We start from the raw sequence: 57,671 nt of genomic DNA on the forward strand, positions 1-57,671 counted from the left end.
AACATTGCGTCATGCGACGCTTTGTTTCATCCGGTATTAGCCCCGGTTTCCCGGAGTTATCCCAGTCTTACAGGTAGGTTGCCCACGTGTTACTCACCCGTCCGCCGCTCGTTCCACAAGCGTCACCCCCGAAGGAGATCTGCTTGCTTCCCGCGCTCGACTTGCATGTATTAGGCACGCCGCCAGCGTTCGTCCTGAGCCAAGATCAAACTCTCCATAAAAGTTTGTGATGATGAACACCGTTCTTCATCATTCTTAGCTGCTGAGATTTCTCTCAGTTTATTTCTTAAGAAAAAACAGGGTTTGTTTTTTCCTTGACATACTGGTTGTTTTGTTCAGTTTTCAAAGAGCAAATATGACTTGGTTGATTTTGTGAGTCAACCACTTTATTATACCATATTGATTCGCACTTGTCAACAACTTTTTTGTTTAATTGTCGGCGTTTCAAATTGGCGACTTTATTAATATAACACTTATTTAAAACAAAGTCAATATGTTTTTTTATCTTTTGTTGCTGTTCTTTATATCTAGTTTGTTGATTTGTTTAAGCAACGTTAATTAATTTACCATGTTTAAAAACGAAAATCAAGCTTTTTTTTAAAAAAGTATTTCGGAAAGTTTATTTCTATTGTTTACACTATTCTTTTATTTTATTCTAAGCAGAATTGAGAGGTATAAACTCCTTCACATAAAGCACAGAGCCGCTGTTTCTAAAAAGCAATACCCTTAAAGAACTTTAATACGAACAAGGTGAATTAGAATTCTGTAATTATATACTTTTTTCAACTAAGAGAGTAGGTTTAGCGGGTAGCGGCAAGACTCCCACTTCAGATTCTCAGAAAAAGGCGAGCCAGCCAGTCATATGTATCAGAAACGGCACTATATCTCTTTTTTATAAGTAACGTTTAAATCATATCCTTCAACTACTAAGCAATCCGGCGTTTGATAACAGATCTACCTTAAATAGCAGATAACTTAATAAGATGCATGCACGTTTACAGAATCCCGCAAACAAAAAACACAAGGAGAGTGATAATAATTCTGATCTCCTTGTGTTTTTTACAGCACATACTTCTATTCTTTATTTTTCATCTGTGGAAATAATAATACATCCCGGATTGAAGCTGAATTTGTTAACAGCATGACGAGACGATCCACACCTATACCTAGTCCACCAGTTGGCGGAAGCCCATATTCTAGTGCTTCTAAGAAATCTGTATCCATATAATGAGCTTCATCATTTCCAGCTGCCCTTTCTTTCACTTGCGCTTCAAATCGTTCACGCTGATCAATTGGGTCATTTAACTCACTAAATGCATTCGCATGTTCTCGTCCAACAATAAACAATTCAAATCGATCCGTAAATCGTTCATCTTGTTTGTTTTTCTTAGCTAAAGGTGAAACTTCTACAGGATGACCGTAGATAAACGTTGGCTGAATTAAATCTTCTTCCACTGTTTGTTCAAAAAACTCATTTACAATGTGACCATACGTCATGGTTTCAGTAATTTCTACGCCATACTTCTTCGCTAAAGCTCGGGCTTCATCATCGCTCATCTGTGGCCAGAAATCAATGCCCGTTTTTTCTTTAATCGCATCGACCATATGTTTTCTCGTCCATTTTGGAGCCAAGTTCACTTCATGTTCTCCATAAGTTACTGTTGTCGTACCTAAAACTTCCTTAGAGATATGCGCAACAAGTCGCTCTGTTAAATCCATAATGTCATGATAATCAGCATAAGCCTCATACAATTCTATCATCGTAAATTCTGGATTATGTCTTGTGGAAATTCCTTCATTACGAAACACACGACCAATTTCGTAAACCTTTTCCAAGCCACCAACAATTAATCTTTTTAAATGCAATTCTATAGCAATACGCATATAGAGTTCTACATCTAACGCATTATGATGGGTAATAAAAGGTCTTGCTGTAGCGCCCCCTGGTATGCCATGTAACATAGGCGTTTCCACCTCTAAAAACCCTTGGCCATCTAAGTAACGGCGCATTGCTTGAATAATCTTACTGCGCAATACAAATGTCTCTTTACTATCCATGTTCGTAATTAAATCCAGATAACGTTGACGGTATCGCTGCTCAATATCTTTCAAACCATGATATTTCTCTGGTAAAGGCCGTAAAGATTTAGTAAGTAGTTGGAAATCCGTCACTTTAACAGACAACTCTCCTACCTTCGTTTTAAACATAAACCCAGTTACACCGACAATGTCACCAATATCACTCGTTTTAAAAACCTCATATGCAGCTTCTCCGACAGAATCTTTACGAACATAAAGCTGTATTTGTCCACTAATATCTTGAATATGAGCAAAGCCTGCTTTTCCTTTCCCTCGCTTCGTCATCATTCTTCCTGCGATCGTCACTTGCTCTTCCTTACTTTCCAATTCTTCCTTAGAATAGCGATCATATAAATCCTTTAATTCACTTGCAACATGAGAACGGGGGAATCGCTCTCCGAAAGGGTTTATTCCCTGTTCTTTGAATTGTTCCATTTTTTCTTTACGTACTCGCATATGCTCATTTATTTCTTCAGACACCCTAAATTCACTCCAGTCCTTTTCTATAGGTAAAAGTATAAACGATATTTATATAAACTTCATGTGTTGCATTATTTCTGTTAAAATCACAAAGCAAATGTCTTGATTGGCAACAAATTATCTATTTAACTCACTTTCCTAAACAAACGTCTAAAATGATATAGATGCAAGTACAACTCGATCAGAAAACATAGCATCACCCTGTCGGAGAGATCATTGACCCCTCAATTTCTTCCTTCCTAGCTTTATCTACCTGTATTATCCTGATCATAAAGCATAAGTTCTTCTTTAGGAATATCAAGTGTATGCACCACTATGTCTAAAAGATCATCAGAAATCGGCTTAACGCCTCGCTCTATACTACCAATAACAGACAGTGGAACACAAAGCTTTTTGGCAAATTCCACCTGGGTATACCCTTTTAATTTACGAAAAGCTTTTATTCGTCTACCGAATCTTTTTTGGTCCATTTTACTACATCCTTTAAGTCATTTCCTGGCAGTTCCTTTACAACCATGCTTACTTCTTTATCTCCATTAGGTAATGGCAAAACAGCGTGTGGTGCAATTTCGTTTAAAGGCACAAGCACAAATGCACGTTCATGCATGCGAGGATGTGGAATTGTTAAACGCTCCATTTCTATATTTTCTTGATTATATAATAAAATGTCAAGGTCTATTGTACGAGGACCAAAGCGAATGATTCGTTTCCTGCCTAATTCGTTTTCTATTTGTTGACAGTATGCTAATAGTTCCAATGGTAAGCAACTGGTCTCCACTTCTATGACCATATTTAAAAAATCACTTTGTTCCGTATAGCCTACAGGTGCTGTCTGATAGATAGATGATGTTTTTGTAACATGAATTTGTGCATGTTCCTGTAATAGGCGTAAGCCTTCTTTTAAAAATCTTTCTCTTGGTTCGATATTGGTTCCTAATGCTATATATACGTGATTCATTTTACCTTCTCCCTATATATCTCTACCGCTACGGAATGGTATTGACCTGGAATCGGTGGGTCAGGCTTAATAAGCTTTATGTTACATGCTTCAAGCATATCAAACGACGTTAATAACTTTTCTGCAATACTTTCAGCCACCGCTTCGATTAGTTGTTTCGCTTCCCCTTCCACAATTTCCTTAATATATTCATAGGCTTGCCCGTAGTGAATGGAATCATTCATATCGTCACTGTTTCCTGGCTTGCTTAAATCTAGATAGAGCGTAGCGTCCACTTGAAAACGTTGCCCTAATTTATTTTCTTCTGGCAACAATCCATGAAAACCATAAAATTGCAGTTGTTGTAAAAGTATTTTGTCCAAATCCTCACCCTCTTTTTACATGAAGCATTGCATCCATCATTTTAGCAAGCTGTCCATTTGTTTTTACATCATGTACCCGAATGATTTGAGCACCTTTCATAATTCCCATGCAAGTTGTTGCTCCTGTACCAATATCACGATTTTGTGGAGGTTCATCTAAGATATGCCCTATGAATCGTTTTCTAGAGGTTCCTAAAAGTAGTGGATATCCTAGCTCGGAGAAACACTCTAATTGATTCATGACAAGTAAATTATGTTCTGCCGTCTTCGCAAAACCAATACCAGGATCGATAATAATTTGTTCATGTAGAACGCCTGCATCTAGCGCAATATTTATGCTTTCTTTCAAATCTGTGAGCATATCAGGTATTAAATCTTGATAATTCATGTTTGTTCGATTATGCATTAAAATAATCGGCACGTTGTACATTTTAGCTACTTTTGCAATGTCTGGGTCTCGTTTAGCACCCCACACATCGTTAATCATATCAGCACCTGCATCTAATGCCGCCTTGGCAGTTTTCGCTTTATATGTATCAATCGAAATTGGTATGCTGACATGCTTCTTTACTTCACAAATAATAGGAACCACACGTGCAATTTCTTCTTCCTGAGATACCGGCTCATGATTAGGTCGTGTAGATTCGCCGCCAATATCAAGTATATGCGCACCATCTTTCTCCAGCTTTACGGCTTGTTCAATAGCACTTTTAACCGTATTATAATTTCCGCCATCTGAAAAGGAATCCGGTGTGACGTTTAATATACCCATAATGAGTGTGCGATCCGTTAAATCATACGATTGTTTTTTCGTTATTAATCGCATCATTCTTCAGTCCTTCTTTCTACCTTTTCTCTTATCGTATCATACAACGTTTTGGCAAGCGACCTGTTTATATTACGTAAGCAAGATGTTCGTATTTTCGTTATGTTTGAACATATTCTTATGTAAACACATGTTAGTTATTTACAAGAACAAAGGCTCGGGGCACCTGTTTAGCAAACGTAGCGACTGGAACGAATCAACGAAAGTTTTAGGGATCATGCTCCTGCAATAGGGGTATGCCGGTGCCCTCCGGCAAGCCCGTCTTTAGTCGGCCTTCCTATTTAGGACGAACCAATGATGACTTAGCTTAGGGCAATGGAGTGAAGTCGCCTAGTTGCTGGTCGCTGGAGCCGGACGGTGTCATTCGGTTGGTTACGCCATAGCATCAAATTTTATATTCTCTTATCTTTTAAAAAACCTCGCCTTATCGCCATGGTATTACATTCTATTCTGACCCTTCATTGCAAACGAAAAAACCAGTACCTAGCATTGGTACCGGTTTTTTCTTAGGCAGAGATCGCTACTACTTAATTTTCATCTCCAAATTGATAAAGAGGTGTTGATAAATACCTCTCCCCATTATCTGGAAAAATAGCCAATACTTTTTTTCCTTTTCCTAGCTTTTTGGCTACTTTTTTTGCTGCGGCTATAGCTGCACCTGCAGAAACGCCTCCAAGAATACCGTTATTCGTGGCAACTTCGCGGGCAACTTCATATGCTTCATCATTTTCAATTTGGTAAATATCATCATATATTTCCGTATTTAAAATACTTGGCACAAACCCAGCACCTATTCCTTGTATCTTATGGGGGCCAGGCTTTTCTCCAGACAGTACTGCTGAAGACGCTGGTTCAACAGCAAATACTTGCAGATGATTGAAATGGTCCTTTAAAACTTTTCCTGCTCCAGTAATAGTTCCCCCCGTGCCAATACCAGCAATAAAAGCATCTAATCCATCACTCATTTGGGCAATAATCTCTTTCCCCGTTGTTTTTTCATGAATATCTGGATTTGCAAGATTATTGAATTGTTGTGGCATAAAATAGCCATGTGCTTTTTGTAATTCTTCTGCTTTATGAATAGCGCCCTTCATTCCTTCTGCTCCTGGAGTTAGCACAAGCTCTGCTCCATAAGCTCGTAAAAGATTACGACGTTCTAAACTCATCGTATCAGGCATAACTAAGATTGCTTTATAATCTTTTGCAGCCGCAACCATCGCTAAACCTATACCCGTGTTACCACTCGTTGGTTCTATAATCGTATCTCCTGGCTTTAACTTGCCCTCTCGTTCCGCAGCTTCCACCATGGCTAAAGCAATTCGATCCTTTACGGAGCTACCTGGATTCATAAATTCCAACTTCACATAAATATCTGCACTATCTTCATCTACAATACCTTTTAATTTCACAATCGGAGTCTCACCAATTAATTCTGCTACACTTTGAGCAACTTTCATTTTTCAGCCTCCTAATCCCTAGTTAATCGATAAGTTTAATACTAATTTACGCTGTTCTTTAAAAAATGTCAACGAATCAAATTAAATTTATAGATATTTGGACTTAGACTATCTCTATTCAGAATAAATCCATTCAATATCCTGACTTTCCCACAGCGGATCAGCTTCTAAGGCCTGGTTCTTCTCTTGTAAAGCTATTTCACTCGTTATATACGGTTTCATTTCTTCATACGTAAAGGTTATGGAGGGCAGTTTTCGATGAAGGTAGATGAGGGCAACCTCTTCTCCTACCTTAAAAGGTTCACTATAAGAGAACTCCTTCAAATCATTGACAATCGCCTCATAACTATCTGGAAAGTATTTACTTTCTGTAGATAAATACCCTAAATACCCTCCAACCCCGCGCGTTTCTTCATCGACAGAATACTCTTGGGCTAGTAAATTAAAAGACGCCCCCTGTTCTAATTCATTGTATATCTTTTCAGCAGTTTCCATATCTTTTGCAATGATATGGGACAGTTGCATCGAAGCTATAAAATTATATTGCTCGCCATATGTTTCATAATGCTCTTTCAAGGTTTCATCCGATACCGAAACATTTTCGGTTAATAACCTCTCCAGCTGATAGCGATGTCGAATATCCTTCTCCCACTTCGCTTCCAAATCTTCATATTCTGTTTCGGTTAAAACACCTTGCATAGCAAGCAACAGAGATATCTCTCTTTCAATCACTTTATCACTTATGGAAATGTTTTTTTCGTTTGCTAATTGGCTTACAACTTCCCGATCAATCATCGCTTTTAAATGTTCTTCACCATATGTATCACGCAAAGCCTTTCGCCACTCCTCAATACTTATTTCTTCTCCATTAACGGTAGCTGCAGCTTCATTATTTTTATACTTCTTGCCATTACCTGTTTCGATATCAACTTCTTCTTGGTTCCACACGAACAAAGTGGCAATATTTGTTACTAACAATAGGACAATTAAACCTAACATTAACTTCTTTGACATGTATTTTCCCCCTATTATAAACTGAATATTCAATTAAATAGGACTTGCTTCACCAAACAATTGCTTAAAAACGATAGCGTACAACCTATAGAATATAAACGGAGGCTATTTGTACATAATGTATTTTCATGTTGAAGGGAAAGTTATAGCTCTTTATCATTGGAATAACGTGGACCATGACTAGTGAGGGTTTTTGGCTTTTGCATCGTTTTTAGCAAGAATTCGTCCATGCACAGCTGAAAAGTTGTGTCTTTCTCTAATACTGCCAAAATGTGATAGTTACGTACATCTTCCATTAACTGTGGTTCTTCTCATACGTACTATGATCTCCCACTTAGACATATCTAGCATAGATTCCTAATTCTAAAAAGTTGGATTTAGAAGTACTTCATATGTAAGCTAAGATGAATCTACCCAATGACTATGGGAGAGGATTATTCCTCCCACATTCATTTTAGTCACGAAGCAGACAAAGTAAGCGAAGGTGCTTATCGTAGGGTGATTTCGTGAAGTTGCTCAGTTGGTGGGCTATGAAGCCGGTCTATTCGGTGTTTCCTTATCCCCAAGCACCTCATTTTATACTTCCTTATTTTATTAGAAAAACTTAATTTTCACTCAAGCTTTGCTTTAAAAGACGCAAATCTTCTTCTGCAAACTGATACGTCTTATTGCAAAAATGACAGCTTGCTTCAGCTCCATGATCTTCTTCTATCATACTTTGGATTTCCGCTTCCCCAAGACCTTGAATAGCTCGCTCAACACGTTCTTTAGAACATCTACAGTGAAATTCCATCGGTAATGATTCATGTATTTTAATTTCCTGACCTCTAAATAAACGTTGCAAAATTTGCTCTGGTGTATTTCCTTCGCGGATAAGGGAAGAAATCGGTGGAAAAGATTGAATTTGCTCTTCTAGCTGTTGAATAACTTCATCACTAGCCCCAGGCATAAGCTGTACAATAAATCCTCCAGCTGCTAAAATGCTATGATCAGGATTAACTAAAACACCAGCACCAACGGCTGAAGGAATTTGCTCGGAATTTGCAAAATAATAGGTGAAATCCTCGCTTATTTCCCCGGAAATAATTGGAACTTCTCCTGTAAAATAATCTTTTAAGCCTAAATCTTTTATAACACTAATGCTCCCTTCTTTCCCAACTGCTCTAGCAACATCTAGTTTCCCTTTTTCATTTAGTTCAAAATCCACATGCGGATTCATTACATAGCCACGAACATGTCCTTTTGCATCTGCATCAGCAATGATTGCTCCTAAAGGACCCGTTCCCATCACCTTTGTAGTAATAGAGTCCTCTCCTTTTAACATAGCACCCATCATACCAGTAATTGTAAGTGTTCTTCCTAGAGCAGCCGAGGCAGTTGCCCATGTATCATGCCGTTGACGCGCCTCTTCCACTGTATTTGTAGAAAGCGCTGCATAAGCACGCACCATTCCATTATAAGCCGTTGCTTTTATAATAAAGTCTTTCACAAGCCTTTTCTCCCTTCTTGTGTAAATAATAAATCAGTAGGGGGTCATTTATACCCCAGTTGCCATGCTGTTATTTCCATTTCCCTATATTTCAAGTGGTAGTCTTACAGCAATCTATATTCAGGATACATTAGTAAATTAACCATCGAAAATGTATAAACAATCTCATCCAGTTAAGACTTTATAGACAGCTATCGTAGACGATTTAGAAATTATTATTAGAATCTTTATTCCTATCATAAATTATTCGCAAACCTTTTAAGGTTAAATATGGATCAACCTGATGAATGACTTCTGATTCATTAGCTATCAAAGCTGCTAAACCGCCAGTTGCAATAACTGTTGTACTCGTATTCATTTCTCTTTCCATACGGCGAACAATTCCATCTACTTGTCCTACATATCCATAAACAACGCCAGATTGCATAGCTTCAACAGTAGATGTTCCAATAACATGAGCCGGTGCTTGTATTTCAATTTTGGGTAATTTGGATGCTCTATTGTACAAGGCTTCCATTGCCACATTTAAGCCAGGAGTAATGACACCGCCATAATATTCTTTTTGCTCATTTATATAGCAATAAGTAGTTGCTGTACCAAAATCAATAATGATAAGTGGTGCTCCATATTCTTCTATAGCGCCTACTGCATTAACAATTCGATCAGCACCAATTTCTTTCGGATTAGGATACTGCATTTTTAAGTAATTATGTACAGGTTCCTTCCCAATAATCATCGGTTCTATTTGAAAATAGTCCTTGCACATCTTTTCTAACGCGTACATAATTGGAGGTACGACAGAAGAGATAATGACTCCGGATATATCGGAATTAGAAATGCCTTTGTAAGCAAACAGGGATTGCATTAACATGCCGTATTCATCCTCTGTTTTATGTCGATCCGTTTTAATTCTCCATTGGTGCTTTAAATTCTCTCCTTCAAAAACCCCTAATACAGTATTTGTATTCCCAACATCTAGTACAAGTAACATATGGTTCCAAACCTTTCTTTGTTCAAACTCTCCCTAGTTCCTTAGTTCCCTATAGGAAAGTATAAAATTTTATCGTTTGTAGTATAAGAAAAATGATAGCTTCGCCAAAAAGACTTATTGACAAACCAACTTTTTCTAACTGATTTTTAATATACCACATTTGTTTTGCTATGAATATGTAGAGGTTCTATAACTTAAATATATTTAAAAATGCTCCAGTGTCCATTTAAAATGCTAGCGTTTATTAATTAATTAGCATGTTTGTTTAGATAGTATCACACATGCCAGCTTGAATCCTTCAAATCTCATACTCCCTTATAGCATAAAACAACTCCCCACTTTAACCAAAGTTATAGCAGGGAGTTGTTCTGGTTTACTTTTCATCATCTTCTGATGATGGTTTATTGTCCGTTGTTATTTCATCCACAGATGAAGGTTTTTGCTCTTTTGATGTTGTATCATCATTAGGATGAGTAGGTGGCTTATTATCCGTTGTGATATCTTCTTTTTTCTCTTGTTGTTTATTTAGCGCTTTTTTCTTTGCCTGTTCATACGTCTCTGGCGCTTCATCTTTTGATTTGATATTCACTTTCATATCATCTTCTTCCGGTTCAGGAAGGACGCCTTTTTCAAATAATGATTTTATTTGTTTTGCATCTAGTGTTTCCACTTCAAGTAAAGTTTTAGCAATTAATTCAAGCTTATCTTTATGCTCGGTAAGAATTGCTTTCGCACGATCATAACAGTAATTAATAAAGTTTTGCATTTCTTGATCAATTTCGTGCGCTATTGCATCACTATACTGTTGATCATTGCTAAGATCGCGACCTAAAAATACTTGACCACCGCCAGAAGTAAACTGTAAAGGCCCAATCCGATCACTCATACCGTACTCGGTAATCATCTTACGAGCAATAGCTGTTGCTCGCTGAAAATCGTTATGAGCTCCAGTACTTACTTCTCCGAAGATAACTTCTTCCGCTACACGACCACCTAAAAGACCTGTTATTTTGTCAAAAAGCTCTGGTTTCGTCATAAAGTAACGGTCTTCCTTAGGTAACATGACGGCATAACCGCCCGCTTGGCCACGTGGTACAATGGTAACCTTATGAACAATATCCGCATCATCTAAAACCATTCCGATAACGGTATGCCCACTTTCATGATACGCTACAATGTCTCGCTCTTTTTCAGAGATCACTCTGCTTTTCTTAGCAGGTCCCGCAATAACGCGGTCTATTGCTTCATCCACATCAAGCATTTCAATTTTATTACTGTCTCGTCTTGCTGCTACTAATGCTGCTTCATTTAGTAAGTTCTCCAAATCAGCACCTGAAAAACCAGGCGTACGCATAGCAATTGTTTTTAAATCAACATCCTCGGCTAGCGGCTTGTTTCTAGCATGTACTTCTAAAACCTCTTTACGTCCCTTCACATCTGGACGGTCTACCATAATTTGTCGGTCAAAACGGCCTGGTCGTAATAAAGCAGGGTCTAAAATGTCAGCACGGTTCGTTGCTGCCATAATGATAATCCCTTCGTTAGCACCAAAACCATCCATCTCTACAAGCAATTGGTTTAATGTTTGTTCACGCTCATCATGACCACCGCCAAGGCCCGCTCCACGCTGTCTACCAACTGCGTCGATTTCGTCTATAAAAATGATACAAGGAGCATTCTTTTTCGCGTTTTCAAACAAATCACGTACACGCGAAGCACCAACACCAACAAACATCTCCACAAAGTCTGAACCACTTATAGAGAAGAATGGTGTACCAGCTTCTCCTGCTACGGCACGTGCTAATAATGTTTTACCAGTTCCTGGGGGTCCCACTAAAAGTACACCTTTCGGAATTCTAGCACCAACAGCAGAGAATTTTCTTGGATCTTTTAGAAAGTCCACTACCTCTACTAGTTCTTGTTTCTCTTCATCAGCACCCGCTACATCTTTAAAGCGAACTTTCTTTTTATCTTCACTATACATTTTTGCCTTACTCTTCCCAAAGTTCATGACGCGACCGCCGCCGCCCCCACCTTGGGCTTGACTAAGTATAAAGAAAAAGAGAAGTCCAATGATTAAAAACGGAATCATTGTAGTTAAAAGCGTTACCCACATACTCGGTTGCTCTTCTTCTTCTACAAAAAGGTCACTTTGTTCATTTGCTTGTTCCGTAATGGAAGAAATAATATCTGTATTATCTGGAACTTGCGCAACAAACGGCTTTTCTTCGTCTTCTAATACACCTTCGTAACGAATAATACCGTTAGCTGGTTGCATGGTCATTTCTTTAATTTCGCCATTATTTAAAGCATCCATAAATTGCTTAACATTATATTCTTTTGCTTCTTCATTTTGCCCACTGAACAGTGAAATAACCGAAATAATCACAAGGACAATCACTATCCAGAAAACTGCATTCCGAAATATCCGGCTCATTGCTTACCTCCTCCCAAGCGGGGAAAAACTATATTACATCGTACCATACAAAAAAGTTGGAATACAACTAATTTACCTTAAAAATAGGATAAACGGAAACTTCATTTTATTGGAGTTTTACCGTCACGTTGTACTGGTTGCTTATACTGTAGAGATATTTAGAAGAACACGGTTTGTCACCAAGCCCTTATAAAAGAGAAAATTTGTAGTTTCTTATACGATAAACTTCTTTCATTCGTTTGATTAGAAAAGAAAAACATTTGTCTGCAAGTTTTTCAAAAACTTAACAGCTATCTAGCTACAAACCATCATGGTTGCCTATTCGTAAATTCATTCAAACATTTGGTATTGTTGTACACTACGTAATCTTGTCTATATCTTCCTATACTACACTATACTACAACTACTTTGGTGGTAAAGTTTTTTATTCCCCACCATATACTTCCGGCTTTAACACACCAATATAAGGTAAGTTTCTATATTTCTCTTGGTAGTCTAACCCATAGCCTACAACAAATTCATTAGGCACTTCAAAACCAATCATATCCGCTTTGATGTCCGCAGTTCTTCCCGTCGGCTTATCTAATAATGTAACAATTTTAACAGAATTAGCCTTGCGATATTTAAATAAATCTACTAAATAACGTAAAGTTAAACCGCTATCGATAATGTCTTCAATAATTAGCAAATCCCGTCCTTCCACCTTTGTATCAAGGTCTTTAACAATCTTTACTTCTCCAGAAGAACGCATTTCTTTGCCATAGCTAGAAACATCCATAAAATCCATCTCTAAATACGTCTCTGTATAGCGTAAAATATCGGACATAAAAGGCATAGCACCTTTTAATACACCGATAGCTAACGGAAACTTGCCATCATACTCCCTCGTTAATTGTTCCCCTAATTCTTTACACTTATTTGCAATTTCCTCCTGTGATATTAACACTTCTTTAATATCATTATGCATATACCCTGCTCCTCCTACCTGTTGCCATCTTGAAAATATAATTGTATTTGTGAGGTATTCATCTGAGGTTTCGCAACGGCTGCTTTTCGCAAACCGACTAACCATAGAATCTCCCCGTCATTATCTGTCACTAACGGCCAAGTTGCTCGTTGATGACGAGGCACTTTTGCATCAATAAAAATATCCTTTATTTTCTTCCTTCCGTTTAACCCCGCGACATGCATTATATCGCCTTGTTTTCGGGTTCTTATATGTAATGGAAGTGCTACCTGATTAACGGGAATGGTAAGGCTATACTTCGTTTGTTCCGTTACCGCTTCACCATATTCAGCATACATCACGGAGCCATCAGGTAAAATTGTTTGCCCTGGGATAATTATTAACTTATGATATGATGATGAGCTAGAAAGGTCATCACAAAAGTAACACCTTATTTGATCGTAGGACTTCTCTACTTTTAGTCCAGCGGGGAAATCGATCTGTGCATTGCCCGTTTGGTGGAAAATCAATGCCAAAAATTGCTCTTCATGTACATAAGACAAACTGTCAGGAACATCCACATACAGATAGTTTAATATTAGATGATAGGCACGCCTTTGTAAAGCAAATGCATACGTTTTAAACGCATGAATTTCAAATGATAATTGTCGCCTTGCTGAATCAAAACATACAACAGCATCTACCATTTTTTTTGCTTCTTGCAAAACATAAGCGCCATCAATAGCTAATGTTTCACTTAAATGTTGCACAGTTGTATGTAAGTTACTATTTTTTTGTTTTAACATTGGTACAATATGATGCCTGACATAATTACGTGTGTATACCGTTTCTTCGTTAGAAGGATCTAGGCGCGGTACAATCTGATGCGCTTGACAATAGTCCCATATATCATCTTTTGTTACACAAAGAAGCGGTCGCACAATCCAACCATTAGAAAAGGAACGTTTAACAGGTATCCCTTTAAAGCTTTGAACATCAGCCGAACGAACAAGGCGCATCACCATCGTTTCGATTTGATCATCACCGTGGTGGCCTAATGCTAAATAATCTGCCTGAAACTTCTCCATTTGCTCCTTGAATACAGTATAGCGTAACGTTCTTGCGGCTATTTGTGTACCTTGTTTATTTTCTTGTTTCCAAGCAGGAACATTGACAGACGAAGAAACACATTCAATTTGCCATTGTTCACAGATATGTTTGACATAAGATACATCTGCTAATGATTCTTCCCCACGAAGCTGATGATCAACGGTCACGGCAACAACGCGGAAGCCCCAACTTTCCTTCATCGTGTTTAAACAATGCAATAACGCCATAGAGTCTGGCCCTCCAGAGACACCGACTAAAATCGTTGCTCCTTTCGTGAATAACTGATGTCGCTTCATAAACTGTCGTACTTTTTCTTCCATTTGTCCATCTCCAACAAACGCGAATTCTTTTTTAATGTATAATGTAATCCTATCACAATACTTGTTACTGAAAAAGCAAAGAAACTGCATAATAAATGATTGCCAGTGCGGATATGCCTCCTATATCGATAAATAAGGAGGATGAATTTGTTTGCTGTCCATGTTGTTGATGAGCACGCATATTTTTTCGTTCTGTAGTATAAATTATTTTTAATAAGTCATTTTTCATCTGCTTACTCGTATGATAGTTTCCGACAAGCGCTTTCTTTAAAACCATACGATACGGTGCTAGCTCTTTTACACTATCAATTTTGCGAAACAACTGTTTTTGTGGAGAAGATTCTTTTGCAAATTGATTTGGATAATATACATGTAAAAAAACCATTGTAAACGCAAATAAGTCATAGCTTGCCTCCGCTTTCCTAGTCCCTAAGCCCCAATAACCACGATCATAAAATTCCGTGTACTCCTTAATGGATCTCCCTATTTGGGTTGTTCCACCAACATCAACCCAACGAACTTTTGGAGGAGAGGAGACAACAAGCAAGTTATCTGCTTTTAAATCCCCAAACACCCAACCGTTTTGATGCAATTCTTGTAAAGCATCTAAAAGTTGTAGCATAAAAACACCAACCCATGCTTGTCCTCTTCGTTGAACGTAACTAATTAACGGCTCTCCGTGCAAATATTCCATCACATAAAAAGAATAGCATATTCCTTGTGGTGACACCCAATCATCTACATCTAATAAAGAAGGCCCAAGCCGATTTCCTTGGACCTTTGCCAATGACTTAAGTACATTTACTTCTACCGTCATAGATGAACGTTTATCACTAATTTTTAATGCAGCCTGCTTCCCATTACAAACACAAAGATATACAACGCCAATGGCCCCAGCTCCAAGCTTTCTTTGAATAAGATATGTTTTTCCATGCCATTTGCCGCGCAGCTTTATCCCTGGACGAACGTCAATGTCAAGCTTCTTCCATTCCTGGCTGTTCATCTTCATACTTAAAGCCCCTCCGTAAGCTCTTCTTACCAAATTGATACATCGCTTCTCGAATAGCAGGCCCCGTCGGAGTAACCCCGCCACTTGTTAATTTAGGAAAGATAGAAGAAATGCTATCTAATGCTGGAGACCATTCTAATATCCTATCCATTTGTTTTCGTTTTCCAGGGAAGCGGTAAATGGCAAACCGATTTCGCCCTATTCGTGCATTTAAACTGATGGATAAATCCATTAATGCTTCTTTTACAGTAGGAAGCTTATCATACATACTTGCACTTGTATCAACTAAAACAAGCACCTCTAAATCACATGTTTCACCCATATCCTCTACTACTTCCATAATTTCTCCACGTTTTTCTGGTTCAAGATCTTCCATGGATTGACCCTTACCTAATATTTGCTCCAATTCTTTATTAACAAATCCCTGCATTGTTTGCGTCATGGCTTGCTTGGTAACGGATTGAACAGTTTGCGACAGTGATTGCTTGTAAACAAGCTGACTAACCCCGCCACCAGACAAAGCTATATCTTCTACTTCTTGCAAACTTTCATCTTGTTCTGCATGTCCATCATCTAATATGCCAATTACATTAACAGTAATCCCTTGTTGTTGCGCGATTGAAGCTACTGCAACAGGATCCTCCCCTTTGTTGGAACAACCATCTGTAATAAGTAATATTTGTTTTAAAGTACCTTTTTTCAATCCAACTACCTCCCAACTTTTCAGTACCATCATCGCCATCTTTCCGCTTCTCTATACATAAATGGCTAGCGATTAATGATAGATGGAAGGCAATGTTAGGAAGCAGCAGCAAGCCGTAAGCGCATTTTCTTTCCTCCTCCCCAGATTTGTATCGTAAAGGCACTAAGAAGATACAGAATAAAGAGGTGCTCCAGCCCACCTAGGTGTATTCTTCTTTACCTTAGCAACAACGACCGTCATATCATCCTCAATTTCTCCACCTCTTGTACGAATCACCTCTTCTAAAATCAAGTCAGCTATTTCCTGTGGATCATTTGTGCGCATATCACGAATTTTACGCTTTAGCCAAATATCCGTATTTTCAATATGTTTAGGACCTTCAAAAATACCGTCACTCATCATAATTAACAAATCATTAGGAAGCAACTGCTCACTAACAATATCAACATCGAATTCTTGGATAATTCCCATTGGTAAATTGCTTGCTTCAATTTTTAATAATTCATTTCCTCGCTTCACGAAGCTTGGTGAAGAACCAATTTTTAAAAATTGTACATACGCATTGTGCAAATCTATGACGGCTAAATCCAGCGTTGCAAACATTTCTTCCGTCGAACGTAAAGATAAAATTGAATTAATGGATTTAATGGCTACTTTCTCAGGTATACCTGTCTGCAATATTTGTTGCAGCAGCCTTAACGTTTCCACACTTTCTTCCTGCGCACGAGCACCATTTCCCATGCCATCACTAATTGCCATCGCATACTTTCCAGCGCCTAATTCTATCGTAGTGTAACTATCCCCAGATATAAGTCCGCCACCTTTTGCCGCATTAGCAGCACCTGTTTCTACTACAAACTCACGCGCTGTTCCAAACGCCAAGTAACTATAACCATTTGGAAATGGCGCAATTTCTTCTTGCTTCACAACGATTACTTCCGATAAAATATCCGATAAAACAGGTGCTATTAGTTTGGCACCTTCCCCTCGATATTCGTAAAATGTTAATGTCATTTCAATGTCCACATTGCCTTTTTCCAAACTGTAAATCTCTAGTTTCTCTAATTCCATTCCTAATTGCTTTAATGCATGTATAATTTGCATTTCCTGTTGCTCATGGTGCTCGCGTTCTTTTAGAATTTCTTTCGCAAAATCTTCCATCACCTCCGATACCCCTTGCAATTGATCAGCGACTAACTTCTTGCTTTCTAATACTTGTTGTTTTAACTTTTGGTTTGCTTCAAAATACGATACTTCTTCCTTCATAGCATCCAATACTTTTTGTGGCTTTACGCAAAAATTTTCAAATTCTCTCATGGTTGTTTTTGGCGGTTTCCCTCCTTCTTGTAACCCTTCCTTTAGCAATTCCATTAAGCTGTACGTTTTATCAAACTCCTTTTGCCAACACCTTTCTTTCATAAAACAATTTTGACATGATTTTTCCGTAACTTGACTTAAAAAATAGTCCGTTTCTCTCCGTATCTCCTGCTCATCTTCTAAATGCGAATCAGCACTTGCAAAACTATTCGATAACGCTTGAAAGACGCCAGAAAACTGCTCCACCCGTTGAGCTGTTACGTTGCGAACTTTTTGTAAATATTGTTCCTGTTCATTTGTATACTCCTCTGTCCCTGGAATAAGCCGAGACAGCTTTTTAAACCAGCCTGCTGGTGTAAGTAAAAAGAGGGCAACTGCCATCGACGTCTCTATAATGGAAGGGACAAGCGCTGTCATATTCCCATAAATACCAATTAAGAACGTTCCAACAAATAACCCAATGGCTACACCAGGTTTTTTGCCCTCTTTTAATAATCCTCCTAAAAGTCCTGAGAATGCTAATAAACTCATTTGATATAAATTCGCAACATTGGCAAGCGACAAAATCAATCCTGTTACCACTCCAACCGTCGATCCTACAGCTGCTCCACCAACAAAAGCAAGAATAAGTACAAAATAACGAGCGAGTACCTGCTCCACAGCTGCTCCATAAAGCGTCCAACCAATCGTTCCTGTAAGAATGGAAGCCAGGAGAATAATCATACAAACAATTTCTTCGTTTTTTAACGCTGGATTATACCTTTTTGGTGATAATAACGGCATACTCTGCATAAATATTAAAACGAGAACCGTCCCTAACACCCCTTCTACTAACACAAGCATCCATTCATATGCTGCCAACTGCTGTTCTATTGAATATTGAAAAATTCGTGTGCTTACTGAAGCAAGAAATACAAAAAACGGTATGAGTAACCGTTGATTTTTTGCTTGTTTAAATAGTCCTGCTAAAAATAGAAAAACAAATAACCCTAAAGCGGTAAAAATTCCATGGTCTACAGAATAGCTCAAAGCACCTATTAGGACCGCTATCATAGCTTTAGCTGCTTTTTCCTTATAGACAAGCCACATCGTCGCTAAGAAAGCTACCGCAAATGGCGAAACAGCTGATAAAATGACTGCCCGGCCTAATAAAAATCCAATCATGTAAAATAACCAGCCTCTATCCACTAAAACCATTTTCAACTTTGCATAAAGGAGACTTCTCAGCTTGTCCCACTGACTTGCATGTTGAGCTATTAGTGCTTTGGGCTGTAACCTTGACATTGACTCCATCATAACCACCACTCCCTCTCTGTAAATCATATTTAACCACAATATGCGAACTGTTTTTGTCAAAACTTCAGAGCTTGTAAAAAAATCGTTCGACTACTTTTTACGGTTTAAACAGGATTCAACACGAACAAACGTTGGGAAGAATGCAACCGTTTCGTTTGCTTTTATTCATGAGTAATGGAGGAGGCATCCTTTTTCGTAAGACAAGAGCAAGTATTCACAGCATCTCCCTTCTTGTAACAATTTGAAAAATATGTGCGAAAATATAGGAGATAAGATGGTTACACAAAGAAAGGATAAAAAACAAAAAAGGAGTTGACAGAGAGGCGAACCTGCTGTATTATATTTCATGTTGACTTATTTGGCGGTGTAGCTCAGCTGGCGAGAGCGTACGGTTCATACCCGTGAGGTCGGGGGTTCGATCCCCTCTACCGCCATTAAAAATAATAATGATGTAACAAATACCAAAACGAGAACAAAGGATCGGGCGCCCGTTTAGCAACGTAGCGAGTGAAACGAAGCAACTAAAATTTTAGAAATCATGGCGAGACGTGTTGCACGAACCAATGATGACTTATCGCAAGGCGGTTCGTGAACTCGCCCCGTTGCTGGGCGCTTGCGCCGAATGTGGCTAAATAACTTAGTAAGCTTATCCACAGCTACAACATTTTATAATTTCCTAGACGATAAAAAAACAGAGATTAACTTCATGTTAATCTCTGTTTTTTGTATAGCAAAAGCGCCTTTTTCGACAACTAATAACAGGTAACAAAAGGCGCCGTGTATTCCACTTTTCACTTAAGGTACGCATTCAGAATAAGTTTTATTTATAGAGCATTATCTTTTTTAGACAGCAACTGCTATCCCCTTTTAGCACCTCGACCCCCGCGTTTGGATTCCGTGTGCTTCTTCAAAGAGGCAAGGCGATCTTCAGAGTCTTTTAAAAAACGATTCATTTTTGACTCAAAAGATTCAACCCGTTCACGGTTATCTCGTTGACGTTTTGGTTTTGGCTTATCTACCGCTTTTTTAATCGATAGACCAATTTTTCCGTCTTTCTCTACGTTAATGACTTTCACCTTTACTTCATCGCCAACAGAAAGATGTTCATTAATGTCTTTCACATAGTTGTCGGCAACCTCACTAATATGAACAAGTCCGGTTGTTCCTTTTTCGATTTCTACAAAGGCTCCAAAATTAGTGATACCAGTTACCTTACCCTGCAGCTTGCTGCCTACTTCAATTGACATAAAAAAAATGCTCCTCCTTAGAATTTTTAGGAAACTAATAATAGTAACCACCGATGATGTATCATCAGCTTACTATTATATTATAGCCAAGCTGACGAAAGTGTGTCAATAAGATGGTTCTTTATCAGGAACTTTAAAAATTAATTCGCCCTCTTTAGATAGGAAATAGTTAGTTCTCGCTATTTCTAGTACATAATCCTCATTTTTTAAACGCTCTGTTTCTTGTTTCAGATTTTTTTGTTCTTTTTTCAAATCCGCCAATTCTGCTTGTAGATTTTCATATTCGTCTGTCTTTTCCGCATGAAGAGAGCGCTGCTGGATATGATATGTAGTCATACCGCCAAGAATAACGAGAGTAATAACTCCAAATAACACCAAACGTCGAATTAAACGTCGCTTTTTTCGATTCTGCCTTTCTACGTAGGCATCGTATTGTTGCATGTAATTCGAATCCAGTTTTCTTACGCTTTGTTTACCTGTAGTCAATACCTATTACCTCCTCTTCCAGCGAATGTTCTCCCAAACCTTACTTAAGTTATTCTTTATTGTACTATAAAATCCTGCTATTTGTAATAGAATTCCTTGAACTTTTTTAGGTAGCAACTGGTAGAATCCTCGTAGCAACCATTGGATTGGTGTTACAATCACCGTTAAAACGAAAAGCAGCAGAGAGAGAAACAGTTTTAAAACCCATATAAATATTGTATAAATAACCATTACAATTCCTTTTATCGGCGAAATAATGAAGACTTGTATAAGTCGTGAAAAAAAGCGGTAGATAGAGAGCGCAATTCGTATGAAATGCTCTAGTAACTTTTTATAATAATAGGAGAGTATCGCTTGATACATCGAAAAGCCTAGTAGACATGCTAGTACAATATATAACCTTATCTCTCCACCATTAACCAAAAATAAAATATAAAAAAGTAATAATGTTTGTGAAGTCCAAAAACCTACTTCCATTACATAAATCATGATCTTCCTATTTCTCCAATAAGGAGAGAACCTACGAAATGTGTCTAGCATGACACCCGTAGACAAGCCGCCTGCAATCATAGATAGCATTGTTACAAGCTGCGTACTTAAACTCATTTAAATAACTTGCTAAAGAAGCCTTTAGCCTTCTCCTGCTGTTCATCAATATAAGAAAGCTCGTAAATTTTCCCTTTGATAACAACAGAACCGTCATTCACATCTAAATTTTTCAGTTGTAAATTTTGCCCACGTATAATTAAATAACCCATTACTGTTTCCAGTAAAAATTCTTCATTATCAAAGCTATCCACTTCTTTTACACCTGTAATTTCCAAATTTTTACGATTATTCATTTTTACCGTATGATCTGTAGTAACACGTGGTATATGCTCTTTATTCTCATAATAGTTCATCGCAAAAAACACCCTCCTTATCCATAGTAGTTTATGATAGGAGGGACAAGTATAGAACTTTTTAATTCGTTATTTTTTCTTCTTTTATAATAGTATACATGGATTGGGCTTCCTCTTTTTTCACTGTTTCTCGTAAATTATCGATACGCAGTGTAACTACCTTTTGCCCAAAGCGAATAACAAGCTCATCGCCTACCGTTAATGTCGTAGCCGCTTTAGATTGATTACCATTTACCGTAATCCTACCTTGATCAGCTACTTCCTTGGCTAACGTACGACGCTTAATTAAACGAGATACTTTTAAAAATTTGTCTAGACGCATTGTTCTACTCCTTTTCTTTCGCCTCTTCCCATAATCCATTCATCTCTTCTAAAGTTACTTCTTGAATGGAACGCTGACGCTTTTTCAATGCTTGTTCCATATAGGAAAAACGCAAAATAAATTTTTCATTCGTATGATGTAAGGCTACTTCTGGGTTTATTTTATAATACCTTGCTATATTCGCTAGGACAAATAAAATATCGCCAAACTCCTTTTCTTGTTCATGTGCTCTCCCTTTTTGTATAGCTACCTTAAATTCTTCTAGTTCCTCTTGTAATTTATCATAGACACCTTGTAAAGAGTGCCAATCAAACCCTACTTTTGCTGCTCTTTTTTGTAATTGATACGCCCGTGCAAGTGATGGTAAATGCTTTGCAATACCATCTAATGCAGACACTCTTGTCTCTCCTTTTTCAGCCTTTTTTAATTGCTCCCAATTCTTTACGACTTCATCTGCATTGGAAACAGATTCATTTTGAAAGACATGTGGATGACGATAAATCATTTTTTCCGTGAGGTTTTGAATGACATCATCTATCGTAAAATAACCTTCATCTTCCCCAATTTGACTGTGTAGCATAACTTGTAGCAGTACGTCTCCTAATTCTTCAATAATCCCTTCATCATCTTGTTGGTCAATCGCGTCAATAAGCTCATACACTTCTTCAATAGCATATTCTCGCAGGCTCTCATGTGTCTGCTTCTGATCCCACGGGCATCCACCAGGACCTCTTAACGTATGAATCACTTGGCGTAAATTTGTAAACGTATGATGTAATAAATGTTCCGGTGCGGGTGGGACATAGATACTTGTTAAATTACTAACATCAAAAGTGCGATCTAATTCTTCTAAAGGAACTTCTACTATTTTTTCCCGAACGCTTCCTACTGCATCAATAATGGTAATTGGATAGTCTGCAGGTAAGTCCTCTAACAATGTCAATTTTACTTCAGAAGCAATCATTTGGTCATACACTTGCGAAAACACGAGGTGATTGTGGTAGTTTACATCTTGACGCTTGAAAGATGTTGCATCAAGAAATTGAAATCCGTCAATAGGATCTATTTTTAATGCGGTAAATAGATCATCTAAATAACTGCTTCCGCCAATAATTTCTACCTCACATTCGGAATCCAGCAAAATTTGTACGGTCTTTTCCGCAAGCATAGGATGTCCAGGCACAGCATAGATAACCTGTTCTATTTTCGCTTTTTCTAAAATAATTGCAGCAATACGATGGTATACATGAGTAAACTGTTCTTCTTCCTCATAAATTGTATCAAAAGAATGGAAGCTCACACCTTCTGCTTGCAATGCTTGAACAACAGGATGATCCAGCGTGCGGACGTGTACGGACTTGTTTAAATCACAAAGCTTTTTATAAATACCTAAAGGTAACTGATCCAAGTCTCCTGCACCAAGACCAATAATTTCGATTTTGTTCATAGCTAGCTCCTCCTGAGTTATAAAGTGAATTTTTATTGAATGAGAGTTGTTTCCCCTGAAACTAGTTCGTAGCCTTAGCTTAGAAAAAACTTGGGCTTGCCGCCATCCTTTTATAGACGTCGTTTTGCTTAGACGAGTAAATCCTGAAATTTTGTGTTGCAAATTTATTTAAATGCAGTTACCTCATGTAAACTTGTTCAGCTCGTCTTTTCTTATTTTAAAGCAAAAATTTGATAAAACCTCTATGGTAATGGATAAACTTCATCATTTCTCTACCTTTATCGATAACGCTGCTTGCGAATGAACCGTAAAGAAAGTCGCGATGGGAGCATTTGCAATTGTTGTTCCGTAAAAGCTTTTAGTCTTATTAAGCAATACCCATATACAGTAGCGCCTGTAATAGATAGAAAACCGACAAATAGAAACGATGCCACTCTTGTGGGCGGAAGCCAAGGATGCACTACCCATTTTACTATCCATAAATAACTAACCATAACGAAAGTAGCAAGTAGCAACGCCTTCCATTGTACGTTTCTTAAAAGTTGTAATAATGGTAATTTTCGCCGTAATTCTGTTAAAGCAATTACACTAAACACGAGTAAAGCGAGCACTGTAGCAAAGGAACTGCCAAATATGCCCATTGATGGGACAAACCATTGATTGCCAATCCATTTCATGAAACATGCTAGTAATATAAGTAAAGCAATACGTTTTATATATCCTAATCCTTGTAAAATAGCTGCAGCCGTAATAGCAAGTGAGCTTAATAAAACCGCAACCATTAACAGACGTAGCGCAGCATTGCCTTGTTGATCTTGAAACAGAGCTTGATTTACTTCAGGAAAAATAGCTATTAGCCCGACTGTCGCACCTGTTGCTAAATAAATGCTAAATAGCATCGCCCCACGAATATAAGGGTAAAAGATTTGCGGCTGTTCCGTTAATTTTCTCTTCGAAACAGATGGCATTAGAGCCAATGCAAACGATGATCCAAGGACCGTACCAATCTGAATAAGCGGTTGCCCTCGATCAAACACACCTTTAGCCTCCATTGCCATGAGCTGAGAATAACCACCATTCAAAAGACTCGGAAATAACGTAAATGTATCAGCAAACTGTAATAAAAGTAACACCATATGGTTTAACGTAGCAACAATACCAATAGTAATAATCGTATGTACATAATGACGCATGGAATAAGGTCGCTTTTCTATATGAAATGGCTTATCACGCCAAAAGAAACCAGCTAAAACAATAGTCGCAACAATTAACCCGATTATGGAGGCAAAAACAGCAGCCCTTCCTATTGTATAAATAGGCTTTCCACTTTCGGCAATGACGATTGCTGAAGTAATGATAATCGTTACCCGAAACAGCTGTTCAGCTAGTTGAGAAAAAGCAGTAGGTTTCATCACGAAATTCCCTTGAAAAGTACCACGTAACAATGCCGTTACTGGTATAAATAAAAATGTTAACGCACCTAAATAATATATCTCTGTAAGACGTTCATCACCAATCCACCCTGTAATATATGGTGCATTCATATAAATAAATAGCGCTAAACTTCCGTTAAGCATACAGAGTATCAGGAAAATGGGGAAATAAAAGCTTGTTAAAGACAATTTTTGAGCATGGGATTGTTCTTCCGCTGCTAGCTTTGCTATCGCCGATGGAAATCCGTATAAAGCTAACATTAATCCAATTCCTAGGACAGGGTAGATCTGTTGATAGACATAAATGCCCATGTCTCCAGTTACATTTTGCAAAGGGATACGATAGCCGGCACTTAATAGCTTACTGATTACGCCAACCATTGTTAACAATAACGCCCCTTTTACAAGCTGATTTGTTTCATTTCTATTCATGTAAAACTTCCTTTTACAACATGGTTCTTAAAGGATCCTTCATAATAATTGCCCGAGCGCGAATATGTTTTTTTGATACCACAATATATGGTTCATTATAGCATAGTTCTTACATAGCAAGAGGGTGATATTTTTTGCCGTATAAAAAACGCCAAAATCTTTAAAGTGAAAGCTGTAGTTTTCTTATACGATAGATCTTAAAGCTTTATAATTTCCTGTAATATAAGAAAAAGCCGAACCAATTCGAAATTCTATGGAGAGAATATCAAATATAGTTCGGACTTTCGTTTATCGTCTTATAGCGGTTGTTCAAAAAGTTCAGTAATAATGACACACCAAATTTCTTCGTTGGTCCGTTTTCCAGTCCCTTGAAAAAGGAAGGTTTTATGCAAAGATGTTGCGATCTCGGCCAAATTAAGCTCTTTTTACTTCCTTTTTGAACAGACACACTTATGAAGTAGATTACATTATTCCATTTGCTTGGCTAGAAAGCTTGCCGCTGTCTCTGCTGATTTTTGTTGAACAGCTGAAAAGCTTTCACCTTCTTTAGCAAAAATCACTACGGATCCAATTGCATCGCCATTTGCAATAATTGGACTAATACAATAGGATATCAAGTCTTCTTCATGCCCATCAACAATTTCTAATGATTTTGCTTCTTTTTCCAAGACTTGTTGTCTACCTTCAATGATACTAGTTAGAGGGGATCCGATGTTTTTGTTTAAGTACTCTTTTTTTGATTCTCCTGCTACTGCAATAACCTCATCTCGATCGGATATGATAACAGGGGTATGCAAAGAATCAAACAACGCTTCTGCATATTCTTTAGCAAATTGACCTAGCTCACTAATTGGAGAATATTTTTTTAAAATTACTTCTCCTTCACGGTCCACGTATATTTCTAGCGGATCGCCCTCTCTAATGCGTAACGTTCTCCTTATTTCTTTAGGTATAACAACTCTCCCAAGATCATCAATACGTCGCACAATTCCTGTTGCTTTCATACTTTGTTGCCTCACTTTCTTATGGTGATTGACTCTGCTTTTCACACAAATATTCGTGTGAAAATCATCTTCTGTGGTTTTAGTATGAGGCAAAACAGGATAACTATACATACAATACTAATTTTTACTAACTCCGATTGGCATATTTTAAATTATCGATAAACGTTTCCACATTTTTATAGCATTGCTGCTTCGTCGTATTGGTATATTTAAATACAATTTTTAATTTACTGCTTTCGGTTCCCAGTTGGATATCTCGTCCATATGCATTTGCCCTTTCGAATACTTTTGCGCCATCAATTTGTTGACTACGCTCTTCATCAACGAGCACTTCAATTTTTTTGTTTTTCTCACTCTCACTTATAGAACGGACCCGCTCACGCTTTGCTAGCATTTTCAACGTAGATACGGTAAATAAATTAGTTACCTCTTCTGGATAGTCACCAAATCGATCAATTAATTCGTCATGTAAATCTTGTTTATCTTCGGTCGTCTCCATGGATTGGAATTGTTTATAAATGTCTACTTTTTGCTTTTCATCTGGGATATATTCATCTGGAATATACGCATCGATTACTAGTGTCAATTCTGGATCAAATGGCTTTACATCACTTATATCTTTGCCTTCTTTGCGAGCATCAATCGCCTCTTTGAGCATTTGTGAATACATGTCAAAACCGACCGAATCGATAAATCCATGCTGTTGAGCACCAAGCAGATTACCCGCTCCTCGAATGGATAAATCACGCATAGCGATTTTAAATCCAGAACCTAATTCTGTAAATTCTTTAATTGCTTGTAGACGTTTTTCAGCAACTTCGGTAAGCACTTTATCTTTTCGATACGTAAAGTACGCATAAGCAACGCGATTGGAACGCCCTACACGGCCACGCAATTGATACAATTGACTTAGTCCCATACGGTCCGCATTGTTTACAATTAAGGTATTCACATTTGGAATATCAACGCCCGTTTCAATAATCGTCGTACTTACAAGGACATCAAATTCTCCTTCTAAAAAGGAAAAAATAACATTCTCCAACTCCGATTCATTCATTTGACCATGCGCAACCGCTATCCTAGCATCAATATGAGAACTTAGCTCTCTGGCTATCTCTTCAATATTTTCTACACGGTTATGTAGAAAAAACACTTGGCCTCCTCGAGCCATTTCACGCTCTATAGCCTCTCGAACAAATATTGGGTTATACTCCATTACATAGGTTTGAATTGGAAAACGATTTTCTGGTGGCGTTTCAATTACAGAAAGATCCCGCACACCAAGCATAGACATATGCAATGTTCGTGGAATAGGTGTTGCCGTTAACGTGAGTACATCTACATTCGATTTTAGCTGCTTAATTTTTTCCTTATGCTTTACTCCAAAGCGTTGCTCTTCGTCAACAATTAATAAACCTAAATCATGGTACTGAACATCTTTAGATAAAATACGATGTGTACCAATAACGATATCAACAGTTCCTTTTCTTAATCCATCTAGCGTTTCCTTTTGCTGCTTCCTCGTTCGAAATCTACTTAATAAACCGATGGTAATTGGATAATCTTGGAACCTTTCTCGTATTGTTTCAAAATGTTGCTGTGCTAGAATCGTCGTCGGAACTAATAACGCAACTTGTTTTCCATCGGCAATTGCCTTAAACGCTGCGCGAATAGCTACCTCTGTTTTTCCGTAGCCAACATCTCCACAAAGAAGACGATCCATTGGACGCTCTCTTTCCATATCTTGTTTAATTTCTTGAATACAACGTAATTGATCCTCTGTTTCTTGATAAGGAAACAATGCTTCAAATTCGCGTTGCATTTCTGTATCTTCAGAAAATGCGTACCCTTTTCTTGCTTCCCTTTCAGCATAGAGCTTAATGAGATCATCTGCAATATCCTCTACAGATGATTGCACTTTCCGTTTTACTTTTTTCCATTCACTTCCACCTAGCTTATAGAGCTTCGGTTCTTTTCCTTCTGACCCTACAAATTTCTGCACTTGGTCAATTTGGTCAATAGGTACAAATAGCTTATCATCGCCGGAATATTTAATTAGCAAATAATCCTTATGCAGATCATTCACTTTTAAAGTTTCTATACCGAGGTATTTTCCGACCCCATGATTTGTATGTACAACATAATCGCCTACTTTTAATTCTTGATAATCCTTAATTCGTTCGGCATTCGAGATTTTTTGTTGCTTTCTCGATCGTTTTGTACGTTTTTTAAATAGTTCTTGCTCAGTCACTAACACAAGCCTGTGCATCGGCAATTCTATGCCACTTGAAATATTCCCTACCGCAATCGTTGGTTTATCAACAGGAAGCTGTATATCTTCTGTAATGCCAAAATCGATATCATAATCCATAAATATAGAGTGAATTCTTTCCGCTCGCTCTTTATCTGGAGCTAAAACAATAACAGAATAGTCCCCCTTATCCCAGCGGAGTAATTCATTTTTAAATAAGTGCATTTGACCATGGAATTCTTGCATCGGTCTTGAAGATAAATTAACAATATTTTGTGGTTGTGTATTAGGAATATGGCGTAAAAATACAGACATATAGATACGCGGCTGTTTCATACGCTCCCATATAGCATGCCAATCAAATGAAAAAGAACTATTTCTAACCATTTGGTTATTGGCTAGCAAATTACTGTACCAATCGCCCTCTTCTATATCCAAATGTAATGCAGTCTCTTGTATTCGGCTCATTTCATCAATAATTATTTGGCCATCACCTGGCAAGTAATCTAGTAAACTAACAGGATTTGAATATAAATAACCAATGTATTTATACATCTCAGGAAAGCGCTCGAGATTTTTTAAGCGATCTATGTCTCGTTGCACTACCTCTGTCAATGTTGCTTTTGCTTCTTGTGTCTTTAACGTTTTCAACGTATCGGCAAGCGCTTCCTCCAAACGCTCCCCAGCCATATGAAGATCGGACTCTGTTAATAGCAATTCTGTTGCTGGCCCAATCGTAACTTCCTCCAGCTTATCTAATGAACGTTGAGTTTCAGCATCAAAATAGCGAATAGAGTCAATTTCCTCATCAAATAGCTCAATTCGAATCGGATGCTTTTCGGTAATAGGATATATATCAATAATTCCACCACGTTTACTAAACTCACCTGGTGTTGTAACCATGGAAGCGCGATCATATCCCATATCTATTAAATTTGTTAAATAATGATTCACATCAATTTCTTCTCCATATTTAAATGCTAGTTGATATGTTTGCCAATACGCTGGAGGAGGAAGTATTCGTTTTAGGGCAGATACTGGAGCTATTAAAATCCCTGATTTATTTTGTGACCAAGCAGTTAAAGAGTCAATCCGCTGGCTGCGCAACTCTGGACTTGCAATAGCGATTTCTGAAGCAATCAGTTCATTAACAGGATATAGATGAACATCTTCCTCTCCCACAATACCAACCAAATCATCGTATAGTTGCTGTGCTTGCACAAGTTGGTGGGTGACTAACAAAATCGGCTTCTTCATCTCACCTCGAATAACAGATACAAGTAAGCCTCTAGCTGAACCAGATAATCCTGCTACAAGTTGTTCATCCATTCCTGCTAGCACGCCATTAATAATGGATTGTATATCTTCTTTATTGTATAAATATTTTTGTATTCCTTTCATTCCTAAACCTCCACTTACATAGGATCCATGCAACGAATCTCGTACCCCGAAGAATTTTCTAGTTCGTATGCTTGCCCTTCATTTTCAGAAAAACTTGGCTTGCCGCGAAGTCTTATAGAGGAAAGCCTTAGTTTTTCTTATACTATAAACCTTTAAAATTTTATACTTCCTATGTGTTAGAAAAACTTAGCTTACCGCCAAATTGGATAGCGTAAGAACGCCGTCGTTTTGCTTAAACTATTAACCATAAAAATTTCATACTTTGCTATCGTGGAACAAAGGTGCAAGCGCCATTTAGCAACGTAGCGAATGAACCAAATCAACTAAAGATTTAGAAATCACATCATTATAACAGGGGGATGCCGACGTCCGGCGGCAAGCCCGTTTTTAGCCGGCCTTCCTCTTAGCCACAAACCGCACATGACTTAGCTTAGGGCGAATTCGTGAAATCGCATAGTTGCTGGGCGATAGAATCAGGACGTGCCATATCCACTAGCACCTCATTTTATACTTTCTTAACTTGTTAAGAAAATTACGTGTTTTTTCCCATTCTGTTACAAGCGCAAAAATGCCTTGGCTACGCTGCACCAAAGGCTAACCACATGTTCTATTGTATAAAGAAATCTAATTCATGATAGTGAGGATGTTGACCTAGTGTATCTTGACAGTCTTCGCAAATCACCTTAATATGCATATCCCCATTTGGTTTATAAATAATCATTTCTTCTTTATCCTTCACGGATAATTGGTCAAATCCTAATATGGATAAATCAATCATGTGTTGTTGTATACTTCCTAGTTTTTGTCCACAATGCTTACACAAATATATCATTGTCAACGGGAACCGCCTCCAATACGATTTAAAAACCTTATAGCAGCTACTACACTTATAGCACCCGCCAAGTAAAAACCGATTTTTAACATCATTTTACTTTAATTGTTAGTAACTAGTTTAACCTAAATGCACACCAGCTATTCAAGTAGTTCCCGTTAAAAATATACTTTCGTTTATGTGTAATAACAACCGCATCCAAGCGCTAGAAAAACTTGACTTCATGCTAAATCTTGATAGCAAAAATATTAGTTTCCTTATACTAAAGGCCTTAAAATGAGGTATAGAGCAAAAAACCCTGTTTGTTTTTTATATGTGGTAATTATTGATTATATTCATTCATAACTTCAGGAAATGGACGTTCTATCCACGCGTCACATGCATCGGCTGCTTTTTGCACACTAAGCGTTACCTCAGAGGTTTCATGTTTTGGAAACCTTTGTAGCACATAATGAATAATGGATTGTGAAACATCAGGCCTACCGATACCAATTCGAATCCGTTTAAAATCCTTCGTCCCAACATGGTCGATAATGGATCTAATGCCATTATGGCCTCCATGACCACCTTTTTGACGAAGCCTAATTTTACCGACTGGCAAATCCAAATCATCAAAAATAATCAAAATATTCGATAAATCAATGTTGTAATAGTCAATTAATGGCCTTATAGCATCCCCAGAAAGGTTCATAAACGTTTGTGGTTTTACAAACATCACCTTTTCCTGTCCCATCTGTACCATCGTGTAATCTGCTTTAAATTTTGATTTATCCAATGTTAGCTGATGACGTCGCAATAATTCATCAATTACCATAAAACCAATGTTATGTCTCGTCTGATGATATTTTTTTCCTGGGTTTCCTAAACCTATAATACATTTCATAAACGTACTTCCTTTATCTTTTTCATTTTAAACCGATGAATGGGGTAGCTATCAGCATGTCTTTATAGGCAAAAGCCAAGCTTTCTTATAGTGTAACGACCATTTAGTAATAGATCTTTTCAACCTGAAAAAATCATACAACGCAACTCTCCCTCCTAATTAGGAGGGAGAGTTGCGTTCACTTATCTTCACTTACCGTGTTCGAAATGAGCGGACCCACCCAATAGTCAACTAGGACATGATGAGGTGCTAGCCATATGGCTTTTTCAAAAGGAAAATAATTATCCTTCCTTCGACATTTTGCAACACGCATTACTTTTACCGCAACTGCCTCTTACTCTATTTTATAATAGTCAAGAAATTATGCTTCCTTTTCTCCATCTACTAATTCTGGCTCTGCATTCTCAGCCGGAGCCGCTTCAATGTCCTCTAACGTATCTGGCGCTGATACCGTTACAACCGTAGTAACTGGATCATCTAAGAGTTCGTATTTCCCTTGAATGTCAATATCAGACACAGCAATACTATCTCCAATATCTAAATCAGAAACATCAACAACAATTTCTTCAGGGATGTCAGCTGGTTTCGCACGTACTTGCAACGCATATAATGGTTGCTGCAAGACACCGCCATCTTTCGTACCTTTTGCTTCTCCCTCTAAGTGGATATTCACTTCCACATCCATCTCTTCAGCCATATCTACAATATAAAAGTCAGCATGGATAAGCTCATCTTTCAATGGATCAATTTGATATTCATGTAGCATCACATCTACAGGTTTTTCATCTTCAATGTGAAGTGAGATAATCGCATTTCTACCCTCGTCACGAACTGTTTTGATCAATTCAACACTATCTACAGCAATCGACTTCGATTCTTTTGCTTTTCCATAGATTACAGCTGGAACACGTCCGCTATTTCTAATTTCTTTTGTTGCTGATTTCGTATGATCTTCTCTTCGTTGCGCTGCTAGTTTTACTGCCACGTTAATCACCCTCCAAATTAGTTAAAAACCTTCGTTTGTTGCCAATATTTCAATCTTACATTATTTATTCGCTTTCGTATATAAGAGCCCTCAGACTCGCACTCATTTACTCTGAACAAATAAACCTCCATCATAAATATTACCCGTTTCGGCTAAAACCTAAACATTAATCAAACAAAATACTAACGGATTGCAATTCATGCACACGAACAATCGCTTCACCAATTAAAGGAGCGACAGAAAGTGGTGTAATTTTATCAATTCGTTTGTCATCTGGTAAAGGGATCGAATTAGTTACAACCAATTCTTTAATTTTTGAATCATTTATTCGTTGCATTGCCGGGCCAGATAATACGGGATGTGTACAACAAGCATATACTTCCTTGGCACCATTTTCAATTAAAGCATTTGCTGCTAAAGTAATTGTACCTGCAGTATCAATGATATCATCAATTAAAATGGCTGTCTTCCCTTCAATATTCCCAACAATATTCATCACTTCAGCCACATTAGGTCGTGGTCTACGCTTATCAATTATTCCAATTGGCGCCTTCAAACGATCAGCCATCTTTCTGGCGCGTGTCACACCGCCATGGTCTGGTGACATAATAATAATATCTTCCAAGTTCTTTGCTTCAAAATAATCGGAAAGAATTGGCACTCCTTGTAAATGATCGATCGGGCTATTAAAAAAGCCTTGAATTTGCGGTGCGTGTAAATCAAGTGTAATCACCCGATCAGATCCTGCTGTTTCTAATAGATCGGCTACTAGTTTTGCTGCAATCGGTTCTCTTGATCTTGCTTTTCGATCTTGTCTAGCGTACCCATAATAAGGCATAACAATATTAATTGACTTTGCAGATGCTCGTTTCAATGCATCAATCATAATTAATAATTCCATCAAATGCTCATTCACCGGTGAACATGTTGACTGAACGACATAGACATCACAGCCACGGATGCTTTCTTCAATATTAATTTGAATTTCTCCATCGCTAAAGCGAGATACAGCACATTTCCCTAGTGTCGTACCAATATGATTAGCAATCTCCTCGGCCAATTGTGGGTTGGAATTTAATGTAAAAACTTTCAAGGATGAATCCTTGTAACTAGCTGCCATTTGTTAGAACCCTCCGTTAGTCTTTTTTCCGATTTTTAATTTTTTCCGCATATCCTTCTTTATTCGTTTGCCTTGCGCGAGCAATCGATAAAGAATCCTCTGGCACGTCCTTATTAATTGTAGAACCAGCAGCAATATAAGAACCTTTTCCAATTTTCACAGGTGCAACTAAATTTGAATTGCAGCCTATAAATGATTCATCTTCAATGGTTGTTACATATTTGTGCTTGCCATCATAGTTCACTGTTATTGTACCACAACCTACGTTTACATTGCTTCCGACTTGTGCATCACCAATATAACTTAAATGAGAAACTTTACTATTTTCACCTAAGCTTGTCTTTTTTATTTCTACAAAGTTTCCAATCTTCACGTGGTTACCAATTGCACTATCAGGCCTTATATGTGCATACGGACCAATTTTCACATCATTACCTATCTTGCTATCATTTACCACACTTTGCTTAATTATCGTGCCATTTCCAACATGACAATTGGTTAGCTCGGAATACGGGCCAATTTCTGCATTTTCCTCAATGACCGTATCGCCTTTAATCATTGTACCAGGATGAATAATTGTGTCAGCACCAATTGTTACACTCGGTTCAATATAAGTTTGATCCGGATCAATGATAGCTACACCATTACGCATATGTCTTTCATTCACACGTTGTTTCATGATTTTCTCTGCTTGCGCTAAAGCAACACGATCATTTATCCCTAACGTTTCTTCAAAGTCTGCTGTTTGATACGCGCTCACCGTCTCCCCTTTTGTTTGGAGAATTTCAATCACATCCGGCAAGTAATACTCCCCTTGTGCGTTATCATTGGAAACATGTGCTAGCGCCTGAAACAAAGCTTGATTATCAAAACAGTATGTACCCGTATTTATTTCATCTACAAGTAGCTCGGCTTCATTCGCATCTTTATGTTCCACAATCCGTTCCACATCATTTTGCTTATTCCTAAGTATGCGACCATATCCATACGGATTAGGAGCTTTTGCTGTTAGTATCGTAGCTTTTGCCTCTGTTTGTTCATGATGTTCAATCAACGCTTGATACGTCTCCCTAGTTATTAAAGGTGTATCACCACACACCACTATCGTTGTACCTTCCTTACCTTCTAAAAGCGCTTTAGCTTGAACAACTGCATGCCCAGTCCCCAACTGCTCTTCTTGAAGAACGTACTCACTTTTTGGTCCGAGTTGTTTCTTTACATCTTCCGCACCAAAACCGACAATAGTAATGATTTTATCGACATTTACGCCACCAACTTGTTCGACGACGTGTTGAACCATGGGGCGACCCGCTACAGGATGGAGTACTTTGTAAAGCTTCGATTTCATCCTGGTACCTTGCCCTGCTGCCAGTATGACAGCATATCGATTTGTCATATAAAGGACCTCCAACATTTCAAATTATCTCGCATGCGCATATTATGTGCTGAAAATACTCTCTCTTCATGAGTTCGTAGTAAAGCGATACTAGAACATATGTAAGTGAAAGATGACAGCACCCAAATGCCTGCTCTGTCCAAGGGTTTTTTAGGCTATACCCTTTAGGTAGGAACTATTCCGTAGAAGACGAAGGAAAAACTTCTATTAAATGAAATTTCACTTTATCCATTATGAATATATCTTAAATACCTGCTCATTTCAATAGATAAACTATGAAAGGAAAACAACAAAGGAAAAGGCTTTTTTCCTTTTTTATACATGGACTGAAAAAAAAGGGAATCGTAAGGCGCAATCTATCATTATACAAATAAACCCTAATTTTAAGTAACCGTTTACAATAAAAAAAGAAGGCTAACCTTATGTAGATTAGACCTCTAGTTGTTTTCGTAAACAATATTATTTAGATGAATTAGGAAGCCCCAGCTTCTTCATATTTTACTTCCTCATCTCCCGCTTTGCGATACTCTTCTAATACAGCGTCCTGAATTTTCCCTCTTGTACCAGAATTAATAGGATGAGCGATATCCCTAAATTCTCCATCCGGTGTTCGCTTGGATGGCATCGCAACAAATAGTCCATTATTACCGTCAATTACTCGGATATCATGGACAACAAATTCCTGATCCAACGTAATAGATGCAATCGCTCTCATTCTGCCTTCCGTATTAACGCGGCGTAACCTAACGTCAGTTACTTCCATGATGTGTCACCACCTTTTCAAATAGGAATCTATATAAACTAGTTCAACAAAACTATTAAAACTCCTGCTAAAATATTAAAAAAAATAAAATATTTATATTAACAGTCAAAAAAAGGACAGCTTGTCTTCACAAAGTATATCTTTTTCCTTATTCACACAGGTTGTTAGTACCTAAAGGTAGGAACCTAGAAGCTTATTATACAGAAGGAGATTTAGGTGCTGTTGTTTTTTTGCTTCTTCCATCTTTGAAAGCGGAATCCTTACAGCACCTTACATCTCGTTTTTATCAAGAAGACGGAGAAACGAACAAATATCAATTGTGTCCATTTTAGTATATTTTTTAATTATTATTAGTAACAGCTCGTCAGTGAAAACATCTCCACTAAGTATGCATACGACCATGCTCTATACAAAAGAAAAGTGAATTACTTCTAAAGGCTATTGCAAAAAACCTTCATTTGTTTCTCATTTAGTTAAACAAAACGATACTTCTATTTGATAAAATTACCAAAGTGGACATCAATTGCCTTCTTTTTCATATCCACATTTGATATTTTTATTAAAGATGTATAATCATTAATGACGCGCTCTTCTTCCTCATCATCTGCTTCAGCTAAGACACCTATTGCTTGTACCGTTGCATGAAATTCTTCTAGTAAATTTATCATGCCAGTAATGGTTCCACCTGCTTTCATAAAATCATCAATAATACAGACTTTTGCTCCTTCCGATAAACTGCGTTTCGGCAACACCATGGTCTGGATTTTTCTAGATGATCCAGATACATAATTAATGCTTACAGAGGACCCTTCTGTTACCTTGGGATCTCTGCGTACAATCACTACCGGTACATTCAAAAAAGAGGCAACAGCGTATGCCAATGGAATCCCTTTTGTAGCAACGGTAACAACAACATCTATATCTTTTTTAGCAAATGCCGAAGCAAATACACGCCCAATTTCTCGTACCGTCTTCGGATCGCCTAATAGATCGCTCATATATAGATACCCGCCTGGAAGGATACGAACAGGATCTTTCAACTTTTGTCGTAATGCTTCAACAAAGCGTTTATTTTTTTCATCAACGCATGCAGGTATAAACTTCACCCCGCCCCCTGCACCTGTCGTCCGTTGCAAATAGCCAATTCCTTCACTTCGAAACACCGCATCGATAATATCCATATCTTCACTAATAGAAGCTTTCGTAGTAGCTAATTGTGAAACAAAATACGGAAATTGTGTGTGCGTCCGAGGATTTTCAAGAAAAAAATTAGTTAGAGCAACTAAACGGTTACTTCTTTTCATTTCCACACCTCAAAACCGAATATTTTCCTCTAAATATACCATCAATATACGTTTTTTACAAAGGTTTTCAACCTAATAATCGTACATAATAAACTTCTTCACAAAAGCCTCTCATTCCATTATAGATTTTTCTCGCTTTACTTTCGTGCTCGACGAGGCCATACACTGTCGGGCCACTTCCACTCATAAGTACACCAGACGCACCTGCTTGTTGTAAAGCCGTTTTAATACGCTGTACTTCTGGGTGTTGTTTTATCGTTATCGGTTCTAATGCATTCCCTAAGCTTAAACATAGCTTATTAAAATTCCCTTCTTCTAATGCTTCCATAACAGCTTTTGTGTTAGGATGAACAATATCTTCCACCACTATGCGTTGAAAAATAGTTCCTGAAGAAATACCAATATCCGGCTTAGCTAAAACGACCCAACATGGCGGCGGCGAGAGAAGCCGTTGGACAATTTCTCCCCTACCTTTAGCTATTGCCGTTTTTCCATATATACAGAACGGCACATCTGTACCTAATAACGCACCTACACTTGCTAATTCAGTATCTGAAAGGTGAAGTGACCACAAACGATTTAAACCTTTTAATACGGCAGCCGCGTCGGCGCTACCACCTGCTAATCCTGCAGAGACGGGGATGTTTTTTTCAATTGTTATATGTACACCTCTATGAATACCATACGCTTGCTTCAAAGCTAAGGCAGCTTGGTAAGCTAAATTGCGTTTATCACTTGGAACAAATCTACTTTCCAATGATATTTCGATCCGGTCCTCAGGTAATTCATATAAACAAATGCGATCCGCTAAATCAATGGTTGTCATAATCATTTCAATGTTATGGTACCCGTCGCTCCTTTTACTTCGTACGTCCAATGATAAATTTATTTTTGCAGGTGCTTTTTCAAAAATTACCATCACCCGTCACCCTCTTGTTTAAAGATATTAAAATTGTAACATATTCCATTCAACTGCGTGAAACGCAAATAAATACATATGTGCAGAACTTGTCTAGCAAGCGAATTCTAGGTGGTAACCGTTCCCGAAACGGGATTCACCGCTTCCTTTACTAGGAAGGTTTTCATGTTTCTGCTTCATCAATTATTGCGTACTCAGGAGCGACCATTCTTCTTCAATGATTCAGCCCTTCCTAGAAATATTTAGTACTACGGCTTCGGCTGACTTCTGAGAGCTCAGCGAACACTTACATTTTCGGTTACGGCGTGTGCACTGCTTTTCTGTCAGATCTCCCAGGGTAAGCACACATTCTTCCTCTCCATATCCCCACTTCATTTACTCTGTGTACCCTTTTGCAGTAAGGATTTTGACTTGTTATGCAGTCTCATCCAAGTACACCTAGCCTTCTATGAAGTTCGTGTTCCTAAGGGCGGAGATTTGCCGCCGACTTCCTTCAGATTCTGGGTCACCCCAGACACCCTTGTCTTAGGCTAACCACTACTACTGCCTTCGTGGTTCGGGACTTGAACCCTAGAGAATGTGTGCATGCCTGGCACACATAAAAAAACAAGGCAAACCCGATTAGGATTTGCCTTGTCTCATACTAGCTTCCGCTCTTTCAATGGCACGTTTCACCATATTCCCAGCATCGCGCGCTTTAATGCCGCCCCATCCTTCCCTTTGCACCGTGTCGTAAAACCCTAACTCTTTCGCAATTTCTTCTTTTAAATGATCCGACATCATTCCACGTCTTCTAGCCACGAAGACAGTCCCCCTTTTATAAATGCGTATTGGTATGATACGACACACTTAGTGTATGCTTTTTCATTCTATATACAACTGTTATTAAACAGCAAAAAAGGAAATAGCAACTATTTTTTTATACTATTCTGTTAATTAAATATAAAAATAAAAGCAGTAAACCTTAGGCTACTGCTCAAGCACTGACGCAATGTTTTTATCATCTGCAAAGCGAAGCTCTACTGTTTCTGTTAAAACATCTGCATAGCTGTATGAAACACGTTCGAATGCATTTTCTTCTTGGTCAAGCTCAACAATAAATACAGAAGGATATGTTTCTGCTAAGATGCCGGAACGCTCAATGGTCTTTCTTCTTCCACCATTTGCTGTAAGCTTTAACCGTTTTCCAACATGACCTTCAAGACCTTGCTTTATTTCGATTAATGTTTTCGCCACTATACTCCACCTCACTGTAATTATCATACCACGAACTTGTACAAACGTCAAGCAAAACTTTATATTATACCAATATTACTTTTTTGATGTCAATATATTTTTTCGTATTTTCGTTTATTATTTGTTTTTAATTACTTTTTATGCACATTTTTTCAGAAAAACTTGACTTTATTTTTACTTTGGTAATTAAATGTTAATTTTACAGTGAATGCGTAGTAAAAAGAATCGCAACTTTTCAACTTATTATCCCAGTTGCCCATCGCTTAACGTTATCCTCTATGTTATAACAGTATTTTGAATGAACTTAATCAATCGTACCTCCTTCCTTTAAGTCTCTTTCATATATGGTAAACCTGTACGTAATAATCCTCTTGTTTCAACACCGCCCATCCCTTTGTCTCCTGTGAGCGTAGTTCGAATAGCATCCCATACGCTCACCTTTTCCATAAAGGGTGTATAGGCAACTTTAGCAGCAATATAGACAGGGTCTAACGCATGAATATTGACTCGAAATGGTGAACTAGCAAAATTAGCCCCTGCCCGAACTAACAGCTCAAAATGCGATTGACACGCTCCTGCAAAAATGATGAGCTGATCCAAATTGGGATTGGTCCGCCTCGCTTCTCGTACAGCTTCAATAAAATACCTTGAATTGCGATAAGCACGTAAATCTTGCTTTTCTCCTTTGTTTTTAGAAAAAGCGTCATGCCCAGTAATAACAATGATATCTGGTTGAATTTTTTCTATGAGTTCTGTAATCCTTACAGGCATATCGCGTTCATATAAATGTACTCCATGTACTTGCAATCCGATTCGCTGATATAATTCGATACATTTTTTTAAATACATTGCATCTCCATCAATGTGCAGCACTTTTGCAGGCAATTGAAAATAGGAAGCTTCGTGTATAAAACCGTCCGTAGCTTGGTATTGCCTTTTTTCTTTTAACAATTGATAATCTTGACGAAATAGTCGATAGGAAAATTCTTCACTTTCTTTCCCTTGTTGCCTCCGTTTTTGTAGCTCCCTTTCTTCCACCAATTTCAAATCATCTATTGGAGCATCGGCTTTCAAACGGACTTCCTCTCCTACTAAATCGACAAGCTCTTTTTTCACAGAAGAAACCCGAAATAATATATCATGCTGATAAGAGTACCTTGTGACTAAATCACCCTTCGAATAACTCATCCTATATCTCACAGCCTCCCTGAGCTATAAACTTATGCTATATCGTATGATTATAAATAAAAAACTGTGCGTTTATCTCTGTATTCTCTATCGTACGGGCTTTTTAAGAACAAAGGTGCAAGTTCCCGGTTAGAAACGTAGCGAGTGGAACGAAGCAACTAAGTTTTTAGGAATTATGCTCCTGCAACAGGAGCATGCCGGCGCCCTCCGGCAAGCCCGCCTTTAGTCGGCCTTCCTATTTAGAACGAACCGATAATGGCTTAGCGTAGAGCAATGGAGTGAAGTCGCCTAGTTGCTGGGCGCTGGAGCCGGGCGCGTTTAAATAAGTTAGTAAGTTTATTCATAGCTGCTAAATTTTATAATTTGACCATTAAAAAACTTGGATTTTCACCAAGTTTTTCTACAGATGACACCTATCACGCCTTAGAAGAAGCTATAAACGTGTTAGCCAATAACGCAAACTCCTCCATCGTTAGAGACTCCCCACGCCTTCCTCCATCAATACCAATTTGTTGTAAAATAAGACCAACTTCTTCTTTCGTCAACTTTTCTTTAAAATAGTTGGTTAGATTATTACGTAATGTTTTCCGACGTTGGGCAAAACTTGCTTGTATCAGTGAGAAAAAGAAGTGTTCATCCACAACATTTACAGGGGCTTTCGTCCGTCTAACTAAACGCAATATACTGGAATCGACATTAGGTTGGGGCATAAATGCACGTTTTGGAACTTGCATAACAACTTCTGCTTCTGTGTAATATTGGACAGCTAATGTTAGTGATCCATAACTTTTGGTATTCGGTTTTGCTGCCATTCGTTCTGCAACTTCCTTTTGAATCATTACCGTGAAGCTATCAATTGGCAAGTGATCTCGCAATAATTTCATTAAGATAGGAGTAGTTATATAATAAGGCAAGTTAGCTACAAGATGAACAGGCTGCTCTGGATGAAAATGCGTCCTTATCATGTCGCGAACGTTTGCTTTTAAAATATCCTCATGTACAACCTCGACATTATCATAGGGTGCAAGCGTATCCTCTAATACTGGTATCAGACGTTGGTCAATTTCAAATGCGAGTGTCTTTTGACTATGAATAGCTAAATGTTCTGTCAACGCTCCAATACCAGGACCTATTTCGATTACACCAGACTCCTTATCAATCCCTGCTTGGCGAATAATATTATTTAAAATATTACTGTCAATTAAAAAGTTCTGCCCTAAGCTTTTTTTAAAAGAAAAATGATATTTCTTTAAGATTTCTTTCGTTCGTGATGGCGTAGCAATAAATTTATGATTGGTCATTTTTCTCTTTCCTCTCTTGATCCATTTGCAATACTGCTCTTTCAAATTCAGCTTTTCCAATACCAAACATCGTTAATCGTTTTAATAACTGCTTGCCATTCGTATGCCCAATTTGCAATAACTCACCAAGCTGCTCTCGCCTTTTGTTCGCTTCCTGACCTCCAATGAATCCGTAATGCATTAACTCTGCTTTCGTTATCTCACTCTCTCGTACGGGTTGCAGCTCATAAACAGATTCTAATGCCTTTTTTATATCCTCGATAGACGCATGCTCCACCCCTAAATTTTTTGTTGTCGAATTTTTAGCACGAGCTTCATTACGTGTTAAAAAAGCATGCTTACAACCTGGTACAGCTTGATCAACAATATGACGAATGCGCTCACCAGGATAGTCAGGATCTGTAAAAATAATAACTCCTCGTTTATTTTTTGCATGCTGAATCTGTTTTATAATAGATGTATGAATGGCTGATCCATTCGTCTCAATTGTATCTGCATCAACAGCCTGGTTAATTTTAGCTGTATCATCTTTTCCTTCCACTACAATTACTTCCTTCACCTTCATAAGTCTTCCCTCTTCCTTTAACCTTTCATTTTTAAAAAAAATTAAATTATTACCCGGTATTACTGGCGTAAGCTATATTTTTCTTAGACGATAAACTACTAATTCTATCGTGCAAAGAAATTATTCTTAGACGTCAACAATAGGACAATTAAGATAGCATTGATGGAACCTTCTCTTTATTTTAGATACACATAAAACACTCATTTATTTTAACATATCATTATAAGACTGTTATAGACGTAATGGAAATGGAAAAGATGATAAAATCACGGAACAAAGGCTCGGGGCGCCCGGTTAGCAACATAGCGACTGGAACGAATCAACGAAATTTTTAGGAATCATGCTCCTGCAACAGGAGTATGCCGGCGCCCTCCAGCAAGCCCGTCTTTAGTCGGCCTTCCTATTTAGAACGAACCGATGATGACTTAGCTTAGGGTAATGGAGTGAAGTCGCCTAGTTGCTGGGCGCTGTAGCCGGACGTGGCTAAATAACTTAGTAAGTTTATCCACACCTGCTAAATTTTATAATTTCCTAGACAATTAGAAAAATTTGGCTTATCGCCAAGCCCTAATGGCGAAAGGCGTAGTTTTCTTATAGTGTAAAAAATGGTTTCGATTATCATCTTTGATAATCGAAACCATTTTCATCGTGTTTTTTAAATAAGATGCAAACATTACTAATTGAGTACTTTCACAGTTACCGTTTTCACACCCCAACGGTAAGCAGCTTTTTTGGAAGGAACGTGTACATCAATTCGATTTCCAACAATATGGCCACCTGTATCTCCAGCAATTGCTTCTCCGTATCCTTGCACCCAAACTCTTGAGCCTAAAGGAATAACGCTTGGATCAACAGCAATAACTTTTCGATTTGGATTAGCGTTTAAATCAATCCCCGTAGTAGTGAATCCAGAACATCCGTTACAGCTAGCAGTATACGCGCTTGCTGACATGGTAAACGTTTTCCCTGAACCTTTTTGCTTTTTATTAGAAGCAGGCGAACTGTTTGTTTGACGTTTTGATTTTGGTTGTTTGTTCGATAATGTAAATAAATTTTTGTTCTGTTGCGGCTCTTTCGTTCCAATTGCAACAATTTGATTTTCACTTTCTTCAATAATCTCTTTACTAATTAATTTTCTATCTTTTTCTTTTCCGTTTTCTGTTACTATTTCATAAATCTTCTTTACCTTACCAGCTTTACCTTCAGTTACAATCTTTTCCTCGCCTTTTGCGAGATCACTGTCTTCTCTTTCTTCTGTGTCAAATGCGAGCGCTTCCGTTACCTCGTCTCTTTCTTTACCAACACGAACAACTGAAATAACAGTATCTTTTGTGACTTGTTTATTTAAACTAGGCTTCACTTTATCATCGCTGTCTTTATTCACTTTTACATTGGATTCTTTAAGCACTTCTGCTACTGTTCCACCAGTCGTCCACACGCGCTTTTCATCTGTACCGTCGTTTATTGTAATCTCATATGCTTGGTCGATTTCTAAGTGTAATCCATCTGTAATTTTATCACCTTTAGCAAAAGATACATTATCACGCTCATGGTATGACAGGTCATTCTCTTGCAAAAATTTATCTATCGTATTTGCTGTTGTATAATAGTTGGTCTGTTTCCCATTTACTGTCAAAAACACTTGCTTCGCTTGCTTATAGCTAATTTCCATTCCGTCTTTAATGGAATCATTCATGCTATGGGACAAGTAATCATGCTCGCCAACCTGAATGTCTGCTTCCGCTAGCGCTTCTTCTACGGTGTTTTGATGTGTCTTTACCGTTTGTTCTTCGCCATCTTTATGAATGACGATTTCTGCCTTTGTCGCATCAAATACAATGAATCCGGAAAAAGTAATAAGTGCTAAAATCCCAATAAAAGATAAAACCAGTTTCATTGTCGATGCAGGCATTAACTTTGATACCTTTCGCATGCTTTTGCCTCCCTTTTTCATGCAACTTTGATTATATTAACAGGACTAAGTAAAGTCAAAGCCATTCCGATTACGTTTGCATTACAATTCCATTACACAAAGAGTAATGCGCATTTATAGATAACATACAGAAGCCTAAAAGCCTTGATATATATGGAGTGAACCCACTAATAAAACAAGGCAAAAAGTGAGACTGCGCTTTACTTAGCCGTTTCACTTTTTGCCTTGTTTTTCCTATTTTTTAACAAATTAATTCAGTTTTATGACAACCCCCACTAAAATAAAAGCAACATTTAATCCACATTAATTCCCTTGTTATCCCAGTTACATCCATGGGAATGAATTAGTTTCTAGCTGCTGGTATATTCTGTTTAGACTTGTTCAGCATACATCACTAACACTTAAAGGGAGCACCTTTTATATTTATGATATACGGAAGAGGGTATGTGCATTTTTTGTAGTTATTTCCCCGACTTCTTCTATACTCATCCCACGTAACGCTGCTATTTTTTCAGCAACTAATGTAACATATGCTGGTTCATTCCTTTTACCTCGATATGGATGCGGAGCCAAAAACGGCGCATCGGTTTCAATTAATAATCGATCTAACGGAACTTGAACGGCAACTTCTTTTGGTAAGGTCGCATTTTTAAATGTTACAGGTCCACCTAAAGAAATGTAAAAATTCATATCCAGGCAATCCTGTATATAATTTACCGAATCATTGTAGCAATGCATGATCCCGCCTACTGATGCCGCCTGCTCTTCCTGTAAAATCGCAATAATATCTTCCGTTGCTTCACGATTATGAATAATAATCGGCATTTGGAGTTTCTTTGCTAGCCGAATTTGTTTACGGAACACTTCTTTTTGCACATCTTTCGGTGACTTATCCCAATGATAATCCAATCCCATTTCTCCAAGAGCTACTACTTTCGGATGAGATGATAACTCTTCTATCCATTCCAACTCCTGCTCTGTCATATCGACCGCATCTACAGGATGCCAGCCTATAGCTGCATATATGGTTTCATACTGTTCTGCGATTTCGATTGCTAGTGGAATAGTAGCGCGATCAAAACCGACAACCACCATATGTGTTACCCCAGCATCAAAAGCTCGTTGAATGGTTTCATCACGATCTTCAAAAAAATTTCTTGCATTTAAATGAACATGGGTGTCAAACAACAATTCTTTCATCTCCTTAACGACCTATTGAAAAACTTGGGAAAACACCGTCGTTTTTCTTAACTATAAGCCAGAATGTTATACTTTCTTATGTGAGGAAAAGACCAAACTCTACCTGAGATTGGTCTTTTTATATCCTCTATTTTACAATGGAACCATTCGGAAGGGAGCTCTCCACAGAAGCTAAAGATAGCTTCCCTGTCTCATCCTCTCCAGAAAGAATCATTCCTTCTGATTTTTCCCCACGTAATGTAACAGGTTTCAAATTCGTTACACAGATGACCTTTTTGCCAATTAATTCTTCAGATTTGTAATGTTCAGCAATGCCTGAGATAACTTGGCGCTTCTCTGTCCCTAAATCTAACTGTAGTTTCAATAACTTATCTGCTTTCTTTACGGGCTCAGCTTGTAATATTTCTGCGACACGCATATCAATTTTCATAAAATCATCATACACAATTTGTTCTTTTTCTACCTTATCTTCCTCCTTTTCTTCCTTTGCTTTAGGCGGATTCATCATTGCTTTAATAGCTTGTATTTCATCTTTTGCATCTAAACGTGGGAAAATTGGCTTGCCTTTACTTACAATCATACGTTCTGCTGTAATATGCCCTTCTTCATAAAGACTATCCCATTCTTTTAGCTTGTCCTCTGTTATGCCAAGCTGACGGAAAATCTCCGCTGGAGCCTCTGTTAGAAATGGCTGTAGCATAACAGCTGCCTTACGTAAATACTCAGCCAAATGCGCCATGACATTTCCTAGTCGTTCTTTGTTAGCATCATCTTTTGCCAACATCCACGGCTCTGTCTCATCAATATATTTATTCGTACGACTAATTAGTTGCCATATAGCTCCTAATGCTACCGAAAACTGCATCTCCTCCATTGCTGCTTCCACTTTTTCTATCGTTTGTTTGCCAAACGCTTCTAAGTCGCTATCGAATTCTGTTTCTGACGCTCGATATGCTGGCATTTTACCGGCAAAATATTTATTAATCATGGCAACGGTACGATTTAACAAGTTACCTAAATCATTTGCAAGATCATAATTCGTCCGTTCTACGAATCCTTCTGGTGTAAATACACCATCTGATCCAAAAGGAACTTCCCGTAACAAATAATAACGAAGCGCATCTAAACCATAACGATCAATTAATTGAACTGGGTCAATCACATTGCCTTTTGATTTCGACATTTTTCCATCCTTCATTAAAATCCAACCATGTGCAAACACCTTTTTCGGTAACGGAAGATCTAGCGCCATTAACATAATTGGCCAATAAATAGTATGGAAACGTACAATTTCTTTACTCATTAAATGCACATCTGCCGGCCAATATTTTTGATATTTTGTGTCATCCTCTGTTCCATATCCTAATGCCGTTATGTAATTCGTTAAGGCATCAATCCATACATAAATAACATGTTTCGGATCACCAGGAACTTTAATTCCCCAATCAAAGGTCGTCCGAGAAACAGCTAAATCCTCTAGTCCTGGTTTAATGAAATTATTTAGCATTTCATTTTTACGACTTTCAGGTTGAATAAAAGTTGGATTGTCTTCATAGAACTGAACAAGACGGTCGACATACTTGCTCATTTTAAAGAAGTAGGATTCCTCCTTCACTTTCTCAACTGGACCACCGCAATCCGGACAACGACCAGCAGCTAGTTGACGTTCCGTAAAAAAGGATTCACAAGAAGTACAGTACCAGCCTTCATATTCATCTAGATAAATGTCACCTTGTTTAACAAGTTGATCAAAAATTTGAGCGACAATTTTTTTATGACGCTCCTCTGTCGTACGGATAAAATCATCATTAGATATTTTTAGTTTTTTCCATAACTTTTGAATTCCATCCACAATGTGATCGACATATTCCTGTGGTGAGACGCCATTTTCAGTCGCTTTCTTCTGTATTTTTTGTCCGTGCTCATCTGTCCCGGTTAAATACATCACATCGAAGCCACGTAATCGTTTATATCGAGCCATTGCATCTCCGGCAACTGTCGAATATGCATGCCCAATATGCAAATTACCACTAGGATAATAAATTGGGGTAGTTATATAAAATGTGTTTTCATTATTTACCATCTGCTTTCCTCCTTATGCATTGCCTAACACCCTTTTTAAGCTATTACTATTGTAGCTTTTATGAGCTTATTTGCCAAATAGAGTGTTAATTACTTTACATATTTAAAAAGAGAATGTAAAGTCGAATTATATAAATTATATTTTGAAATTAAGATAAAGCGTATCTTCCATTAGTTGGGTTTTCTTTCTTCCCACACAGCTTGTTCACCTAGAAAAAAATTGACTTATCTTCCTCTTTATCGTGCAAAAAGTAAAATAATATACTTCTTAGCGTATAAAGAGCGTATCAACACATTGTAAAAAACATCTATAGCACCACACCCTTTTTAGAAAAAACGCCCGTTTAGCAACGTAGCGAATGGGACGAATCAACGAAAGATTGAGGAATCGTGCTACTAAAACAGGCGCATGTCTCGTTGCTAAACGATGGAGCCGACGTGGCTATTCGGTTATTTCGTTATCTATTAACACCTCACTTTATACTTTCTTATTCTAACTAGAAAACATTGACTTATGCCGTAAGCCTGAAATGTTATACTTTCCTATCGCGTAAAAGCTGTCATGACAGTTTTTTTAAAAGCAACCAAATTATTTAATTTTCTGGTAAATAATTATTGACAGAAAAAAGAAACACTGGTATTCTATTGCTTAGAACGATGTCGAATTATGGCGATTTTTTTAGTAGTTAGTAGTTTATTAATTTTGAAGAACGCTGACATGTTTGTTACAAGGCAGTCCCGTTTTTCGAAAGCATAGGGGGGAAGTAATTTGAAATCTACCGGAATTGTACGCAAAGTTGATGAGCTTGGCCGTGTAGTAATCCCGATGGAACTTCGGCGAACGCTGGAAATCCAAGAAAAAGATGCAATGGAAATCTACGTGGAAAATGACAAAATCATACTAAAGAAGTATAAACCAAACATGACATGTCATCTTACTGGTGAGGTATCCGATGATAATCTTTCACTAGCAAATGGCAAAATTGTGCTTAGCCAAGAAGGCGCACAACAACTTTTACAAGAAATAGAATCTAGACTGAATAAATAAGTCTTAAAAAGGCCTGACGCTTGCATTGCACGGCAGGTCTTTTTTTATTACACACTTTTACGTAATAGCTATTGCTTTTCATTACAAAACTCGCTTTTTTACCTGCTCCTTACAGTGAAAACTTCGTTAGACTTATACAATAGATCCCATTTCCTAGACGACAAGAAAATCTTCAAGCTGTAGAGGCACTTTCTCCCCCCCTACAGCTTGAAGATTTTTGTTATCTTACATGGTAATTTTGATATACTTCTCGCTTTGGTAATTGCCTGTCCTGCGCAACACGCTTAATGGCATCCTTGCTCGATAAAGCTTCTTCCTGTAAATAATGTTCCACATGCTCTACGATCGTTAAATTGCTCCACCATAACGTATCTTGCTGTTCTATTTCAGTGGCTCCTTCTAATACAATGCAGCATTCCCCTTTTACTGTAGCTTTATCTACATAGGCAATCACTTCATCAAGCGTTCCACGTAAGTAAGATTCAAAACGCTTGGTCAATTCTCTCGCAAATGTAACTTGTCGATTACCAAATACATTTCGCATTGCTTGTAACGATTCCCGCAAGCGATAAGGTGATTCATAAAACAGTAACGTAGCCTGTAGCGGGGCAAGTCGCTCTAACTCCAATACTTTCTCTTTTTTCTTACGAGGTAAAAATCCATAAAAATAAAATTCACTCGTAGGCAATCCAGAGCCAACTAATGCACATAGTGCTGCATTCGCACCTGGTAAAACAATAACAGGTATATCTTGCTTAATAGCAGCTTGTATGATTTCTTGTCCTGGATCAGAAATAGCTGGCATACCAGCATCACTTACTAGAGCAATGGATTCCCCTTGCTCTAGCTTCGATAACAACTGCTCTTCTCGAGCTAATTTATTATGTTCATGATAGCTAATTAACGGCGTCGTTATTTCAAAATGACGTAGTAAATTTTTAGTATTTCTCGTATCCTCCGCAGCAATGACAGATACAGACTGAAGTGTCGTTAATGCGCGATACGTAATATCTTCTAAATTACCAATTGGTGTAGGTACAACGTAAACAGCTGCGCCTTCTTTGTCAAAACTGTTCTGTAGGTTCATATTTTATCACTTCTTTCAGATTGCCATTTCCCCTAATTAATTTCCATTTTTCTTTTCTCGGTAACTGCTTAATGGCATACTCTTTCTTCATGGCTTCCTCTTTGGTCTCAAAATGTTCCACATAGACGACTTGAAATGGACCTCGCCCTCGTGTATATTTTGCGCCTTTGCCCTCTAGATGCAATTTCAGTCTGCGTTCTAAATTATTTGTATATCCCGTATAAAGCGAGCGATCATTACAACTTAAGATATAGACAGTATGTTTATTTTCCATAAATAATATCCTTTGCTTCTTTTGTATAATCACCATTTTCATCGTAAATATAAAGTGGAGGCAAAATTTTCAGATCTGGCTTACCATCTCTAGTTCCTTCCACTAATAACATATTTGCTTCACGACCTTGTTTAGGGTAAACCAATTGTAGACGCTTTGGCTCTAGTTTATATTGACGAAATAAATGTATAATATCCACTATCCTTCCCGGTCGATGTACCATGGCTACCTTTCCACCAGGACGAACATATAATTTACAAGCTTTTACCACATCTTCCAACGTACAGTAAACTTCATGCCTTGCGATCGTTAAATGCGGATTTTCATTATGTTCTGAAGAAAGTGGTGTTGAAAAATAGGGTGGATTACAAGTAATTACATCAAAACTACTCTGTTGAAGCAATGGCTGCAAATGATTTAAATCCGCATGAAGTATGTTTATTTGTTCCGTTAATCCATTCATAGTCACGCTTCTTTCAGCCATTTGGAATATTCTTTCTTGAAGTTCTACCCCAGTAATTTCTGCTCCCGTTTTTCTTGATAATAGTAATGGAATGACACCATTTCCAGTACATAAGTCAAGGATTTTTCCTCGTTTGATTGGCACATATGCAAAATGAGCTAATAAAACAGCATCTAAAGAAAATGAAAACACCTCAGGGCTTTGGATGATTTGCATCCCTTGCCCTGCTAATAAATAATCCAATCTTTCATTATGATATAGTTCAACCATCCATCTATCCTCTCTTTAACTTCTAAAATGGATTTTTTCATTCACGAATGATGCAGTATTGTCTTCTCAAGGTGATGTCTTTACAAACATCATAGACCTAAACCTGAATGATTCATACCTCTAATATAATGGCAGATTTAGTGCATAAACAAATGGCAAATCACGTTATTTTACCAAGGTCAGCGCTGGATCTTGCAGCAATAGTTGACAGTAAAGAAGAAAAGCTGCCTAAAATTCAGGCAGCACAATTCGGTTTCCTCTGTCTATCAAGGAATATCATTTGTTTTTGTTATTTCGTCTTATTAAGAAAATCTAAGCAAAAAATGCAATCTTCGTTTCGTCGTGGACTGCCAAATTCCAGATTACAAATATGAAATCCTTCTTCGTACAAGCGTGCTAAATTATCATAACCTTCGCCAGGGAAACTTTTTTCCTTTTGCTTGGCACTATTTGTCGCTTCAGCATCATGATTCGTATGATCTAAATGACTGCGTAAATGATGATTTTCCATAGATAGCCGATGATTCTCTTCTAATAAATCGCTTAACTTCCCTTTCAAATCACCTAACTGCTCATATAACTCGCCTATTTGTTTTTCCATATCTAAAACCTGATCAAATATTTGCCTATTCTTCACGCTCTCACCCCGTTATTCTGTGGCTTGCGCTAAAATTCCTTCATTAATTAGTTCGTCTAACGTATATTCGATGACCCTTTCTTTCTCAGGGATCTCAATTTGGATGAGTCGTTCTAGGATGTTTAAGCCAACTACTTTACCGCTTCCAAAGGGTGTATCCATTCTTTCTCCTATGTCTGGTAATTCACGTTTGGCTGTCTCATAATCGTCATTCTCATATTTCAAACAGCACATTAACCTACCACATAATCCAGAAATTTTAGCCGGGTTCAATGATAGATTTTGATCTTTCGCCATTTTAATAGATACTGGTTCAAAATCACCTAAAAAAGTAGAGCAACAGAGCATCCTACCACAAGGGCCTATTCCACCAAGCATTTTCGCCTCGTCACGAACTCCGATTTGGCGCAATTCAATACGCGTTTTAAACATGGCCGCAAGATCTTTTACTAAATTTCTAAAATCTACTCGGCCATCTGCTGTAAAATAAAATATGATTTTATTACGATCAAATGTATATTCCACTTCCACTAAATTCATTTCTAAGTCATGTTGTTGAATTTTTTCCGTGCATGCGTCTAAAGCTTTTTGCGATTGCTCTTGATTTTCTATAACGGTTAATTTATCCTTATCCGTCGCTACACGAAGAACCTTCTTTAAGGGTAGGACGATATCTTCTTCATCGACACGTTTATTTGTAATTACCACTTTACCAAACTCTATGCCACGTATCGTCTCTACAATAACATAACTGTCTAGTGAAATCGACTCTCCTCCTGGATCAAAATAATATATTTTACCCGCTTTTTTAAAGCGGACGCCAATGACTTCTATCATTCCCTATCACCTCTGCATTTGAAGTGTAAGCTGTTCAATCACTAAGGTAGGATGAACATTTTGCTTCAATTTTCGCTTTGCTTGTAAGACAGCCTGTAAACTTGCTAGTAGCTTCTCTTGCGAAAAATACATGGCTGCTTTTTTCAGCAATTCATCAGAAGGGGCGAAAAATACCATCCCAGCTTCGTGTTCTATTTGGTAATAAAGAATATCTTTTATGGCAAAAAGCAAGAGATCCAATCCTTCTTCCTGTTCATTTCGTTCTTTGAAATGAGTCACCCAATGCTGATGAATAAATAAGTAAACATCTTGAGGATTGGTTAAAAGTATTTCAACTAATTGTATCACTATCCGCCGTGCTGTGGCAAACGACTCGTCATGACTTTTATCAATTGCTTCTTGTAAATTATTCGTCATGGCACTTATCAATATCGCACTGCGCTGATCTAACCCTTTTTCGATTAATTGCTGTTGAAATTTACCTGGATGAAGGGGGCGTAAATCAATGACTTGACATCTAGAGCGAATGGTTGGAAGAATAGCTTGGCTATTATCTGTGAGCATAATAGCGGTCGTTTTTTTATTTGGTTCCTCCAAAAATTTCAATATTCGATTCGCTGCATTCACTGTCAATGTTTCCGCGCCATCTATAATATATACTTTTTGATCAGACTCCATGCCCGAATACGTGAATTCCTTTTGTAAGTTTCGAATTTGCTCTATTTTAATTGATTTATCATCTGGTTCAATCCAGTGCACATCTGGATGATTGCCAGATGCAATACGCTTACATGTATTACATTCTAAACAAGGATTAGCTATTTCGTTTCTCTCACAAAATAACCCTTTTGCTATCAGTGAAGCAATTGCTCTTTTACCAGTCCCTCGTTCTCCTTGAAGCAAATACGCATGAGAAATCCGGTCTTTTTTCATACTGTTTATAATAATTTTGCTTGCTAACGGTTGTACATGAGCAACCTCTGACCATGTTTCCATATGTATCCCCTTCGTATTGCGATTACGTATATAGGTTAACTAATAGCCCTTTTATCTCGCCAATTAAGCCGAGCAGGTCTACAGATTTCTTCTCTTGATTCATCATATCTTCCGTTAATTGCATGAGCTTATCATCAATTTGCTTTACAATGGTTAACTGCCGATTGTTGCCATGAATACTAAAGCTTTGGGACTTTTGTAAACGTAGACCACTACCAACCGTCTCTCGTAAAAATCCCTTTACAAGCCGTTTAAATTTGGCAAGGTCCTGAAACGAACGAAAGCGAGCCAACCTTTCTCCTTGTAAAGAAATATTTTTTACAATTACTTGCAACTCTTGCTGATTGATAGATGTAGATTGGGACTGAAGCAATTTTTGAAATCCACGATTCCCCTCACTATTCGATTGCGGAATATGCATTTCTGGTTGCGTTCTAACTTCTTGACTTATTTTCATACTTTCAGCCCCTTTTCTTTTCTAAAATTGAAAAAATGATTCAATTGGTAAAATAAACACAGTTGCTCCGCCAACTTCTACTTTTACAGGTTTTGGGATATACGAATCGGCATTACCGCCCATTGGCGAAATCGGAGCAACCATTTGTTCGCGATGAGAGCAATTATCTTTAATGATCTTTAATGCATCATCGACATAATCATCCTCACAACCGATCATTAATGTCGTATTTCCTTCTTTCAAAAATCCGCCAGTAGTAGCAAGTTTGGTCGTTTTAAAATTTTCTTCTCCCAATGCATCCACCAGACGGTTAGCGTCTTTATCCTGAACCACTGCGATAAGTAATTTCACCCTTACCAGCTCCTTTTTATTTTTTTAATAAAGATAGAATACGATCCAAGGCTTCCTGTTCCACACTCTCCAGATTTTGAGCAGCATCAATGGTTTGAATCCTTTCTGGAAATCTTTCTGTAAGTATATGATAAGCTTGATACACCTGTTCGTGAAATGCTAGGTTTTCTAAATCTAGCCGATTTTGTTCTCTATCTTTATTCGCCGCTATCCGTTCTAATCCTTTTTTTGGCTCTATGTCAAAAAATAATGTTAGATCTGGCATACAATCGCCAACCGCAAACTGGTTAATTTTTAATACTTCATTCATTCCTAATCCTCGAGCATAGCCTTGATAAACAAGGCTGGAATCTATAAACCGATCACATAGCACGATTTTGTCTCTTTTTAATGCCGGTACAATTTTTTCTGCAAAATGCTGGCTTCTTGCAGCCGCATAAAGTAAAGCTTCCGTATGCTCTTCCATCTCTGTGTGGAGCGGATCTAATATGATTTGTCTTATCTTCTCGGAAATTTTAATTCCGCCTGGCTCACGAGTGGCAAGCACATCATACCCATTTTGCCTTAACTTTTCTGTTACGGTGTGCAAAACGGTAGTCTTTCCAGCTCCCTCGCCACCTTCAAATGTGATAAAATATCCGCCCAATGTTATTCTTCCCCTTCTTCTATTTCTGCAAAAACATAGATGCTATTCGTATGTCGTTGTTGCATTCGTATTCCCCGCTCTTTCATTTGCTGTATCTTTTTAATATGTGCTTTGGTTATTCTTTCTCCTTTTAGAATAAAAGCAATTCCTGGAGGATACGGAATCATTGCTTCTGCCGCAATATAGCCCGCTGCATCTGAAAGGGGTATACACGTGACAGCCGAGCGATTCATCACTTCATAAGATAACTGCAATTCTTGAATAAGAGCAGTTTTATCATATTCTACGTCTATTGTATCATGCTTTCTTTGATTTTTTAATTGGTCGTTCACGGTTTTCAGTGCTTTTCTTACATTTGCTAATTCTTTAAAAGGAGCTAACCCATGAATCAATAAAATTTGCTTTTCCGTTACAAGCTCTGGGTATATTTGCTGTTTCTCCAACAGGTTGGCTACTTCTTTTGCAACAATCCCCGCTTTTACATGAAGCGTTATTTTTAACGGGTCATCACTTGCTATAAGCTCCCAATAAGGGGACTGCGCAAAAATATGCTTTACTTCTTGTGCACTTGCAAGCACCTCTGCCATCGTTTCCCGTTGCATCGTTGCCAAATAATAACGGGCCAAATCTAAGGAAGCTAATAGCGGGTATGACGGACTACTCGACTGGAGCATTTGTAAATAGTGGGATATACGTTCTTTTGAAATCCGTCTTGAATTATAATGTAAATAAGAACCCATCGTCATCGCTGGTGCCATTTTATGTGCAGATTGGACGACGACATCAGCGCCTTGATGTAGTGCCGAAGGGGGAAAGTTTTCTCCAAGGGAAAAGTGCACCCCATGCGCTTCATCCACTAATACAGGGATATCAAAAGCATGAATTTGTTCAATGAATTGTCGAAGGTCGTACGCTTTACCAAAATAATCTGGGTAAGTGAGAATAACCGCCTTCGCATGCGGGTATTGATTTAAAGCTTTCTGGAGCACAGACAACGACGGCTGTGTAAATCGACGGACGTTTTCATCATATTGTGGTGCAATGAACACAGGTTTTGCTCCGCTTAATTCTAAGCCATTCATAATCGATTTATGACAATTGCGTTGTACGATCACCGTATCGCCTTGTTTACAGACAGCTAAAATCATCGCTAAATTACCTACTGTACTACCGCCAACTAGAAAAAAAGTCTTTTCCGTTTGAAAGAAATTGGCTGCCAATTTTTCTGCATCAGCAATGACCCCTGTTGGCGCATGTAAATCATCTAACCCCGTTAATTCTGTCATATCTATTTGTAAAATAGATTGATAAACCTCTCTTGCTTCATGAGGAAATATATGTCCATTTTTATGCCCAGGTACATGAAAAGACGTCGGCTGCTTTCCTTTGAATTGTTCTAATGCATCATATAAAGGTACATGTTGCTGTTTCAATATAGTAACTCCTCATGTTTATGTATGTCATTTTTGGCCGTCAAGCCTATTAACTATAGCAAAATTACTTTTATATAGCTTAACATATTCATAGCGCATCGCAAGTTTCTTAGAAAGTATATGGAAAGTTTTTTAAAATGCTATAATCACTATATGTTCAGCAGGTATTTGAATATAATTTTACGAAACATATACACAGTGACTGCTGCGGAAAAAACTACGCTTTCCTAGAGGAACAGGGTGCCGGTATAGCAACGTAGCGAGTGGAACACATCAACTAAAGATGTAGGAATCATTCCACTAAAACAGGCGTATGCTGACGTCGGGCGGCAAACCCGTTTTTAGTCGGCCTTCCTCTTGGGAACGAACCAATGATGTTCCTAGATTAGGGCAATGGAGTGATGTCGCCTCGTTACTCGGCGATAGAGCCGGGCATCGCTATTCCCTAGCACCTCATTTTATACTTTCTATCGTGAAAAAAAGCCTTTGCATGCAAAGACTTTTTAAACTAGGAATATAGTTTTGGTTTCGTAATATTTTTTAATTTACGTACATAATAGTTATATTTTTCTTCTCTCGGTTCTGTGTAAATCATATTATGCTCACACTCACAACAAATAAACATGGTATATAAATGAATGCCATCCTTCTTTTCCTCTTCACAAATGCCACAACGCTCATATATCGTACGCTGTTTCATAACCCCACCTCCATATTCATTAGCATCTCCTAATCTAATGAATTATATACGAGAATCTTTGAAACTTTTTGCATGGGGTTGTAACTCGTTTTTTAAGAAATAATAAACAAGTGAATAGCTGATAAAGATGCTATTCCAAATATACCGAGAAAACCGGATACGACAGCCGTAAATAAATTGATCGGAATGTGTAAACCTATTGCACCACCGAATACATTAATAAAGAATAACAGCAAAACACCAATCCCTAATTTCACAGTTGTTTGTCCAATCACACGCATAAATTTTACAGGTGTACCTACTAGTAGCAACAGGATGATTAGCGCCACCATAATAGATATGACTACTGTCGAACTCAAATTCATCACCTCTTTTTTCTTAAACGTTCACAAATTTTCTGCACCCTCCCTATTATGTATGTATATACAAAAGAAAAAAGAACCTGTCCGATGGAAGCTTGATGAGAAAAACGAAGGCTTATCACCAACTCTTTATGGCAAAAAGTCTTCGTTTTACTTCTACTATAAACCAAAAAAACCTTATGCTTTCATACTAGTGCAAGCTAAATCAATAAAAAAACAGTAGCAATTCGTGGATAATTGTAAACTTCAGCGACTTCATTGTGAAATTCCAGTAACTATCTTGTGAACTTCAGCGACTTTTTATGAAACTCAAGCGAAAGTATATTGAACTTCAGCAACTTTACAAATCAAAAAGACAAGCTCTTCTTCGTCTTGTCTTTGTAAAAACTACTATTGTTTTGTTTTAGAAAAATGCAACTTATTACCAAGGTTAGCTCTAAAAAGGGTTAATGGAAGTCTGCACGTAAATTACGGTGTCGTGCTTCTTTAAGCAAATACATATATTTAGCTCGAGCAACTCTCTCCCAGTAATTCCCTTCTAGCGTGAACTCCACACTTTTTGAGACGATGGATTCTATTTGCTTCCATTCTAGTTCTAGCTCTTTTAGTGTATTTAATAACTCCCTATCTACATCTCTTTTCTTTATTTTCTTAGCCATGTATCCACCTAATTCCTACACATCT

Annotated in this window: 55 protein-coding genes, 1 tRNA gene and 1 rRNA gene (1 of these 57 running past the window's edge); 2 read left to right on the forward strand and 55 right to left on the reverse strand. The window is 37.8% G+C overall.

The window, feature by feature from the left end:
• The 16 genes from BUB45_RS14945 to spoIIE all read right to left on the reverse strand — a co-directional run.
• Positions 1 to 221 (reverse strand): 16S ribosomal RNA (locus BUB45_RS14945); the annotation flags it as partial.
• Between the two features lie 853 nt (positions 222 to 1,074).
• Positions 1,075 to 2,559 (reverse strand): lysine--tRNA ligase, encoded by a 1,485-nt coding sequence (gene lysS / locus BUB45_RS14950; protein ID WP_073011435.1) that lies wholly within the window; start codon positions 2,557 to 2,559, stop codon positions 1,075 to 1,077.
• Between the two features lie 245 nt (positions 2,560 to 2,804).
• Positions 2,805 to 3,029 carry a helix-turn-helix domain-containing protein gene (locus tag BUB45_RS14955; protein WP_073011437.1) on the reverse strand — a complete coding sequence of 75 codons (225 nt, stop codon included), beginning with the start codon at positions 3,027 to 3,029 and terminating at the stop codon, positions 2,805 to 2,807.
• Positions 2,999 to 3,517 (reverse strand): 2-amino-4-hydroxy-6-hydroxymethyldihydropteridine diphosphokinase, encoded by a 519-nt coding sequence (folK, locus tag BUB45_RS14960; protein WP_073011439.1) that lies wholly within the window; start codon positions 3,515 to 3,517, stop codon positions 2,999 to 3,001. Before folK ends, BUB45_RS14955 begins: the two co-directional genes overlap by 31 nt.
• Positions 3,514 to 3,879, reverse strand: coding sequence for a dihydroneopterin aldolase (gene folB, locus BUB45_RS14965; RefSeq protein ID WP_073011442.1), 366 nt, complete (start codon positions 3,877 to 3,879; stop codon positions 3,514 to 3,516). The genes folK and folB overlap by 4 nt, the downstream gene beginning before the upstream one ends.
• A 4-nt stretch (positions 3,880 to 3,883) precedes the next feature.
• On the reverse strand, positions 3,884 to 4,705 hold the full coding sequence (gene folP, locus BUB45_RS14970) for a dihydropteroate synthase (protein ID WP_139300182.1): 822 nt from the start codon (positions 4,703 to 4,705) through the stop codon (positions 3,884 to 3,886).
• A 527-nt stretch (positions 4,706 to 5,232) separates the two neighbouring features.
• Complete coding sequence (cysK, locus tag BUB45_RS14975) at positions 5,233 to 6,162, reverse strand: cysteine synthase A (RefSeq protein WP_073011447.1); 930 nt, start codon at positions 6,160 to 6,162, stop codon at positions 5,233 to 5,235.
• Between the two features lie 114 nt (positions 6,163 to 6,276).
• Positions 6,277 to 7,176 (reverse strand): peptidylprolyl isomerase, encoded by a 900-nt coding sequence (locus BUB45_RS14980; protein WP_073011451.1) that lies wholly within the window; start codon positions 7,174 to 7,176, stop codon positions 6,277 to 6,279.
• A 604-nt stretch (positions 7,177 to 7,780) separates the two neighbouring features.
• Positions 7,781 to 8,665, reverse strand: a complete 885-nt coding sequence (gene hslO, locus BUB45_RS14985) for an Hsp33 family molecular chaperone HslO (RefSeq protein WP_073011453.1) — start codon at positions 8,663 to 8,665, stop codon at positions 7,781 to 7,783.
• A gap of 205 nt (positions 8,666 to 8,870) precedes the next feature.
• Positions 8,871 to 9,656, reverse strand: a complete 786-nt coding sequence (locus tag BUB45_RS14990) for a type III pantothenate kinase (RefSeq protein WP_073011456.1) — start codon at positions 9,654 to 9,656, stop codon at positions 8,871 to 8,873.
• Between the two features lie 373 nt (positions 9,657 to 10,029).
• Positions 10,030 to 12,093, reverse strand: coding sequence for an ATP-dependent zinc metalloprotease FtsH (ftsH, locus tag BUB45_RS14995; protein WP_073011458.1), 2,064 nt, complete (start codon positions 12,091 to 12,093; stop codon positions 10,030 to 10,032).
• A gap of 424 nt (positions 12,094 to 12,517) precedes the next feature.
• The gene (hpt, locus tag BUB45_RS15000) at positions 12,518 to 13,060 is read right to left on the reverse strand and encodes a hypoxanthine phosphoribosyltransferase (protein ID WP_073011461.1); all 543 of its coding nucleotides are present in this window, start codon (positions 13,058 to 13,060) and stop codon (positions 12,518 to 12,520) included.
• A 14-nt stretch (positions 13,061 to 13,074) separates the two neighbouring features.
• On the reverse strand, positions 13,075 to 14,469 hold the full coding sequence (tilS, locus tag BUB45_RS15005; RefSeq protein WP_073011719.1) for a tRNA lysidine(34) synthetase TilS: 1,395 nt from the start codon (positions 14,467 to 14,469) through the stop codon (positions 13,075 to 13,077).
• 64 nt (positions 14,470 to 14,533) lie between these two features.
• Complete coding sequence (locus BUB45_RS15010; RefSeq protein ID WP_073011464.1) at positions 14,534 to 15,478, reverse strand: protein kinase domain-containing protein; 945 nt, start codon at positions 15,476 to 15,478, stop codon at positions 14,534 to 14,536.
• Positions 15,444 to 16,181, reverse strand: a complete 738-nt coding sequence (locus tag BUB45_RS15015) for a VWA domain-containing protein (RefSeq protein ID WP_073011467.1) — start codon at positions 16,179 to 16,181, stop codon at positions 15,444 to 15,446. The genes BUB45_RS15010 and BUB45_RS15015 overlap by 35 nt, the downstream gene beginning before the upstream one ends.
• 162 nt (positions 16,182 to 16,343) lie before the next feature.
• Complete coding sequence (spoIIE, locus tag BUB45_RS15020) at positions 16,344 to 18,794, reverse strand: stage II sporulation protein E (protein ID WP_073011469.1); 2,451 nt, start codon at positions 18,792 to 18,794, stop codon at positions 16,344 to 16,346.
• Positions 18,795 to 19,154: 360 nt separating this feature from the next.
• Between spoIIE and BUB45_RS15025 the strand changes: the two genes are divergently transcribed.
• A tRNA-Met gene (locus BUB45_RS15025) sits at positions 19,155 to 19,228 on the forward strand.
• 423 nt (positions 19,229 to 19,651) lie between these two features.
• On the opposite strand, the gene BUB45_RS15030 is transcribed toward BUB45_RS15025, so the two are convergent.
• The 25 genes from BUB45_RS15030 to metG form a co-directional block, all read right to left on the reverse strand.
• Positions 19,652 to 20,041: a S1 domain-containing RNA-binding protein gene (locus BUB45_RS15030; protein WP_073011472.1), complete on the reverse strand. Its 390-nt coding sequence runs from the start codon at positions 20,039 to 20,041 to the stop codon at positions 19,652 to 19,654.
• 105 nt (positions 20,042 to 20,146) lie between these two features.
• Positions 20,147 to 20,527: an FtsB family cell division protein gene (locus BUB45_RS15035; RefSeq protein WP_121641177.1), complete on the reverse strand. Its 381-nt coding sequence runs from the start codon at positions 20,525 to 20,527 to the stop codon at positions 20,147 to 20,149.
• A gap of 6 nt (positions 20,528 to 20,533) precedes the next feature.
• Positions 20,534 to 21,133, reverse strand: coding sequence for a spore cortex biosynthesis protein YabQ (yabQ, locus tag BUB45_RS15040; RefSeq protein WP_073011474.1), 600 nt, complete (start codon positions 21,131 to 21,133; stop codon positions 20,534 to 20,536).
• Positions 21,130 to 21,429, reverse strand: a complete 300-nt coding sequence (yabP, locus tag BUB45_RS15045) for a sporulation protein YabP (RefSeq protein ID WP_073011477.1) — start codon at positions 21,427 to 21,429, stop codon at positions 21,130 to 21,132. Before yabP ends, yabQ begins: the two co-directional genes overlap by 4 nt.
• Before the next feature lie 61 nt (positions 21,430 to 21,490).
• Positions 21,491 to 21,751: an RNA-binding S4 domain-containing protein gene (locus BUB45_RS15050; protein ID WP_073011480.1), complete on the reverse strand. Its 261-nt coding sequence runs from the start codon at positions 21,749 to 21,751 to the stop codon at positions 21,491 to 21,493.
• Between the two features lie 4 nt (positions 21,752 to 21,755).
• Positions 21,756 to 23,198 carry a bifunctional methyltransferase/pyrophosphohydrolase YabN gene (gene yabN, locus BUB45_RS15055; RefSeq protein ID WP_073011483.1) on the reverse strand — a complete coding sequence of 481 codons (1,443 nt, stop codon included), beginning with the start codon at positions 23,196 to 23,198 and terminating at the stop codon, positions 21,756 to 21,758.
• A 278-nt stretch (positions 23,199 to 23,476) separates the two neighbouring features.
• On the reverse strand, positions 23,477 to 25,063 hold the full coding sequence (locus tag BUB45_RS15060; RefSeq protein ID WP_073011486.1) for a putative polysaccharide biosynthesis protein: 1,587 nt from the start codon (positions 25,061 to 25,063) through the stop codon (positions 23,477 to 23,479).
• A gap of 467 nt (positions 25,064 to 25,530) precedes the next feature.
• Positions 25,531 to 26,067: a stage V sporulation protein T gene (gene spoVT / locus BUB45_RS15065; protein ID WP_073011488.1), complete on the reverse strand. Its 537-nt coding sequence runs from the start codon at positions 26,065 to 26,067 to the stop codon at positions 25,531 to 25,533.
• A gap of 127 nt (positions 26,068 to 26,194) precedes the next feature.
• Complete coding sequence (mfd, locus tag BUB45_RS15070) at positions 26,195 to 29,719, reverse strand: transcription-repair coupling factor (RefSeq protein ID WP_073011490.1); 3,525 nt, start codon at positions 29,717 to 29,719, stop codon at positions 26,195 to 26,197.
• A 607-nt stretch (positions 29,720 to 30,326) separates the two neighbouring features.
• Complete coding sequence (gene fin / locus BUB45_RS15075; protein ID WP_342068363.1) at positions 30,327 to 30,551, reverse strand: anti-sigma-F factor Fin; 225 nt, start codon at positions 30,549 to 30,551, stop codon at positions 30,327 to 30,329.
• Between the two features lie 322 nt (positions 30,552 to 30,873).
• Complete coding sequence (pth, locus tag BUB45_RS15080) at positions 30,874 to 31,434, reverse strand: aminoacyl-tRNA hydrolase (RefSeq protein WP_073011496.1); 561 nt, start codon at positions 31,432 to 31,434, stop codon at positions 30,874 to 30,876.
• A 361-nt stretch (positions 31,435 to 31,795) separates the two neighbouring features.
• On the reverse strand, positions 31,796 to 32,419 hold the full coding sequence (locus BUB45_RS15085) for a 50S ribosomal protein L25/general stress protein Ctc (protein WP_073011499.1): 624 nt from the start codon (positions 32,417 to 32,419) through the stop codon (positions 31,796 to 31,798).
• A 166-nt stretch (positions 32,420 to 32,585) separates the two neighbouring features.
• A complete protein-coding gene (locus BUB45_RS15090) occupies positions 32,586 to 33,539 on the reverse strand; it encodes a ribose-phosphate diphosphokinase (protein WP_073011502.1) in 954 nt (317 codons plus the stop codon).
• A 16-nt stretch (positions 33,540 to 33,555) separates the two neighbouring features.
• Positions 33,556 to 34,935, reverse strand: a complete 1,380-nt coding sequence (gene glmU / locus BUB45_RS15095; protein ID WP_073011504.1) for a bifunctional UDP-N-acetylglucosamine diphosphorylase/glucosamine-1-phosphate N-acetyltransferase GlmU — start codon at positions 34,933 to 34,935, stop codon at positions 33,556 to 33,558.
• Between the two features lie 472 nt (positions 34,936 to 35,407).
• Positions 35,408 to 35,698, reverse strand: coding sequence for a septation regulator SpoVG (spoVG, locus tag BUB45_RS15100; protein ID WP_073011506.1), 291 nt, complete (start codon positions 35,696 to 35,698; stop codon positions 35,408 to 35,410).
• Between the two features lie 491 nt (positions 35,699 to 36,189).
• Positions 36,190 to 37,002, reverse strand: a complete 813-nt coding sequence (gene purR, locus BUB45_RS15105) for a pur operon repressor (RefSeq protein WP_073011509.1) — start codon at positions 37,000 to 37,002, stop codon at positions 36,190 to 36,192.
• 67 nt (positions 37,003 to 37,069) lie between these two features.
• Positions 37,070 to 37,921: a 4-(cytidine 5'-diphospho)-2-C-methyl-D-erythritol kinase gene (gene ispE / locus BUB45_RS15110; RefSeq protein WP_073011529.1), complete on the reverse strand. Its 852-nt coding sequence runs from the start codon at positions 37,919 to 37,921 to the stop codon at positions 37,070 to 37,072.
• Between the two features lie 621 nt (positions 37,922 to 38,542).
• Complete coding sequence (locus BUB45_RS15120; RefSeq protein WP_073011534.1) at positions 38,543 to 38,722, reverse strand: small, acid-soluble spore protein, alpha/beta type; 180 nt, start codon at positions 38,720 to 38,722, stop codon at positions 38,543 to 38,545.
• Between the two features lie 168 nt (positions 38,723 to 38,890).
• Positions 38,891 to 39,157: a biofilm formation stimulator Veg gene (gene veg / locus BUB45_RS15125; protein WP_073011537.1), complete on the reverse strand. Its 267-nt coding sequence runs from the start codon at positions 39,155 to 39,157 to the stop codon at positions 38,891 to 38,893.
• Between the two features lie 327 nt (positions 39,158 to 39,484).
• Entirely contained in the window at positions 39,485 to 40,345 is an 861-nt protein-coding gene (yabG, locus tag BUB45_RS15130) for a sporulation peptidase YabG (protein WP_073011540.1), read from the reverse strand.
• Between the two features lie 416 nt (positions 40,346 to 40,761).
• The gene (rsmA, locus tag BUB45_RS15135) at positions 40,762 to 41,646 is read right to left on the reverse strand and encodes a 16S rRNA (adenine(1518)-N(6)/adenine(1519)-N(6))-dimethyltransferase RsmA (RefSeq protein ID WP_073011543.1); all 885 of its coding nucleotides are present in this window, start codon (positions 41,644 to 41,646) and stop codon (positions 40,762 to 40,764) included.
• Positions 41,633 to 42,211 carry a ribonuclease M5 gene (gene rnmV / locus BUB45_RS15140; protein WP_073011545.1) on the reverse strand — a complete coding sequence of 193 codons (579 nt, stop codon included), beginning with the start codon at positions 42,209 to 42,211 and terminating at the stop codon, positions 41,633 to 41,635. The genes rsmA and rnmV overlap by 14 nt, the downstream gene beginning before the upstream one ends.
• Positions 42,212 to 42,887: 676 nt before the next feature.
• The gene (locus BUB45_RS15145) at positions 42,888 to 44,144 is read right to left on the reverse strand and encodes a resuscitation-promoting factor (RefSeq protein WP_073011548.1); all 1,257 of its coding nucleotides are present in this window, start codon (positions 44,142 to 44,144) and stop codon (positions 42,888 to 42,890) included.
• Positions 44,145 to 44,567: 423 nt separating this feature from the next.
• Positions 44,568 to 45,335: a TatD family hydrolase gene (locus tag BUB45_RS15150; RefSeq protein ID WP_073011551.1), complete on the reverse strand. Its 768-nt coding sequence runs from the start codon at positions 45,333 to 45,335 to the stop codon at positions 44,568 to 44,570.
• Positions 45,336 to 45,471: 136 nt separating this feature from the next.
• Positions 45,472 to 47,427 carry a methionine--tRNA ligase gene (gene metG, locus BUB45_RS15155; protein WP_073011554.1) on the reverse strand — a complete coding sequence of 652 codons (1,956 nt, stop codon included), beginning with the start codon at positions 47,425 to 47,427 and terminating at the stop codon, positions 45,472 to 45,474.
• A 768-nt stretch (positions 47,428 to 48,195) separates the two neighbouring features.
• Between metG and BUB45_RS15160 the strand changes: the two genes are divergently transcribed.
• Positions 48,196 to 48,474, forward strand: a complete 279-nt coding sequence (locus BUB45_RS15160) for a transition state genes transcriptional regulator AbrB (RefSeq protein ID WP_073011557.1) — start codon at positions 48,196 to 48,198, stop codon at positions 48,472 to 48,474.
• Between the two features lie 220 nt (positions 48,475 to 48,694).
• Here the strand turns inward: BUB45_RS15160 and rsmI are convergent, their stop codons facing one another.
• From rsmI to recR, 14 genes are all read right to left on the reverse strand, one after another.
• The gene (gene rsmI, locus BUB45_RS15165; protein WP_073011560.1) at positions 48,695 to 49,561 is read right to left on the reverse strand and encodes a 16S rRNA (cytidine(1402)-2'-O)-methyltransferase; all 867 of its coding nucleotides are present in this window, start codon (positions 49,559 to 49,561) and stop codon (positions 48,695 to 48,697) included.
• The gene (locus BUB45_RS15170) at positions 49,539 to 49,835 is read right to left on the reverse strand and encodes a GIY-YIG nuclease family protein (protein ID WP_073011562.1); all 297 of its coding nucleotides are present in this window, start codon (positions 49,833 to 49,835) and stop codon (positions 49,539 to 49,541) included. The genes rsmI and BUB45_RS15170 overlap by 23 nt, the downstream gene beginning before the upstream one ends.
• On the reverse strand, positions 49,825 to 50,568 hold the full coding sequence (locus BUB45_RS15175) for a tRNA1(Val) (adenine(37)-N6)-methyltransferase (protein WP_073011565.1): 744 nt from the start codon (positions 50,566 to 50,568) through the stop codon (positions 49,825 to 49,827). Before BUB45_RS15175 ends, BUB45_RS15170 begins: the two co-directional genes overlap by 11 nt.
• Positions 50,569 to 50,857: 289 nt before the next feature.
• A complete protein-coding gene (gene yabA / locus BUB45_RS15180; RefSeq protein WP_073011568.1) occupies positions 50,858 to 51,205 on the reverse strand; it encodes a DNA replication initiation control protein YabA in 348 nt (115 codons plus the stop codon).
• Positions 51,206 to 51,217: 12 nt separating this feature from the next.
• Positions 51,218 to 52,042, reverse strand: a complete 825-nt coding sequence (locus BUB45_RS15185) for a PSP1 domain-containing protein (protein WP_073011572.1) — start codon at positions 52,040 to 52,042, stop codon at positions 51,218 to 51,220.
• A 6-nt stretch (positions 52,043 to 52,048) separates the two neighbouring features.
• On the reverse strand, positions 52,049 to 53,038 hold the full coding sequence (holB, locus tag BUB45_RS15190; RefSeq protein ID WP_073011575.1) for a DNA polymerase III subunit delta': 990 nt from the start codon (positions 53,036 to 53,038) through the stop codon (positions 52,049 to 52,051).
• A gap of 22 nt (positions 53,039 to 53,060) precedes the next feature.
• Positions 53,061 to 53,495: a YaaR family protein gene (locus tag BUB45_RS15195; RefSeq protein WP_073011578.1), complete on the reverse strand. Its 435-nt coding sequence runs from the start codon at positions 53,493 to 53,495 to the stop codon at positions 53,061 to 53,063.
• A gap of 21 nt (positions 53,496 to 53,516) precedes the next feature.
• Positions 53,517 to 53,846: a cyclic-di-AMP receptor gene (locus BUB45_RS15200; protein WP_073011581.1), complete on the reverse strand. Its 330-nt coding sequence runs from the start codon at positions 53,844 to 53,846 to the stop codon at positions 53,517 to 53,519.
• A gap of 16 nt (positions 53,847 to 53,862) precedes the next feature.
• Positions 53,863 to 54,492 (reverse strand): dTMP kinase, encoded by a 630-nt coding sequence (tmk, locus tag BUB45_RS15205; RefSeq protein WP_073011583.1) that lies wholly within the window; start codon positions 54,490 to 54,492, stop codon positions 53,863 to 53,865.
• Positions 54,493 to 54,494: 2 nt separating this feature from the next.
• A complete protein-coding gene (locus tag BUB45_RS15210) occupies positions 54,495 to 55,925 on the reverse strand; it encodes an aminotransferase class I/II-fold pyridoxal phosphate-dependent enzyme (protein WP_073011585.1) in 1,431 nt (476 codons plus the stop codon).
• 508 nt (positions 55,926 to 56,433) lie between these two features.
• The gene (locus BUB45_RS15215) at positions 56,434 to 56,625 is read right to left on the reverse strand and encodes a sigma factor G inhibitor Gin (protein ID WP_073011588.1); all 192 of its coding nucleotides are present in this window, start codon (positions 56,623 to 56,625) and stop codon (positions 56,434 to 56,436) included.
• Between the two features lie 92 nt (positions 56,626 to 56,717).
• A complete protein-coding gene (locus BUB45_RS15220) occupies positions 56,718 to 56,984 on the reverse strand; it encodes a pro-sigmaK processing inhibitor BofA family protein (RefSeq protein WP_073011590.1) in 267 nt (88 codons plus the stop codon).
• A gap of 449 nt (positions 56,985 to 57,433) precedes the next feature.
• Positions 57,434 to 57,646: a YaaL family protein gene (locus BUB45_RS15230; protein ID WP_073011596.1), complete on the reverse strand. Its 213-nt coding sequence runs from the start codon at positions 57,644 to 57,646 to the stop codon at positions 57,434 to 57,436.
• A 15-nt stretch (positions 57,647 to 57,661) separates the two neighbouring features.
• On the reverse strand, positions 57,662 to 57,671 hold the final stretch of the coding sequence (gene recR / locus BUB45_RS15235) for a recombination mediator RecR (protein ID WP_073011599.1). The gene runs 587 nt beyond the window's last position; only the last 10 of its 597 coding nucleotides appear in the window; the start codon falls outside the window, past its right edge; the stop codon is at positions 57,662 to 57,664.

Origin of the sequence: Virgibacillus chiguensis, assembly GCF_900129865.1 — a bacterium.
Classification (GTDB): Bacteria; Bacillota; Bacilli; order Bacillales; family Amphibacillaceae; genus Virgibacillus; species Virgibacillus chiguensis.

Coding starts and splice junctions, on each gene's coding strand:
- metG (WP_073011554.1), bottom strand. CDS start 47,427: ATGGTAAATAATGAAAACACATTTTATATAACTACCCCAATTTATTAT.
- folP (WP_139300182.1), bottom strand. CDS start 4,705: ATGCGATTAATAACGAAAAAACAATCGTATGATTTAACGGATCGCACA.
- BUB45_RS15215 (WP_073011588.1), bottom strand. CDS start 56,625: ATGAAACAGCGTACGATATATGAGCGTTGTGGCATTTGTGAAGAGGAA.
- BUB45_RS14980 (WP_073011451.1), bottom strand. CDS start 7,176: ATGTCAAAGAAGTTAATGTTAGGTTTAATTGTCCTATTGTTAGTAACA.
- rsmI (WP_073011560.1), bottom strand. CDS start 49,561: ATGAACCTACAGAACAGTTTTGACAAAGAAGGCGCAGCTGTTTACGTT.
- yabP (WP_073011477.1), bottom strand. CDS start 21,429: ATGAACTATTATGAGAATAAAGAGCATATACCACGTGTTACTACAGAT.
- BUB45_RS15170 (WP_073011562.1), bottom strand. CDS start 49,835: ATGGAAAATAAACATACTGTCTATATCTTAAGTTGTAATGATCGCTCG.
- folK (WP_073011439.1), bottom strand. CDS start 3,517: ATGAATCACGTATATATAGCATTAGGAACCAATATCGAACCAAGAGAA.
- glmU (WP_073011504.1), bottom strand. CDS start 34,935: ATGACAAATCGATATGCTGTCATACTGGCAGCAGGGCAAGGTACCAGG.
- BUB45_RS15230 (WP_073011596.1), bottom strand. CDS start 57,646: ATGGCTAAGAAAATAAAGAAAAGAGATGTAGATAGGGAGTTATTAAAT.
- ftsH (WP_073011458.1), bottom strand. CDS start 12,093: ATGAGCCGGATATTTCGGAATGCAGTTTTCTGGATAGTGATTGTCCTT.
- BUB45_RS15145 (WP_073011548.1), bottom strand. CDS start 44,144: ATGCGAAAGGTATCAAAGTTAATGCCTGCATCGACAATGAAACTGGTT.
- BUB45_RS15195 (WP_073011578.1), bottom strand. CDS start 53,495: ATGAAAATAAGTCAAGAAGTTAGAACGCAACCAGAAATGCATATTCCG.
- spoVT (WP_073011488.1), bottom strand. CDS start 26,067: ATGAAAGCAACAGGAATTGTGCGACGTATTGATGATCTTGGGAGAGTT.
- purR (WP_073011509.1), bottom strand. CDS start 37,002: ATGAAAAGAAGTAACCGTTTAGTTGCTCTAACTAATTTTTTTCTTGAA.
- BUB45_RS14990 (WP_073011456.1), bottom strand. CDS start 9,656: ATGTTACTTGTACTAGATGTTGGGAATACAAATACTGTATTAGGGGTT.
- BUB45_RS15030 (WP_073011472.1), bottom strand. CDS start 20,041: ATGTCAATTGAAGTAGGCAGCAAGCTGCAGGGTAAGGTAACTGGTATC.
- BUB45_RS14955 (WP_073011437.1), bottom strand. CDS start 3,029: ATGGACCAAAAAAGATTCGGTAGACGAATAAAAGCTTTTCGTAAATTA.
- hpt (WP_073011461.1), bottom strand. CDS start 13,060: ATGCATAATGATATTAAAGAAGTGTTAATATCACAGGAGGAAATTGCA.
- tilS (WP_073011719.1), bottom strand. CDS start 14,469: ATGGAAGAAAAAGTACGACAGTTTATGAAGCGACATCAGTTATTCACG.
- BUB45_RS15060 (WP_073011486.1), bottom strand. CDS start 25,063: ATGAATAGAAATGAAACAAATCAGCTTGTAAAAGGGGCGTTATTGTTA.
- fin (WP_342068363.1), bottom strand. CDS start 30,551: ATGATATATTTGTGTAAGCATTGTGGACAAAAACTAGGAAGTATACAA.
- rsmA (WP_073011543.1), bottom strand. CDS start 41,646: ATGACCAATCATAAATTTATTGCTACGCCATCACGAACGAAAGAAATC.
- yabG (WP_073011540.1), bottom strand. CDS start 40,345: ATGAGTTATTCGAAGGGTGATTTAGTCACAAGGTACTCTTATCAGCAT.
- BUB45_RS15185 (WP_073011572.1), bottom strand. CDS start 52,042: ATGATAGAAGTCATTGGCGTCCGCTTTAAAAAAGCGGGTAAAATATAT.
- spoVG (WP_073011506.1), bottom strand. CDS start 35,698: ATGGAAGTAACTGACGTTAGGTTACGCCGCGTTAATACGGAAGGCAGA.
- spoIIE (WP_073011469.1), bottom strand. CDS start 18,794: ATGATGGAGTCAATGTCAAGGTTACAGCCCAAAGCACTAATAGCTCAA.
- mfd (WP_073011490.1), bottom strand. CDS start 29,719: ATGAAAGGAATACAAAAATATTTATACAATAAAGAAGATATACAATCC.
- BUB45_RS15050 (WP_073011480.1), bottom strand. CDS start 21,751: ATGCGTCTAGACAAATTTTTAAAAGTATCTCGTTTAATTAAGCGTCGT.
- BUB45_RS15010 (WP_073011464.1), bottom strand. CDS start 15,478: ATGAAGATGAACAGCCAGGAATGGAAGAAGCTTGACATTGACGTTCGT.
- pth (WP_073011496.1), bottom strand. CDS start 31,434: ATGAAATGTATTATAGGTTTAGGAAACCCAGGAAAAAAATATCATCAG.
- yabN (WP_073011483.1), bottom strand. CDS start 23,198: ATGAACAAAATCGAAATTATTGGTCTTGGTGCAGGAGACTTGGATCAG.
- cysK (WP_073011447.1), bottom strand. CDS start 6,162: ATGAAAGTTGCTCAAAGTGTAGCAGAATTAATTGGTGAGACTCCGATT.
- rnmV (WP_073011545.1), bottom strand. CDS start 42,211: ATGAAGGTGAAGGAAGTAATTGTAGTGGAAGGAAAAGATGATACAGCT.
- ispE (WP_073011529.1), bottom strand. CDS start 37,921: ATGGTAATTTTTGAAAAAGCACCTGCAAAAATAAATTTATCATTGGAC.
- BUB45_RS15175 (WP_073011565.1), bottom strand. CDS start 50,568: ATGGTTGAACTATATCATAATGAAAGATTGGATTATTTATTAGCAGGG.
- holB (WP_073011575.1), bottom strand. CDS start 53,038: ATGGAAACATGGTCAGAGGTTGCTCATGTACAACCGTTAGCAAGCAAA.
- BUB45_RS15090 (WP_073011502.1), bottom strand. CDS start 33,539: ATGGCAGCTAGTTACAAGGATTCATCCTTGAAAGTTTTTACATTAAAT.
- yabQ (WP_073011474.1), bottom strand. CDS start 21,133: ATGAGTTTAAGTACGCAGCTTGTAACAATGCTATCTATGATTGCAGGC.